The organism is Catellatospora sp. NPDC049609 (genome assembly GCF_040675365.1).
Lineage (GTDB): Bacteria > Actinomycetota > Actinomycetes > Mycobacteriales > Micromonosporaceae > Catellatospora.
In genome coordinates, this window is record NZ_JBFAOU010000032.1 from 1 (window position 1) to 55,870 (window position 55,870).

Genomic DNA, 55,870 nt, shown 5'->3' on the forward strand with positions numbered 1-55,870 from the left:
TTTTCATAGACGTTGGCCTATCTGGATGAAGTTTTCGAGATCGAAGTCATCCAGATAGGCCAACGTCTATGAAAAGCGCGAGCCGCGAGCCGCGAGCCGCGAGCCGCGGCGAGGGTGGGTCAGGATTCGCCGGTTACCAGGTAGATGACGTGGCGACCGGCGTTGACGGCGTGGTCGGCGTAGCGCTCGTAGAAGCGGGCGAGCAGGGCCGTGTCGACCGCGGACTCGACGCCGTGCGACCAGCTGGGGTCGAGCAGCTTGCTGAACAGCGCCTTCTCCAGCTCGTCCATGGCGTCGTCGTCGCGCTCCAGCTCGGCGGCGCGTTCGATGTCGCGGGACGCCAGCACCAGCGTGATCTTGCCGGCGATGCGGTCGGCCACGTTGGCCATCTGGCCGAAGACGGAGGTCAGCTCGGCGGGTACGGCGACCGCGGGGTGGCGGCGCAGGGCGGACTTGGCGACGTGTTCGGCGAGGTCGCCCATGCGCTCCAGGTCGGTGCCGATGTGCAGCGAGGTGATGACCATGCGCAGGTCGGAGGCGACGGGGGCCTGCTGGGCGAGCAGGCGCAGCACCTTCTCCTCGACGGCGCGGAACAGGGCGTTGACCTCCTCGTCGCGGGCGATCACCCGCTCGGCACCCTCCTTGTCGGCGCTGAGCAGGGCGGTGGTGGCCGCGCTCATCGCGGTGCGGACCGCCTCTGCCATGGAGACCAGCAGGCGGCCGACCTCGAGCAGGTCGGCACGGAACTCCTCGCGCATTGTCACTTCCCAGGAACGGTGGAGGGTGGTCGCGGACCACGGTAGGGGGCGCGGGCTGCCGCAAGGTGAACATCGGTGAACGGAAGCGGGCGGCACGGTGAACACTGTGCAACCAATGCCAGTTTTATTCATGTTCAGTATATTTTGTGCAGGAACGTCAAGTGAACGGTCTGACCTACGATCGCATCGTGAAGGCACTGGCAGCGGCACCCGGCGGCGGGACGATCATGTTGGCGGTCGCCGTCGGCATCGTGCTGGGCCTGATCGCCGGTCTGGTGTACGCCCGCTGGCGGGCCTACCGCCAGGCGGCGACCGCCGTGAACACGCTGGGGCCGTCGGGGCTGGGCGCGCCGCCGCCCGGTGACCCGCTGGCCGGGCTCGGCCGCCGCAGCCTGGACGCGCTGCGCGTCGGCGTCGTGCTGCTGGACGGCAACGACCAGGTGGTGCTGGCCAACCGGGCCGCCCGCGCGATGGGGATGCTGCGGGCCAGTGCCGTTCCCGGCGCGATCAGCGCGCACCCGATCCTGCGTACGCTGGCGGGTCAGGTGCGTCACACGGGCGTGCCGCGCGAGGTGGAGCTGGATCTGCCGCGGGGGCGCGAGCTGGCCGACTCGCCGCTGGGCGTGCACCTGCGCGCGGTGGCGGTGGGGGGCGGCCTGGTCGCCGTGGAGGCGGCCGACGTGACCGACGCGCACCGGGTCGAGCGGGTGCGGCGGGACTTCGTGGCCAACGTCAGCCACGAGCTGAAGACGCCGATCGGCGCGCTGCAACTGCTGGCCGAGGCGCTGCTGGACGCCACCGAGCCGGCGAGCGAGCAGCCCGCGGACCCGGAGGCGGCGGCTGCCCAGGCGGCCGACGACGTGGCGGCCAGCCGCCGGTTCGCCGAGCGGATCCAGCGCGAGAGCACCCGGCTCGGCCGGCTCGTCTCCGAGCTGCTGGAGCTGTCCCGGCTGCAGGGCGCCGAGCGGCTGCCCGACCCGGAGCCGGTGTCCGTCGACGCGGTGATCGCCGAGGCGCTGGACCGGGCCCGCACCAGCGCCGCCGCCAAGCACATCGAGCTGGTCGTCGTCGGCACCCGCGGGCTGACCGTGTACGGCAACGACAGCCAGTTCGCGACCGCGCTGGGCAACCTGGTGGAGAACGCGGTGGCGTACTCGCACGAGCAGTCGGCGGTGGTGGTCAGCGCGCTGGCCGAGGGCGACCGGGTCGACATCAGCGTCTCCGACCAGGGCATCGGCATCGGCCCGGGGGATCTGGACCGGGTCTTCGAGCGCTTCTACCGCGCCGACCAGGCGCGCTCGCGCTCCACCGGCGGCACCGGCCTGGGCCTGGCCATCGTCAAGCACATCGCCACCAACCACGGGGGCCGGGTCGACGTGCGCAGCCGCCTCGGCGGTGGCTCGACGTTCACCCTCCGGCTACCCACCAGACCCCCGGAGGCGATGCTTCCGCTACCCGCCTCCTTTGAGATCGATGCGTCGCCGACCGGCGGCGAGCCCGCGCAGACCCGCACGACGCCGGCCGCGGCTCCCACGGCGGGCGGCGCGGCACCGGCGGCAGACGCCGTCGACCTCGCGACCGACGGCGCGGACCCCGCGCCCGCGGCCGCGAACCCCGCACGACCGGCTCAGACCGGCTGACTGGCAAACCCGAAAGGTGGGCATGATGTCCCGCGTACTGGTGGTCGAGGACGAGGAGTCGTTCTCGGACGCGCTGTCGTACATGCTGCGCAAGGAAGGGTTCGAGGTCTCCGTCGCGGCGACCGGCACCGCCGCGCTCACCGAGTTCGACCGCACGGGCGCCGACATCGTGCTGCTGGACCTGATGCTGCCGGAGATGTCCGGCACCGAGGTCTGCCGGCAGCTGCGGCAGCGCTCGCACGTGCCGATCATCATGGTCACCGCGCGGGACAGCGAGATCGACAAGGTGGTCGGGCTGGAGATCGGCGCCGACGACTACGTGACCAAGCCGTACTCCCCCCGCGAGCTGGTCGCCCGGATCCGGGCCGTGCTGCGCCGCCAGTCCACCGACGTGGTGGAGGTGGCCGGCGGCACGCTGGCGGCCGGGCCGGTGCGCATGGACGTGGAGCGGCACGTGGTGACCGTGGACGGCGCCCCGGTGCAGCTGCCGCTGAAGGAGTTCGAGCTGCTGGAGCTGCTGCTGCGCAACGCGGGCCGGGTGCTGACCCGCGGCCAGCTGATCGACCGGGTGTGGGGCGCCGACTACGTCGGCGACACCAAGACCCTGGACGTACACGTGAAGCGCCTGCGCTCGAAGATCGAGCCGGAGCCCTCCACCCCCCGCTACCTGGTCACCGTCCGCGGCCTCGGCTACAAGTTCGAGCCGTAGGCAATACCACGACCGCGTCATCCGAGCGCAGCGGAGGATGACCAAAGGCGCCGCGGTTGCCGGCCGCTCGGCGTCATCCGGAGCGAACGCGCAGGATGACGCCGATTAAGGCCGCAGAGCGGCGCCTTCATACTGCAGAGCGGCGCCTTCATGTTGCAGTCAACCTTTGGCCGTGGGCCGTCGTCCTTGGTGGGCGACGGAAGGAGAGCCTGTGCGGTCGACAGACGCGTACGCCGGGCTGGCGGAGCTGGTCGCTGAGCGCGGCCCGGCCCTGCTGGCCACGGCGGCCCTGCTCAGCGGCGGGCGCGCCGGCGGGGAGGACCTGCTCCAGGCGGCCCTGGAACGCGTGCTGCGCTCCTGGCGCCGCATCGACGGCGACACCGAGGGCTACCTGCGCCGGACCATGTACCACCTGGCGGTGGACGGCTGGCGCCGGCGGCTGCGGCGGCGGGAGGTGGTCGGCGACTTCGAGCCGCCCGCCGAGCCCGACGCCGCCGACGGCTTCGCGCTGCGCCACGCGCTGGTGCAGGCGCTGGCCCAGCTGCCGCCCCGGCAGCGGGCGGTGCTGGTGCTGCGGTACTGGGAGCAGCTCAGCGAGGCCGAGGCGGCGGCCGTGCTCGGCTGCTCGGTCGGCACGGTGAAGTCCAGCGCCTCGCGGGGCCTGGCCCGGCTGCGCGAGATCACGGCCCCGTGGGCTCTCGACGATTCCTCTCTCCGGATCGGAGCATGACCATGAGCACCCACCTGGAAGACGAGCTCGCGGCGGCGATGCGCGAGCAGACCGCGGGTATGCGCCCCGGCGCCGACCTGCTGGACCGGGCGGCCCGGCGTAACCGCCGCCGCACCCTCGGCATGGGGGTCGGCACGGGCGTCTTCGGCCTGGCCGCCGTGCTGGCGGTGACGATGACGATGACGGCGCTGGGCGGCCCGCCCGCGGCGCCCCCGGCCGACGCCGGGCCGCCGGCCGCGCCGCTGGTGCTGACCGCCGCGCAGGTGACCGAGCGGGCGGTGGCGGCGCTGGCCGACGACGACGTGCAGCACGTGTACGCGGAGATCAACGCCCCCGGCCGGGGGGCCGACCACGACGAGCAGTGGTACGACGTGACCACTGGTCAGGCCCGGCGCTCCAGCCGGACCGCCGACGGCGCGCCGCACACCGATATGTGGATCACTCTCGCGAGCGACACCATGACCAGCACGTTCGTCGACCACTCGCAGCGCACCTGGTACAGCTTCACGCGCACCCTGCACAGCGTCAGCCCGTCCGACGGCGGGCGGCTGACCGGCCCCGCGGGCGGCACGCCGGAGGAGCTCCGGGCGGCGCTGAGCCGGGGCGACTTCGCCCTGGTCGGCTCGGAGACACTGGACGGCAGGGCGGTGCACCACCTGCGCCGCAGCCACGAGGGCGGCGCGGACGACCTGTGGGTGGACGCGGTGACCTACCGGGCGGTGCGGCGGGACATCGTCAAGCACTCGCCGGACGGCGACATCCGGGTGCGGCTGGACTTCGAGTGGCTGCCGCGGGACGCGGCGGCGCTGGCCCCGTTCACGGTGCGGGTGCCCGGCGGGTACCGCAAGATCGACCTCGCCGAGCCGGTGGTGGCACCGACCGCGCGCTGAGCGCGGCGAGCCGCCGTCCCGCGCGCGGGGCGGCGGCTCAGTAGAGGTCGCGCAGGGCCTGGGCGATCTGCTCGATCTCGCGCAGCTCGCCGGTGCACACGGCGATGACCAGGTCGTACGCGGCGTCCTGGTCGAGCGCGGCGAGCCGGCGGCGGCTGACCGCCCCGTTCACGGTGAGGAAGGCGGTGGCCGCGATCCAGCCGATGCGCTTGTTGCCGTCCACGAAGGGATGGTTGCGGGTCAGCGACTGGAGCAGCGCCGCCGCCTTGGTCCACAGGTCGGGGTAGAGGTCGGTGCCGAACGCGGTGCCGCGCGGGCGGGCCACCGCCGACTCGACCAGTCCGTGATCGCGCACGGCGACGCCCAGCCGGTCGGCGATGGCGATGACGTCCGCGTACGTCGGGACGTAGACCTCGCTCACTGGGCGAGCCGGGCGAGCAGGTCGCCGTGCAGGGCGAAGACGTCGCCGGCGGCCGCGGCGAAGCCCTCCGGACCGGGCTCGCGAGCCGGGTCGGTCTCGGGCAGGTCGTCCAGTGCGGCCAGGCGCTCCTCGTCGGCCGCCGCCTGGGCGGGTGCCCGGCGCGCCCGCATCTGCTCCTCGCTCATGACTCCTCCTCGCCGTGCTCGCCGTCGTGCGCAGCATCCGGCACCGAGCTGACGCTCCCGCAGGAGCCCGTTCCGCGCCGGGCTCGCTCAGGACCGCTTCTGGTCGCGTACCGGTGCCTCGAGGTTATCCCGCGGGGCAAGCAGCTTGAGCGGCCTGCGTTCGCGCGCGGCGACCGTGGCGGGATGCTCGGCGACCAGGCCGTGCTTCTCGCGTTCGGCGCACAGCTCGGCGAGCTTCGCGTACGCCTGCGCGCCGACCAGCGCGGTGAGCTCCGGGGCGTAGCTGACGTACATCGGCTCGGTGCCGGTGTGCGCGTCCGGCGACGAGGTGCACCACCAGTGCAGGTCGTGCCCGCCCGCGCCCCAGCCGCGCCGGTCGAACTCGCCGATCACCGAGACCAGGATCTTGGTGTCGTCGGGGCGCTTGGTCCACTGCTGGTCGCGCCGGATCGGCAGCTGCCAGCACACGTCGGGCTTGTACTCCAGCGGGTGCTTGCCGTCGCGCAGCGCCTGGGCGTGCAGCGCGCAGCCGCCCCCGCCGGGGAAGTCCGCGTCGTTGAGGAAGACGCACGGGCCCTCCTCGCCGTCGGGGCCCTTCTGGGTGGCGGTGCGCCGGGCCGGCTTCTCGTCGTGCAGCTCGTCCAGCTCGGTCCACTTGTCGAAGCCGCGCACGTGGTGCTGCCAGGTGCCCTTGTCGAGGCGCTTGACCGCGGCCTTGACCCGTTTGACGTCGTCGGCGTCGGTGAAGAACGCCCCGTGCGAGCAGCAGCCCTCCTGCTCGCGGCCGGCGATGATGCCCCGGCAGGCGCTGCCGAACACGCACGTCCAGCGCGACAGCAGCCAGGTCAGGTCGGCGCGGATCAGGTGGGCCGGATCCGCCGGGTCGGCGAACTCGATCCACTCCCGCGGGAAGTCCAGCGAAGTCTCGCCCTCGTGCTCCACGAGTCCCAGCCTACGGCGGGCCGGTGCACCGATAACGTAGGCGCATGCGGCTCGGTGTCCTCGATGTCGGATCCAATACAGTTCACCTCCTCGTGGTGGACGCGCACCGCGGTGCGCACCCGTGGCCCGCCCACTCCCAGAAGGAGCGGCTGCGCCTGGCCGAGCAGCTCGGCGAGGCGGGGGAGCTGACCATCGCCGGGGCGGACGCGCTGGTGAAGGCGTGCGCCCAGGCCAAGGCGGCGGCCGAGGGGCTGGGCGCGGAGGAGCTGATGGCGTTCGCGACCTCGGCGGTCCGCGACGCGACCAACTCGGCCCAGGTGCTGCGCCGGGTGTACGAGGAGACCGGCGTCGACCTGAAGGTGCTCTCCGGCGAGGATGAGGCCCGGATGACCTTCCTCGCCGTACGCCGCTGGTTCGGCTGGTCGGCGGGGCGGCTGCTGGTGCTCGACATCGGCGGCGGCTCGCTGGAGCTGGCGGCGGGCATCGACGAGGCGCCGACGGTCGCGGTGTCGCTGCCGCTGGGCGCCGGGCGGGTGACGCGGCGCTGGCTGAACGCCGACCCGCCGGGCGCGGCGGAGCTCGCCGCGCTGGAGTCGTACGTGGACGAGCAGCTGATGCACCGCGAGCTGGACGAGCTGAAGGGCTGGGAGATCGCCGCGGCGACCTCGAAGACGTTCCGCTCGCTGGCCCGGCTGGCCGGCGCCGCGCCCAGCGGCGACGGGCTGTGGGCGCCGCGCGCGCTGACCCGGCGCGGCCTGCACCAGGTGCGGGGCTTCATCCAGCGCATCCCCTCGGCGGGGCTGGCCGAACTGGACGGAGTCAGCGCGAGCCGGGCGCACCAGCTGCTCGCCGGGGCGGTTGTGGCGGAGGCCGCAATGCGGCGACTGGGCGTCGAGGAGCTGCGCATCTGTCCCTGGGCACTGCGCGAAGGTGTCATCCTCACCCGCCTGGATCAGCTGACTACGGGCTGACCGGGGCTACCCTGGAACGCGTGTCCGTGCCGGTGCTCCTTTCCAGTTCGTCCGTGTTCCCCGAGCCCACCGCCGCCGCTTTCGAGCTCGCGGCGTCGCTGGGCTACGACGGTGTCGAGGTCATGGTGTGGACCGACGCCGTCAGCCAGGACGCGGGCGCGCTGCGCGGCCTCTCCAAGCACTACGGCGTCCCGGTGCTGTCGATCCACGCGCCCTGCCTGCTGGTGACCCAGCGGGTGTGGAGCCCCGACCCGAAGGAGCGGCTGCGCCGCGCGGTGCTGCTCGCGGACACGCTGAGCGCGCCGACGGTCGTGGTGCACCCGCCGTTCAGCTGGCAGCGCGACTACGCCCGCAGCTTCACCGACACCGTGTCGCGGCTGGCGCACCGGCACACCGGGGTGCGCATCGCGGTGGAGAACATGTACCCGGTGCGGATGGGCCGCCGCCAGGTCGTGCCGTACCACCCTGGCTGGGACCCGACCGACACCGGCTACGACTCCTACACCCTGGACCTGTCGCACTGCGCGGCCTCGCGCTCCGACGCCATGGAGATGGCCGACACGATGGGCGAGGGGCTCGCCCACATCCACCTCGGCGACGGCACCGGCGAGGGCCGGGACGAGCACCTGGTGCCCGGCCGGGGCACCCAGCCGTGCGCCCGGCTGCTGGAGTCGCTGGACCGGCGCGGGTTCACCGGCTCGGTGGCGATGGAGGTGGCCACCCGCAAGGCCGGCAGCCGCGCCGCCCGGGAGGCCGACCTCGCCGAGGCGCTGGAGTTCGCGCGCACGCACCTCGCCGCGCCGAGCACCGCCAACGCCTGAGTCTCCGCGACCACTACATGAGCAAAGCTCCCGGCACGCTGTCCGTACAGCGCCCGGGAGCTTTGCTCACGGAAGGGGTGGTCAGCCGACGGGGGTCAGGCTCGCCTGCTGCGGGACCTCGGGCTTGAGCCGGGCCGTGGTGGCGGCGTGCTCGGTGATCGCGGCCTTCTTGCGGGCGCGGTGGGCCGCCACGTGGGAGCGGGTGGCGCACCGCTCCGAGCAGAAGCGGCGGCAGTTGTTCGACGAGGTGTCGAGGTAGACGTTGCCGCAGCGCTCGTCGGCGCAGACGCCGAAGCGGGCGCTGCCGTACTCGCAGAGCCAGACCGACAGGCCCCAGACGGCGCCGGCAAGGTACTCCGCGCTGACCGCCGAGCCGCGGCTGGTGACGTGGATGTGCCAGTTCCCGGACTCGTGCCCGGAGATGCGGGGATGCACGGGATGTGCTTCGAGCAGCGAGTTGAGCTCGTTGACGGCCTCGCGTTCGCGGCCGTTGGCGCCGTGCTCGAACACCTCGCGCAGCCGACGCTGGGCCTTGCGGAACACCTGCAGGTCGCGTTCGGTGGCGTCCTCGCACATCCAGTCCGGCCCCGGCAGGACAGCGCGGAGCTGGCTCAGGTCGTCCAGCGGCGCGTTGACAAGATCAACAGCCGTTCGGGCGTACGCATCGAAGTTCACCCGACAAAGGTAGTGCAACTATGGCGTGCGTGGGGTGTCAACATAGTGGGGGATGAACCGCGCGTGACCGTCCGTGATCAGGTTGATGCTCTCGCGTAGTCCCAGTCCCGCCGACTCGCCGTCGATCATCCACGAGCCGAGCACCACATGGTTGCCGTCGAACGACGGCAGGGCACGGAATTCCTGGAAGCAGTGCCCGCCCTCGCCGTAGATACCCTCGGTGAACTGCTCGCCCTGCGCAGTGACGATCCGCACATTGGCGCCCTCGCGGCCGAGCAGCGGCTTGGCCACGTACTCGGTCATGTCGCGGGGGCCGTCCAGGTATGCCGGCAGCAGCAGCTCGTGGTCCGGGTAGAGCTCCCAGAGCACCGCCAGCAGCGCCTTGTTCGACAGCAGCAGCTTCCAGGCCGGCTCCAGCCAGGTGGTCGGCGTGCCCGGGTCCAGCGCGAGCCGCCCGTACGGCTCGGCGACCATCCACTCCCACGGGTAGAGCTTGAAGATCGTGTTGATCGGGTCGCCGGCGCTGTCGCGGAAGCGGCGCCCGTCCCAGGCGATGTCGAGCATCGGGGTGACCTTCACGTCGAGCCCGGCCTGGTGCGCCGTGTCGGCCAGGTACCCCACGGTCATCAGGTCCTCGAACGTCTCCTCGAGGTTCGACCACGCGAAGTACACCGGGCCCTCGGCGAACCGGGGCGCCAGCCCGCGCCAGCCCTCGATCAGCCGCTCGTGCATGCTGTTCCACTGGTCCAGCCCCGGCCGGGTGTCGGTGAGCCAGAACCACTGGATGATCGACGCCTCCAGCAGCGAGGTCGGGGTGTCGGCGTTGTACTCCAGCATCTTGGGCGGGCCGCTGCCGTCGTACCAGAGATCGAACCGGCCGTAGAGCGTCGGCGGCTGCTCGCGCCACACCCGGCTGACCTCCTCCTGCGCCCACGCGGGGATGCCGAACTCGGCGAACCGGCCCCGCTCCACCATGTGCCCGGCCGCGGCCAGGCACATCCGGTGCAGCTCCTCGGTCGCCTCCTCCAGCCGCAGCACCTCGTCCAGGCTGAACGAGTAGCAGGCCGACTCGTCCCAGTACGGCGTGGTCGCGCCGTCGTCGAGCTTGGTGTCGGAGTAGAGCATGCCCTGCGCCCGGACCGTCTCGCGCCAGCCCGGCCGGGGTTCGATCTGATGCCGCCGCACGCGCTCAGCCTCCGCAGGAGGCCAGGTGCGTGCCGAAGCCGCCCGAGGACGGCAGCGCCTCGGACGTGGCCGGGGGCTCGGCCAGGCGGATGCCCGAGTTGCCGGCGGCGAAGACCGTACGCGGCGCGGGCATGCTGTCGCAGTCGTCGTCGTCATCGAGGGCGCAGGCGAGCGCGCCGACCAGCAGGACGACACCGCCGATGATCACGGCGGGGGAGCGGAGCGGGTTCTTGTCGGTCACGTCTGATGTTGTAGCCGACGGCGACAAGTACCCGACAGCCCAGACATCGAACAGTGCTCTTGTATACAGAGAACCGATGTCCCGGGAAGGCTCCGGCACAGGCGCGTTACGCTGCCCTCATGCTTCGCTCCGTGATCCTCGCCGCCGCCCGATCCCAGAGGGTGGAACACCTCGTAGAGACCGCACCGATCAGCCGTGACGTCGTCAAGCGCTTCGTCGCGGGCACCGGAACGCGCGAGGCGCTCGAGACGACCAGGCAGCTCGCGGACGCCGGGCTCGCCATCACCCTGGACAACCTGGGCGAGGACACCCTCACCGCGGAGCAGGCCAACACCACCAAGGAGGCGTACCTCGAACTCCTGGCCGAGCTGGGCCGGGCCGGGCTGACCGGCAACCGGGCCGCCGAGGGCGACGTGGTGGTCGCCACCGCCGAGGTCAGCCTCAAGCTCTCCGCCCTGGGCCAGGCCTTCGACGAGCAGCTCGCCGAGAAGAACGCGCGCGAGATCTGCGAGGCCGCCGCCGCGATCGGCACCACGGTGACCCTCGACATGGAGGACCACACGACCACCGACTCGACGCTGGACATCCTCTCCCGGCTGCGCCGCGACCACCCCGGCACCGGCGCGGTGCTGCAGGCCTACCTGCGCCGCACCGAGAGCGACTGCCGGGAGCTGGCCACCGCCGGATCGCGGGTGCGGCTGTGCAAGGGCGCGTACAAGGAGCCCGAGCACGTGGCGTACCAGGCCCCGCTCGAGGTCGACAAGTCCTACGTGCGGTGCATGAACATCCTCATGGCGGGCGAGGGCTACCCGATGCTGGCCACGCACGACCCGCGGCTGATCGCGATCGCGCAGGACCGGGCCAAGTGGTTCGACCGCTCGCCGGACGAGTTCGAGTTCCAGATGCTGTACGGCATCCGGCCCGAGGAGCAGGCCCGCCTCGCCCGCGCCGGGCACACCGTGCGCGTCTACGTGCCCTACGGCACCGAGTGGTACGGCTACCTGATGCGCCGCCTCGCCGAGCGCCCGGCCAACCTCACCTTCTTCGCCCGCGCCCTGGTCTCGAAGAAGTAGCCGAGCAGCCGCTCCCGGGGACGTCGCGCGCCGTGGCGTCCCCGTCCCCGTGCTGCTCCGGCTGCTCAGGGCGTATGCGATCCGCTGGCCTATCGCGCCGTGCCGCGCGTTGGTAGCGTCCTCGACCGTGCACCCCGAGGACCCGAACGATGCCGCCGGCCCCGCCCTGCCACCAGGCTGGCAGCCGTTCGAGGACGACGGGACCGGGCCGGTCGACCCGTGGGCGCAGGACGCCCCCGACCTGCCCGACGACCGCCTGCCGCTGGACCACGAGGACCCGACGCCGTCCGCGGTGATCATGGCCGCGCACTCGGCCGCCCCGCCACCGGTCGCACTGCCCCCGGCCGAGCCGCCGACGGTGCCGCCGGACGCCCCCGCGCCACCGCCCCCGGATCCGTTGTCGGCGCAAGCCGCGACCGTGCTCCCCGCAGCGCCCCCGCCGGACACCACGACCGTGCTGCCCGGCCCGCCTGCGCCGCCCGCCGCGCCACCAGCGGGCACCGCAGCCTGGCCCCCGGTGCAGCCGCAGGGTGGCAGTGGCGCCTGGCCGGTGGTGCAGCCGCAGGGTGGCAGTGGCGCCTGGCCGGTGGTGCAGCCGCAGGGTGGCAGTGGTGCGTGGCCGGTGGTGCAGCCGCAGGGTGGCAGTGGTGCCTGGCCATTGGTGCAGCCGCCGGCCGGGCATCCGGTGTCCGCGATGCCCGGTCACCCGCCGCAGCAGGTGCCGTCGTGGCCGGTCGTGCCCCCGCCGCGCCGCCGCTGGGGCCGCCTGATCGCCCTGCTCGCGGTGCTGCTGGTGCTGGCCTGCGTGGCGGCCGGGGGGCTGGCCGTGGTGGCGTTCCCGTGGCTGCGGGACCGCGTCACGGGCGGCGACAGCGGTCCGGCGGGCTCCGCGCCGAGTCCCGGACCGGGCGCGTCGCTGCCGGTGCGCCAGGCGTGGATCAAGGAACGGATCGGCGCGGCGCTGGTCGCGCAGCAGAAGGCGCTGCTGGGCGGGGACGAGCCGGGCTATCTCGCGGTGCTCGACCCGGCGGCGTCGCCGCAGGTGCAGGACGGGCTGCGCCGGCAGTTCAAGTCCCTGCGGGCGATGCAGGTGGCGGCCTGGACCGAGCAGCCGACCCACCCGCTGCCGGCGCCCGACGGGCAGAGCTGGCTCACCGAGCTGCGCAGCACGCCCTGCTTCGTCACGCCCACCTGCGCCCCCGCGCCGGCGCGGGCGAACACCCGCTGGCGGATCGCGGACGGCCGGGCGCTGCTCTACGAGTGGACCCCGGTGAACAGGCAGCCGTCGCCGCATCCGTGGCAGGTGGCGGAGCTGGTGGCCGTCGCGGGCAGCCGGACCGTGGTCGCGACCACGCCGGAGCACGCCGGTCGGCTCAAGGGCCTGCTGGCCGAGGCGGAGAAGGCGGCCAAGGTCGCCGACCGGTTCGCCCGGGGCGGCAGCGTGCCACCGCGGTACGTCGTCTACCACGCCGGGGACGACGCGTGGGGCACCTGGTTCTCCTGGCAGCCGGGCCAGCACGTCAGCGGGGTGTCGGTGCAGGTGAGCGACGAGCGGTGGGAGGTCATGCTCAACCATCGCGACTCCCGGCCCGCCGTGGTCGGCGGCGTGCTGCGCCACGAGCTCGCCCATGCGGCCTCCCTGGCCGGGCCGCACAAGGACGCCGACGACCTGTGGTGGCTGCACGAGGGGCTGGCCGACTACGCGGGACTGAACGGCAGGCCGGTCCGGGAGTACCTCCGGCTGCCCGACATCCGGCGGCTGATGGACAACTGGGACGGCGACGTCGAGTTCGAGCTGCCCGCCGAGGGCACCGCCGCCTGGATCGTGTCCGGGCGCTACGGCATCAGCGGCCTCACCGCGCGCCACCTCGCCGACCGGTTCGGCGAGGCGAAGTTCGTCGAGTTCTTCCACCGGGTCGTCCACGACGGCAAGCCGGTGACCGAGGCCGCGCCGCAGGTGTTCGCGGTGTCGTGGACCGCCCTGGAGCGCGATTGCGCCGCGTACATTCGGCGTACCGCCGCCTGATCTTGGCGAAAGCCTCGCATCGGTCACAACCGTCCCGGTACCGTACTCATTACACAGGAACCCGCCCGTCACGACAGGGAGGTGGGGCTGATCATGATCGGATCAGCACGGCAGGACGCCCGGCTGGCAGAGGTCAGGTTTCTCACCGTCGCCGAGGTGGCGACGCTCATGCGGGTCTCGAAGATGACGGTCTACCGTCTCGTCCACTCCGGGGAGCTCTCCGCGGTGCGCGTCGGGCGGTCGTTCAGAGTCCCTGAGCAGGCGGTTCAGGAGTACCTGCGGGGTGCCTTCTCGGAGCAGTGAGGTAGTCCGCCTCACTCGGACGGTGACCCCTGGCAGTGCGCGCCCGGCTGCTCGGTTACCCTGAACGGGTTCCACCACCGTCAACTTCGAGGGGATGCCGTATGGGCTCCGTGGTCAAGAAGCGCCGCAAGCGCATGGCGAAGAAGAAGCACCGCAAGCTGCTGCGCAAGACCCGCGTCCAGCGTCGCCGTCTCGGTAAGTGAGGCATGCGCCCGGGTGCCGTGAATTCTCCGGCGACCTGGGCGCCGAACCGCGAGACCCTGCGGCGGGCCTGACGGCCCGCCGGGTCCGCGGTGCTCCTCGACAATCTTCGCCGTCCCGGGGAGGCGCGTCATGACCGCGGTAACCACCGGCACCGCCGGTGACCGCGCACGCGCACCCCGGGTCGTCATCGTCACCGGCGTCAGCCGGTTCCTCGGCGCGACCGTCGCCGCCCGCATCGCCGCCGACCCCCGGGTCCGGCGCGTGATCGGGGTGGACCGCACCGACCCGCCCGCAGAGCTCGCCCCGCTGCTGCGCGGCATCACGCTGCGCCGGGTCGATCTGACCGACGGCGCGGCCTCGCTGGTCGGGCTCGGCGCCGAGGCGCTGGTGCACCTGGCCATCATGTCCTCGCCCGACCCCGCCGCCGGCGGGCGCGCGGCGATGAAGGACCAGAACGTCATCGGCACGCTGCAACTGCTGGCCGCGTGCCAGCAGATGCCCTCGCTGCGCCGCCTGGTGGTGCGCTCGTCGACCGCGGCGTACGGGGTCTCGTTCCGCGACCCGGCGGTGTTCACCGAGGACACCGAGCCCCGGGACGTGCCGCGCGGCGGCTACGGCCGCGACATCCTCGACATCGAGGCGTACGTGCGCGGCTTCCGGCGCCGCCGCGCCGACGTGGTCACCACGGTGCTGCGCTTCGCCCCGTTCATCGGGCCGCAGGCCGACACCGCGCTGTCGAAGTTCCTGGCCCGCCCCATGGTGCCGACCGTGCTGGGACGCGACCCGCGACTGCAGTTCATCCACGTCGACGACGCGCTGGAGATCCTGCGCCGCTCGGTGCTGGAGGACCACCAGGGCACGTTCAACGTGGCGGGGCCGGGCACGCTCACGCTGTCGCAGGCCGTGCGCCGGTCCGGGCGCATCGAGCTGCCGGTGCCGGAGCCGGCCATGCACGCCGCCGCCTCGGTCGGCCGCGGCGTCGCCGGGCTGAGCCTGGACCAGGTGGACCTGTTCGTGCACGGGCGGGTGGTCGACACCGCCCGGCTGGTCCGGCAGTATGGCTTCACGCCCCGCTCGACCGCCGCCGCCTTCGACGACTTCGTCCGGGCCCAGGAGTCCGACGCGGTCATCACCCCGGCCCGGGTGGCCGCCGCCGAGCAGCGGCTGCTCGACATGATCCGGTCGGTACGCGAGAAGCGGAAGGTGACCAGGTGACCAGACCCGAGATCGCGCCCGACATCGACGACGAGTTCGACGAGCGGGTCGCGGCCGGGCTCGCGTTCCTGCGCCGCCGCCTGTCCGGGCAGTACGAGATCGACGAGTTCGGCTTCGACCCGGAGCTGACCGACCAGGTGTTCCAGCCGCTGCTGCGCCAGCTCTACCGCCGCTGGTTCCGCACCGAGGTGATCGACGTCAAGAACCTGCCCGCCGAGGGCGGGGCGCTGGTCGTCGGCAACCACTCCGGCACCATCGCGCTGGACGCGCTGATGCTCACCGTCGCCTGCCACGACGAGCACCCTGCCCACCGCCACCTGCGGCTGCTCGGCGCGGACCTGGTGTTCCGCATGCCGTTCGTGTCGGAGCTGGCCCGCAAGTCCGGCGCGACGCTGGCCTGCAACCCCGACGTGGAGCGGCTGCTGACCAACGAGGAGCTGGTGGGCGTCTTCCCGGAGGGATTCAAGGGCGTCGGCAAGCGTTTCGTCGACCGGTACAAGCTGCAGCGGTTCGGCCGGGGCGGGTTCGTCTCGGCGGCGCTGCGCACCCGCAAGCCCATCGTGCCGGTGGCCATCGTCGGCGCGGAGGAGACCTATCCGATGCTCGGCAGCATCAAGCCGCTGGCCCGGCTGATCGGCGCGCCGTACTTCCCGGTGACCCCGACGTTCCCGTGGCTGGGGCCGCTGGGGCTGGTCCCGCTGCCGAGCAAGTGGCTGATCCGCTTCGGCGAGCCGATCGACACCGAGCCGTTCGCCGACCAGGCCGACGATCCCGCGGTGGTGTTCAACCTCGCCGACCAGGTCCGCGAGACCATCCAGTCGATGCTGCACGAGACCCTGGACCTGCGCCCCGACCCCTTCGGCGAGTAGGCGGCCACATTTGTGGGAGTACAGTTACCATAACTGTGGTCCCACAAGTCGAGGAGCCGCCATGCTGCCGAGGCCGTCGGTCATGTTCGACCGGGACCGCGAATGGGGCGCGCTCAGCCGGTTCATCCTCGACGAGCAGCCCGGGGCGACCCTCGGCGTCGTCTCCGGCCGCCGCCGGCAGGGCAAGACGTTCCTGCTCGACGCCGCCTGCCGGGCGGCGGGCGGCTTCTTCTTCGGCGCCACCGAGGCGACGGACCTGGACTCGCTGCACCGGCTGAGCGCGGCGCTCACCGAGTTCACCAGGCCCGCCACCCCGATCCGGCTGGACTCCTGGCACGAGGCCGTGGACGCGCTGCTGGCGCTCGGCCGGCAGCGGCCGGTGCCGGTGGTGCTGGACGAGTTCCCCTACCTGGCCAAGGCCAACCCGTCGCTGCCGTCGATCATCCAGGCGGCGTTCGGCCCGCTGCGGACCGAGCGGGTCGAGTCGCAGACCCGGCTGCTGCTCTGCGGGTCGGCGATGTCGTTCATGGGCGGCCTGCTCGCCGGCAACGCGCCGCTGCGCGGCCGGGCGGGCCTGGAGCTGGTCGTGCGCACCCTCGACCACCGGCTGGCCGCCGAGTTCTGGGAGCTGACCGATCCACGGCTGGCGGTGATGGTCAACGCGGTCGTCGGCGGCACCCCCGCGTACCGCCGGGAGCTGGCCCGCAACGACTCCCCGGCCGACGCCGCCGACTTCGACGGGTGGGTGACCCGGACCGTGCTCAACCCGGAGAGCCCGCTGTTCCGGGAGGCGCGGTACCTGCTCGCCGAGGAGCCCGACCTGCGCGACACCGCGCTCTACCACTCGGTGCTGGCCGCGGTCGCGGAAGGCAACGCCACCCGCGGCGGCATCGCGAGCTACCTGGGCCGCAAGGCCGCCGACATGGCGCACGCCCTCGACGTGCTGGAGGACGCCGGCCTGATGGCCCGGGACGCGGACGCGTTCCGGGACAACCGCAGCACCTACCGCATCGCCGAGCCGCTGATCAGCTTCTACGGCGCGGTGATGCGGCCGGTCTGGAGCCAGCTGGAGCGGCCGGGCAGCGCGGAGCGGGTCTGGCAGCAGGCCCGGCGGCGGTTCGAGAGCAACGTGATCGGCCCCCGGTTCGAGCAGATCTGCCGCGAGTGGGCGATGTACCACGACGACGCGGAGCTGCTGGGCGGGCTGCCCGCGCGGGTGGGCACCGGCGTGGTCAACGATCCCGGGCAGCGGGTCGCCCACGAGGTGGACGTGGTCACCGTCGGCGTCGCCGACGGCGCCCGCAAGCCTCCGCTGCTGTCCATCGGCGAGGCCAAGTGGAACGAGGTGATGGGGGTGCCCCAGCTGACCCGGCTGCGGCGCATCCGCGAGCTGGTCACCGCGGGCGGCCGGTACGACACCACCGGCACGAGACTGGCCTGCTACAGCGGCGCGGGCTTCACCGCCGAGCTGCGCGCCGCCGCGGCCCGGGGCGAGGTCGTGCTCGTCGACCTGGCCACCGTCTACGGCAGGCCGCCTGCATGAGCAGGGCTCCGGTGACGGCATCACCGGAGGGGCGGGTCAGAGCTCCCGCAGGTCGAGGGCGTGCCAGATCAGGGTCTCGTTGTCGCCGGTGGACCACCACAGCACGCCGCCACGGGCGGCGACCCGGCCTGCGGCGTCGCTGACCAGGGTGAGGGTGCGGGTGCTCAGGTCGTACAGCAGCAGCCTGCTGCTGGTGAGGATCGGGCTGGACCGGGTGTAGATCTCGAAGCGGTCCAGCAGGGCCACGTCGGCCACGGCCGAGGAGACCGCGCCGCTGATCGTGGCGGTCCGGTCCGAGCCGTCCGGGCGGGCCAGCTCGATGGCGGTGGACGCCTCGGTGCTGCCGATCACGATGGACCGGCACCAGGCGTGCGAGCAGCTCAGCAGCTCGTTGACGCGGACGCCGACGACGGTTCGCTGCCCGGTGGCGACGTTGTGCACGGTCACCTCGCCGGCGTCCGCGGCCGATTCGCTGACCAGCCACGGCCAGGTGCTGATGGCGTACCCGCCGGGCAGCTCGCGGACCTCCGGGACGCCGCCGGTCAGCGGGACGGTGCGCAGGGCGGACCAGCCCTCCCGGTCGCTGTCGGCCATCCAGCTCACCCGGCCGTCGTGCAGGGTGAGGTCGCCCTGCTTGTCGAAGAGCATGACGGCGCCGGTGTCCTCGGTGACCACCCGCGCGGCCCCGCCGTCCAGCCGGGCCGCCCAGATGCGGGTGCGCCCGGACCCGTCCGGGTCGCTGGACAGCTCGACCCAGACCAGCTCGGCGCCGTCGCTGGTGAACCCGGCGAACTCGCCCGCCTGGTCCTGGGGCATGCGGCGCAGCTCGCGCAGCCCGTCGCCGGAGCGCAGCAGCAGGCGCACGTCGGTGCCGCCGGGCACCTGCGCGGTGCCGACCGAACGCTGCGAGTCCAGAAAGAACATCGGGGTGTACGCGGCGCCGTCGGGCAGCGTGCCGGGCGTGTCCTGGACCCGTGCCCCGGCGTACGCCTCGGCCAGGGTCAGGTCGCCGGTGCGCGGCGGGGCGGGCGGCTGCCGGGGGTCGAGCGTCAGCATGGCCCCGGCCGCGCTCAGCGCGGCGAACAGGGCGATCGCGCGGGTCACCGGCAGCCCGGCGGGCAGCCGGAGGCGGCGTGCGGCGGTCACGGCTTCTTGCGGCGGCGGCTGAGGGCCATGCCTCCGGCGACCGCGCCGGCGACCACGCCCGCGCCGAGCGCGACGGGCACGGCGACCTTCGCGGCCTTGCGGCCGTGGCGGAAGTCGCGGATGTCCCAGCCCTGCAGGCGGGCCATCCGGCGCAGCGCGCCGTCGGGGTTGACGGCGACCGCCCGCCCCACCGTGGTCAGCATCGGCACGTCGTTGATCGAGTCGCTGTACGCCGTGCAGCGGGTCAGGTCGAGTCCCTCGGCGGCGGCCAGCGCCTCGATGGCGTGCGCCTTTGCCGGGCCGTGCAGCATCTCGCCGACCAGGCGCCCGGTGTACGCCCCGTCGTGGATCTCGGCGACCGTGCCGAGCGCACCGGTCAGCCCGAGCCGCGCCGCGATGACCCGGCCCAGCTCGACGGGGGCGGCGGTGACCAGCCACACCCGCTGCCCGGCGGCCAGGTGCTGGTCGGCCAGGGCACGGGTGCCGGACCAGATGCGGTCGGCCATCAGCTCGTCGAAGATCTCCTCGCTGAGCCGCTGCACGTCGTCGACCTGCCAGCCCGCGATGAAGGCGAGCGCGGCCTCACGGGCCTGCGCGATGTCGCCGGAGTGCTCGGCGGCCAGCAGCCGGAAGCGGGCCTGGCTGATGGCGAACCGGGCCAGGTCGATGGTGGTGAAGTAGCGCCGGGCGGCGAGCCCGCGGGCGAAGTAGTACAGCGAGGCGCCCTGCATCATCGTGTTGTCCACGTCGAAGAACGCGGCCCCGGTGCGGTCGGGCACGGTGACCGGCGCGGCACTGGGCGCGGGCACCCCGGCGCTGGTGGCCGCGGTCGCGACGGCGGCGATCGGCGCGGGACTGCGACGGCGTGCCATGGGCCCTCCTTCTGCGGCTGCGCCGGCCTGCGCGGCCGAGCGGGATCACGCCGCGGCGCGGCGCCGGACGATTCGTGCTCCGGCGCGCCCGGCCGGCGTGCACGTGACCGCTAGAGCGTATGCGCCGGAGGCCGCCGCACACAGTAGGGGCGCGGCGCCTGAAGTCGGCACCGCGCCCCGTGGACGTGCTGAACCCGCTAGCCGAGCAGGCCGCCGAGGATCCGGCCCAGCTCGCTGAGCAGCCCCTCGTCCTGCGTCTGCTCGGTCTCGCCCTCCGGAGCCGCCGTGGGCGACGCGGACGCACTCGGCGCCGCCGAGGCGGCCGGTGCGCCGGGGCCCGCGTTGACCTCGGGCTTGCCGCTCTCCTTGGTCTGCTGCGGCTCGCGCTGCTGCTCGGGGCGGGATGGCTGGGCCGCCGCCGCGTTGGCGCACGCGCCGGGCACGGCACCGAGCTTGTCGCTGCCGTTCGTGCCGGCGCCGCAGGCAAGTGCGGTGCGCGCCGCGCCGGAGCGCTTCTCGATCCGGTCCAGCAGGGCCAGCGAGCCGGTGACCTTGTCCCGGTCCGCGGTGCTGCCGTCGAGCAGCTGCCCGACGAGCATGCGCTGGTCGGCGACGAACCGGTCGACCGCGTCCAGGGCGGAGGTGTCCCGCCGCGCCATGGCGGAGGTGAACAGCATCCGTACGCCCTGGGCGGTGTCGCTGTCCATGTCGGTCAGCGCCGCGCCGAAGCCGGTGGCGTCGGCGCGCACGGCGTGCGCCTCCTGCAGCCGGGTGCGCGCGAACTCCAGGTAGAGGCGGCCGCGGGACAGGTCCGAGCCGGCCAGCGCCAGCTGCGCCTTCTCGGTCTGCCGCTTGACGCCGTAGAGGGCGTCGCCGGGGATCGCCTCACCGCTCGCCACCGACACGCCGGACAGCGCCAGCGTGCCGGCGGCGATGCCGACCACGATCGCCCCGCGGGCGCGGGCCCGCCCGGGGGTCCGGCCGGACCACGCCGCGGTGCGGCTGTCGTCGGCCTCCGGTCGGGCGGTGACGCCGATGCCGTCGCGCTCGGCGGTGGCGATCAGCTGGGCGCGCAGGTCCCGCTTGAACGTCGTCTCGGGCACGCCGGGCAGGGCCACCGTACGCAGTTGCTGCCCCACGGTGACCAGCTCGGTGAGCTGGCCGTCGAGGCGGGACCTGGTGTGGTGACGGCGACCGCCGTTGGCCTCGTCGAGTAGCTGGGCGAAGCGCTCGGCGCGCCGGCGATCGAACAGGGACGTGTTCACCGCGGGCACCCCCCTTCGCTGATCGCGGTGTATGTCGGAACGAGCGCCGAGATTGCCGCTCGCACCCGGTCAAACGGGACCAGGGCACGATCAGTTACGGCTGCTCGGGGCCTGTGACCGCCCCGAGTGACATGAATCACGTTCACGGTTGGAACCCCTCCGGCAGCAGGCGGGCCAGCGCGCGGACGGCGCGATACTGCAGCGCCTTGATGGCGCCTTCGTTCTTGCCCATCGCCTGGGCCGTCTCCGCGACGGAGAAGCCCTGCAGGAACCGCAGCACGATGCACTCCTGCTGCTCGGGGTTGAGCTGCTTGACCGCGGTCAGCAGCGCGACGTTGGTGATGTGGTCCACCACGGCGGTCTCCGGGCTGCCCTCGGGCCCCCGGTCCTCGCGGTCGGCGTCGAGCACGTCGCCGGTGGTGACCTCCAGCCGGTAGCGGCCGGACTTGAAGTGGTCGGCGACCAGGTTGCGGGCGATCGTGACCAGCCACGCGCCCAGGTCGCGGCCCTGCCAGGTGAAGCTGCTGATGCGCTTGAGCGCGCGCAGGAACGTGTCCGAGGTCAGGTCCTCGGCCAGCGGCCGGTTGCCGACCCGGAAGTAGATGAACCGGAACACGGTGTCGACGTAGCGGTCGTAGATCAGGCCGAACGCCTCGGCGTCGCCCTGCTGCGCCCGCTCGACCAGCGTCCACACCTCGTGTGCGGCGTCGCTGGGGTCCGGCCGGTCCGGGTAGCCGGTGCCGCCGGTGCCGGCGCCGCCCTCCTCGACCGCGGGCAGCACCTGGGTCTCGCCGTCCGCCGCGGTGGCCCCGCTGACCTGGGTCGGCATGCCGGTACGCGTGCCGTTGACCCGGCCGCCGACCGGCTTGGTGCCCGGCGGCTGGTGGCGGACCGCGGCGTCGTTGCCCTGGCGGGTGCGAATCCGCTGGGTGCCGCCGTCGCCACGTACCGCTGTGGCCAGCATCTCGTTGAGCGAAGTGCGGAGCACGCTCAGGCCGTCGACAAGGGCCCGGCGGGCCGCCGCCACTTCGCTGGTGACCAGCTCATCGCCGAACAACAGAGAACTCATCCCGCCACCTCCGCGTGCCCCCAGACCGATCCGCCCCGGTCGTGCGGCGGGCGCGCGCGTCCGCCGTCGTACCGGGCAAACTCCACCATAAGCCGCTGAACACCCATGAGGTACTCGTTCGGTGCGATAAACGGCACAAAGGCCTCCTCTGGCTGAGGGGTATCGACTCATGGCAAAACGGGTGAGTCGACCCTGAGGATGATAAGGGCCCAGCTCACCCAGCGGTGTGGAGTCAGTTACACGCCGGACCGAAATGTTGTCCCGCCACCCGTAGGCGTCGTCGCACACCGTGTGCGCCCTACACCAGCGCGTGTGTCAGGTGTGTGCCAAAGTCGGGGTCGGTCTCACCCGGCCGGGTGATGTCGCTGTCACGGACGGATGTCGCGGACGTGAACGGCGGGGATAGGCGGCCGGGCGTCCGCTGTGGAACACTCAGCCACCGTGAACCTCGCCACACTGCTGCGAAACCACGCCGCCGCACGGCCGGACCGCGTCGCGCTGCGGGCAGGTGAGCAGACGCTGACCTGGGCGGAGTGGGACGCGCGGGTCGACGCCGCCGCGCGCGGGCTGCTGGCGCTGGAGCTGCCCGCCTCGACCGGTCATCCCGCGCGTGTCGCGATCGCGCTGCGCAACGACCTCGACTTCGCGGTCACCCTGCTGGCCGTGCTGCGGGCCGGGCTGGTGGCGGTGCCGTGCAACCCCGGGCTCACCCCCCGCGAGCTGCGCCACGTGCTGGCCGACAGCGGCGCGCAGCTGCTCGTCGCGCCCCAGCCGATGCGCGAGGGCGTGACCGACGGCGTGGCGTCTGCCGCGGACGCGGCCCCACGGCTTGACGGCGCGGCGGGGCACGGCGGCTTGGCGGGGCACGGCGGCGCGGCGGGGCCGCGCGGGCTGGACCGGCTGCCCGAGGCGGCGGGCGCGGCGCTGCCGGAGGACCCGGGTGACGGGCTGGCGCTGCTGCTCTACACCTCCGGCACCGAGGGCGCGCCCAAGGGCGCGATGCTGCCGCACCGGACGCTGCTGGCCAACCACCGGCAGCTCGCCGCGGTCGACCCGCCGCCGCTCGGCCCGGACGACGTGGTGCTGCTGGCGATCCCGCTGTTCCACGCGTACGGCCTGAACACCGGCCTGGGCGAGGTGCTGTTCCACGGCGCGTCGGGCGTGCTGGTGGCCGACTTCGACGCCGCCGGCACCGCCGCGCTGGTCGCCGAGCACGGGGTGACCGTGCTGGTCGGCGTGCCCCCGATGTTCCTGGCCTGGAGCGCGGTGCCGGAGGTGGGCGAGCGCCTGCGGTCGGTGCGGCTGGCGGTGTGCGGCGCGGCCGCGCTCGCGCCCGCGGACGCCGCCCGGTTCGCCGCGCTGACCGGGCACACCGTGCAGATCGGGTACGGGCTGACCGAGACCGCGCCCGTGCTGACCTCGACCATCGCCGCGCCCGGGGTGAAGCCCGGCTCGATCGGCCGGCCCCTGCCCGGCGTGGAGCTGCGCCTGGTCAACCGCGCGGGCGAGGACGTGTGGCGGGGCGGGGAGCCGCTCGGCGCGGACGACGAGGACGACCTCGACCTCGACGTGCCGGACTCGCCGGGCACCGACCCGGGCGAGATCGTGGTGCGCGGCGAGAACGTGTTCACCGGGTACTGGCCCGACGGCCGGGGCGGTCCCGACGCGCAGGGCTGGTGGCCCACCCGCGACGTGGCGTACGCCGACGGCGACGGCGACCTGTTCCTGGTGGACCGGCTCGGCGAGCTGATCCTGGTCAGCGGCTTCAACGTGTACCCGGCCGAGGTGGAGCAGGTGCTGCTGGCGCACCCGGCGGTGGCGCAGGCCGCGGTGCTGGGCGCGCCGCACCCGATGACCGGCCAGCAGGTGCGCGCCGTCGTGGTGCCCGCGCCGCGCAGCGAGGTCACCGCGGCGGAGCTGGCCGCGCACTGCGCCCGCAACCTGGCCCGGTTCAAGTGCCCGGCCGCGATCGAGTTCGCCGACACGCTGCCGCACTCGATCATCGGCAAGGTCCGCAAGGGCGAGTTGTGAGCTGTTATCCAGAAGCGCGACCGAGTGGCCGCGGAGCGCGCTCCGCATGTAGCTGTGAGAATGGGCCGGTGACCAGACTGACGCTGTACACCCGGCCCGGCTGCCACCTGTGCGAGGTGGCGGTGGAGGCGCTGGAGCGCATCGGCGAGCCGTACGAGGAGATCGACATCACCGGCGACCGGGAGCTGGAGGCCGAGTACGGCGACCGCATCCCGGTGATCATGCTCGACGGCCGGGAACACGGCTACTGGCGGGTCGAGGAGGAGCGGCTGCGCCGCGACCTCGCACGCTAAATTGTTCGGATGAAGCGCGGCACCAAGCACCTGGTCTGGGACTGGAACGGCACCCTGCTCGACGATCTGAGCCTGGTGGTGGCGGCCACTAACACCGCCTTCGCCAGCGTCGCGGTGCCCGGCGTGACCTACGTGGTGACCGCCGACGAGCACCGCCGCGACTTCCGCCGCCCGATCAGCGAGTACTACGCCGGGGTGCTGGGCCGCCCGGTCGACGACGTCGAGTTCGCGGTGCTCGACCGGGTCTTCCACGACGCGTACCGGGCGGGCCTGGCCGAGATGGCGCTGGCCGCGGGCGCGCTCGACGCGCTGCGGGGCTGGACCGGCAGCCAGTCGCTGCTGTCCATGTGGTTCCACCACGAGCTGGTGCCGACGGTCACCCGCTACGGCATCCACTCGCACTTCGTCCGGATGGACGGGCTGCTGGACGCGACCGGCGGCGGGTTCAAGGCCGGCCACCTGAAGCGGCACCTGGCCGAGCTGCGCCTCGAAGGTTCGGATGTGGTGCTGATCGGCGACTCGATCGACGACGCCGACGCGGCGGCCTCGGTCGGCGCGCGCTGTGTCCTCTACACCGGCGGCTTCACCGACCCCGACCGGCTGCGCGCGTACGGCGTCCCGGTCGCTGACACGCTGGTCGAAGCCGTCGCGCTGGCGGCGTGACATTCATCTCCGTGCCACCTGACGGTCATATCGACGCTGCGCGCATTCCGATCAATTGCCCTATTTACCCGTATATGCAGTGATTCGGGTGGGCGTGTTTTCTGAGTGAATGTCAGGGTTGCGACATAATCGCGGAGCAGCGCCCATCCGGATACCCGTGGCGAACCGCCGTTTCGGCGACTCTCCGTGACGGGTGGAGAGCGGTTCGGCCAGAGTGGGGGCACACATGCCGCGGGGGCATTCTGGCCGATTCGCGATCCCGGATGGGCGCGCTTTCAAGATCGCGATTTGTGCACCCCTTCACAAGCGCCTACTCTGTTACCTCGACGTTCCCCGCTAGCACAGAGCCGTTCGGCCATGTGATCGGGGGTCTAAGCCTTGTTCGGCACGGAGTCTCATGAGTCAGCAGCGCACCGGTCACGAAGCCGGGATCACCGGCCGTGTCGGCGCGGTCACACCTTCGGCGGTCCCGGACTTCCCGGACCTTCCCGAAGCCACGGTGGCCCGCCTGCCCGAGTATCTGCGTGCCCTGCATCACCTCGCCGAGACCGGGCACGACACGGTATCCAGCGAGGGGCTGGCCAGCGCGGCCGGGGTGAACTCCGCGAAGCTGCGCAAGGACCTCTCCCACCTCGGGTCGTACGGCACCCGCGGCGTCGGCTACGACATCGAGCCCCTGGTCGGCCAGATCGAGTACATCCTCGGCCTGAACATGCGCCGCGCCGTGGCCCTGGTCGGCGTGGGTAACCTCGGCCACGCGCTCGCCGGTTACGCCGGGTTCGCCAGCCGCGGCTTCCGCATCGCGGCGCTGTTCGACGCGGACCTCACCCGGGTCGGCGAGCTGATCAACGGCATCGCGGTCCGCCACATCGCCGACATCCCCGAGGTCGTCAAGACCGAGGGCATCTCCATCGCCGTGCTGGCCACCCCCGCCGGTGCCGCCCAGGCCGTGGCCGACCAGCTCGTCGCGGCCGGCGTGACCAGCATCCTCAACTTCGCCCCGGTGGTGCTCTCGGTGCCGGAGCAGGTGGACGTGCGCAAGGTCGACCTCGCGGTCGAGCTGCAGATCCTCTCCTTCCACGAGCACCGCAAGTCGGCCCGCAACGGCGCCGACCCGAAGAGCTCCGCGGCCCGCAACGGGGCCGACCCGAAGAGCCCGGTGGCCCGCACGGCTCGGGTGGCTCGTGTGATCGCGGAGGCCGCCGGCGCCGTCAACGGCAGCTCGGTGGCCGCGCGGGGAGAGGTGGCCGCGTGAACCTGATCGTGGTCGGCGCGTCGTACCGGACCGCGCCGGTGGAGCTGCTGGAGCGGCTGTCCCGGGTCGACGGCCCGCAGGCGCTGCCGAAGCTGCTGGCCGGCGGCGAGCTCGCCGAGGCCGTCGTCGTCTCCACCTGCAACCGGGTCGAGGTCTACGCCGCGGTCCCCGCGTTCCACGCCGGGCTCAGCCGGCTCGGCGAGGTGCTCTCGGAGCTGTCCGGGGTGCCCGCCGAGCAGCTCGCGAGCACCCTCTACGTGCACCACGGGCAGGACGCCGTGCGCCACGTCTTCCGCGTCGCCGCCGGCCTCGACTCGATGGTCGCCGGTGAGGCGCAGATCCTGGGCCAGCTGCGCGAGGCGTACCAGCACTCCACCGAGGCCGACGCGGCCGGGCGGGTGCTGCACGAGCTGCTGCAGCAGGCGCTGCGGGTGGGCAAGCGGGCGCACGCCGAGACCGGCATCGACCACGCCCCGCGCAGCATGGTCAGCGCCGCGCTGGACCACGCCGTGACCGACCCGGCCGGCTGCCACCACTGGCTGGTCGTGGGCGCGGGCGCGATGGGCGCGCTGAGCGTCGCCGAGCTGACCCGCCGCGGCGCGGGCAAGGTCACCGTCGTCAACCGCGGCATGGAGCGGGCGCAGCGCCTGGCCGACGCGTACGGCTGCGCCGCCGCGCCCATGGAGCGGCTGCCCGAGCTGCTGGCCGAGGCCGACGTGGTGATCACCGCGACGGCGTCGAGCGAGCACGTGCTGACCGTGCAGAACGTCGGAGCGGCGCGCGCCGGCTCCGCCAAGATCCTGACTATCATCGATCTGGCGCTGCCGCGCGACGTCGAGCCTGCCGTCGCCGACCTCGACGGGGTGCGCCTCGTCGACGTCGCACGCCTGGGCACCGTGCTCGACCCCGCCTCCGCCGACGCCCCGGTCTGCTCCCGCTCGGCCGCCGACCGCGAGGTCGCGGCGGTGGAGGAGATCGTCGCGGGCGAGGTCGAGACGTACGCGAGCTGGCTGCGCGGGGCCGAGGTGGCGCCGACGGTCGCCGCGCTGCGGGCGCGGGCCGAGGACGTGGTCAGCGCCGAGCTGCGCCGGCTCGCCCAGCGCCGCAGCGACCTGACCGACGACCAGCGCGCCGACGTGGCGCACGCCGTGCACCGGATCGTGCAGCGCCTGCTGCACCAGCCCACGGTGCGGGTGCGCCAGCTCGCGGCCGAGCCCGGCGGCGAGGCGTACGCGCGCCTGCTGCGCGATCTGTTCGACCTTTCGGTGATCCCCGGATCGCCGGACCACACGACCGTGGCCGACGTGCCAGATTTGAAGGGGGGTGCCTGATGGGTTCGACAGGCGTGCTCCGGCTCGGCACGAGAGGCAGCGCCCTCGCGATGGCGCAGTCGCAGACCGTGGCCGACCTGGTCACCAAGGCGACCGGGCTGCCGGTCGAGCTGGTCGAGATCGCCACCGCGGGCGACCGCTCCAGCGCGCCGGTGCAGCAGCTCGGCGTCGGGGTGTTCGTCTCCGCGCTGCGCGACGCGCTCGCCGCGAAGGAGATCGACTTCGCGGTGCACTCGTACAAGGACCTGCCCACCGCGCCCGCCGACGGCCTGGCCATCGCGGCGGTCCCGGAGCGGGCCGACCCGCGCGACGCGCTGGTCGCCCGGGACGGGCTGACCCTGGCCGAGCTGCCCTCCGGCGCCGTCATCGGCACCGGGGCGCTGCGCCGCATCGCGCAGATCGCGGCGCTCGGCATGCCCGTCACCACCGTGCCGATCCGCGGCAACGTGGACACCCGGCTGCGCAAGGTCGCCGACGGCGAGCTGGACGCGGTCGTGCTGGCCCGGGCCGGGCTGGCCCGGCTGGGCCGCGCCGACGAGATCACCGAGATCTTGGACCCGATGCTGATGCTGCCCGCGCCCGCCCAGGGCGCGCTGGCCGTCGAGTGCCGGTCCGCAGAAACCGACCTGGTCGAGGCGCTGTCGGCGCTCGACCACCGGGCCACCCGGGCGGCGGTCACCGCCGAGCGGGCTTTCCTGGCCACGCTGGAGGCAGGGTGCAGCGCACCCGTCGCCGCGCTGGCCGAAGTGACCGAAGACGACGAGATCTACCTGCGCGGTGCGGTGATCAGCGTGGACGGGCGATTCGCCCTCCGGCTGTCGCGCACCGGAACGCTCGCCGACGCAGCGGAGATCGGGCGCGCACTCGCCGCCGACCTCCTCGAAGACGGTGCCGAGAATGTACTTGGGAGTGCAGAATGACCCGCACCCGTAAGCCCGCCGGGCACGTCGCGTTCGTCGGGGCCGGACCCGGCGACCCGGGACTGCTCACCCGCCGTGCGTACGACACGCTGCTCGAAGCCGACCACATCGTGTACGACCGCAGCGTGCCCGACGCGCTGCTCGACACGCTGAAGGCCGAGACCGGCGAGCAGACCGAATACAGCCCCGCCGAGGGCGTGCCGGGCGACGTGGCCAAGGTGCTGCTGTCGGAGGCGCGTTCGGGCCGCAACGCGGTGCACCTGGTGACCGGTGACCCCTTCGGCCACGACGCGGTGGTCAAGGAGGTCCAGGCGGTCGCCCGGACCAACGTGCGCTTCGCCGTGGTGCCCGGGGTGCCGCAGTCGGCCGGCGTGGCGACCTACGCGGGCGTGCCGCTGACCGGCGTACGCAGCGCCGCCGACGTCGACGACGTCACCATGCTGGACTTCGACGGCCTGGCCGCCGCGGTGCGGCACGGCTCGGTCGCGCTGGCCGTGGACGCCGGCGACCTGGCCTCGGTGCGCGACGGCCTGCTAGCCGCGGGCGTCGACGGCACCACGCAGGTCGCGATCACCGGCGACGGCACCGGCGACACGCAGTACACGACCACCTCGTCGGTGGACAGCTTCGTCGCCGCCGCGCTCGGCTTCAGCGGCCGCGTCGTGGTGACCGTGGGCTCCGGCGTGGCACACCTGGACAAACTCGGCTGGTGGGAGCGGCGGCCGCTGTACGGCTGGCGGGTGCTGGTGCCGCGCACCAAGGAGCAGGCGGGCGTGATGAGCGCGCGGCTGCGGGCGTACGGTGCCATCCCGTGCGAGGTGCCGACGATCGCGGTCGAGCCGCCCCGGACCCCGGCCCAGATGGAGCGGGCGATCAAGGGCCTGGTCGACGGCCGCTACGCGTGGGTCATCTTCACCAGCGCCAACGCCGTGCGCGCGGTGTGGGAGAAGTTCGGCGAGCACGGTCTCGACGCCCGCCACTTCGGCGGCGTGAAGATCGCCTGCATCGGCGAGGCGACCGCCGAGGCGGTCCGCTCGTTCGGCATCCAGCCGGAGCTGATCCCCGCGGGCGACCAGACCAGCGAGGGCCTGCTGGCCGAGTTCGCGCCGTACGACGAGATCTTCGACCCGGTGGGCCGGGTGCTGCTGCCCCGCGCCGACATCGCGACCGAGACGCTGGCCGCGGGCCTGACCGAGCGCGGCTGGGAGGTCGACGACGTCACGGCGTACCGGACGGTCCGCGCGGCGCCGCCGCCGGAGGAGATCCGCAACGCCATCAAGTCGGGTGGTTTCGACGCGGTCCTGTTCACGTCGAGCTCCACGGTGCGTAACCTCGTCGGCATCGCCGGCAAGCCGCACCAGCGCACGGTGGTGTCCGTGATCGGCCCGAAGACCGCCGAGACCGCGATCGAGTTCGGCCTGCGCGTCGACGTCCAGCCCGAGCACGCCTCCGTGCCCGACCTGGTCGAGGCGCTGGCCATGTACGCCGTCGAGCTGCGCGAGCGGCTCGCCGCGATGCCCGCCAAGCAGCGTCGCGGCTCCAAGGTGCAGGGCCCGACCGCCCTGCGGTTCCGCTAGGTCACGAGATCGGCGCGTCCTCGTTCACCAGGGAGGACGCGCCGAACCGAAGCCAGGGAGTGCCCGATGTCCTTCCCGAACGTGCGGCCGCGACGGCTGCGCACCACCGCGGCGATGCGGCGCATGGTCAGCGAGACCCGGCTGCACCCGGCCGAGTTCATCCTGCCGCTGTTCGTGAAGGAGGGCCTCACCGAGCCCTGCGCGGTGAAGTCCATGCCCGGCGTGCTCCAGCACTCGCGCGAGTCGCTGCGCAAGGCGGTCGCCGAGGCGGCCCAGGCCGGCGTCGGCGGCGTGATGCTGTTCGGCATCCCGACGGAGAAGGACGCGGTCGGCTCGGGCGGCATCGACCCGGCGGGCATCCTCAACGTCGCGATCCGTGACGTGGTCGAGGAGGTCGGCGACAGCGTCGTGGTCATGAGCGACCTGTGCCTGGACGAGTTCACCTCGCACGGCCACTGCGGCCTGGTGCGCCCCGACGGCTCCGTCGACAACGACGCGACGCTGGCGGCGTACGCCCGCATGGCGGTGGCCCAGGCCGCGGCCGGGGTGCACGTGGTCGGCCCGTCCGGGATGATGGACGGCCAGGTCGCCGTGGTCCGCCGCGCCCTCGACGAGGCCGGCTTCCGCGACACCGGCATCCTGGCGTACGCGGCGAAGTACGCCTCCGCGTTCTTCGGCCCGTTCCGCGACGCGGTCGAGTCGTCGCTGGAGGGCGACCGCCGCACCTACCAGCAGGACCCGGCGAACCTGCGCGAGTCGCTGCGCGAGGTGGCGCTCGACGTCGCCGAGGGCGCCGACATGGTCATGGTCAAGCCGGCCCTGCCCTACCTCGACGTGGTCGCCGCGGTGCGGGACATGGTCGACGTGCCCGTCGCGGCATACCAGGTCAGCGGCGAGTACGCGATGGTCGAGGCGGCCGCCGCCAACGGCTGGATCGACCGCGACCGGGCGATTATGGAGACGCTGCACTCGATCCGCCGCGCGGGCGCGCAGCTGATCCTGACGTACTGGGCGGTCGACGCCGCCCGCCGCCTGCGCGCGGAGTTCTAGCCGCGAGGCTGACGACGCGGCGCAACCTCACCACTGCTCGGGCGGCTCCGGGACGTGCCGATACTGCTTCACCCTGACCTCCCACTGGCTACGACGGCGCTGCGCGTCCCGCCGCCGCCGGTCGCGATAGAAGGTCTCCGGCGGCCGGGCCAGGCCGTACTTGTCGGCCCACCACTCGCCTGGTTCGGGGTCCAGGATGAGATCCAGGTGGGAGGGGTAACGGCGCTCGGCACCGTCGCGCATGTCGTCACGGTCCTCCATCGGGATCAGGACGCGCCCCAGATCGTCGACGACCGTCAGGTAGAAGCCGGCCGCGCCCATCAACCGGCTGAACACGGGCAGGCTGGGCACAAGCTCGCCGGCCTCGACCCGTCCGACCGTCGATCGGTGCAGGCGGGCGCCCTTGGCGAGATCGCGCTGGCTCAGGTCCGCCCGCCGCCGGGCGGCGCGGATGAGACCGGCCACGGGGAAGTGCCCGATCAACGGTGATTCGTCTCGTCCGGGGGACATGGACGCAGCCTCGCCCGCCGCCCCGCGTTCGGCAACCTCACCCGACGCGAAACTGTGGATAACCAGCGCCCTGTGGAAAACCTCAGGCTGCCGGCCCAGCCGTTGGCGCAGGCCGGAGTATCCGGCCAAGCGACTTTGCTCTGCACACAAATACGCGCGCGGCATTCGGTGCGTATTTGTGTGCAGAGCAAAGTCGATGGGGCCATGCCATCTCAGGGCGTGACTTGCGTTGCACAGAAGCGAAGCGGGGAGCGTTCAGCGAGCCGGCACGGAGCACCCGGCACGGAGCTGCGCGTCCGCGCCGATGCCGGCACGGGACCAGCGGCGCACGCCGCCATCGCGCGGCCGTGCGCCGTCCGGTCCGGCGAGCCGGGATCAGCTGCAGCAGCCGCCACCACAGCAGCCGCCGCCACCCGCCGGGGCGGGCGCGGGGGAGCCGGCGCCGCCGCGGCCGGCGAGGCCGACGGTGGTCAGCAGCTTCACGGTGTCGTCGTGACCGGCCGGGCACGGGGCGGGGTCGCCCGCCGCCGACATCGGCCGGTTCACCTCGAACGTGTCGCCGCAGGCGCGGCAGCGGAAGTCGTAGCGTGGCATCGGATCAGCTTATGCCCAGGCGTGCGGCCAGTTCCAGGACGTCGCCCTCGTACTCCAGCCACTGACGGTCGGCGATGAAGCCCAGCTCCTGGTTGACCTTGATGAGCGGCTCGTTGATGGCGGCGTTCCAGGTCTGCACCTCGGTCAGTTTGGGCTCGGCCGAGCGCAGCTCGAACAGCATGCGGGCCTTGATGGCGCGGCCCACGCCGTAGCCGCGGTGCCGGGGCACCACGACGGTGTCGTACTGGTCGGCGCGGCCGGGTCGCTGCGCGGGCACGACGACCTCGGTGAGCCCGGCGACGTCGCCGGTCTTCTCCTGGACCGCGACCACCACGTAGAGCTTGAGCCCGCGTGCGGCCAGGGTCTGCAGGCTGGCGCGCAGCCGCTCCGGCTCGTAGGAGCTCGGGCGCAGCTCCAGGTCGCCGAGGTCGACGTCGTCGCGCACCTCGGCCTTGGCGGCCGCGTACGGCGCCAGCAGGTGCTCCGGCGGCCCGTCGGGGTGGAACTCCAGCTGGTATCCGGCGCCCACGCCGCCGGCGAGGTCGCCGAGGGTGAACCAGTCGACCGTGTCGAGCCGCAGCACGCTGCGGATCTCGGTGAAGGCCAGCGTGAACCCGTACGACGCGTAGAAGTCGACCGCGGTGGTGCCGCCGGCGACCTCGACGCCCAGGGTGGTGAAACCGTGGCGCAGGGCCGTGCGGACCTGCTCGGTGAGCAGCGCGCGGCCGATGTTCTGGCGGCGCGCCTTGGGGTGGACCAGGATTTCGACGACGCCGATGTCCCCGAGCAGGAGGATGCTGCCGGCGCCCAGCGGCGGGACACCTCGCGCGGCGTCTCCCTCGTGCTCCTCGACCAGCCACATCAGCTTGCGTTCACCGGGCATGGTGACCGCCAGGTAGTCGCGCATCATGCCGTCTTGCCACAGCGGATCATCAGGCAGGTCGACCGCCGACACCTCGTTGAGGAGAGCGACCAGAGAGGTGATCTCAGTGGCGGCGGCGGTACGGGGATCCCATTCGCGCACCTTCACCCGTCCAGCTTGCACACTGGGAACGCTAAACGGAAGGGTCCCACCTGTCATCGTATGCAAACCATTACTCTGAGTGTCGATTGATGGCAGCTGTGGTGGCACACGGTAGTGTTATGGCCCGTTTCGCTGATCTGTGCAGAGACGTCCGGATGATTACACCTGACTGCTTCGACCGTACGCCTGCGCCGTGTCGTACACCTTCTGTAGGTATACCCCGACGTTGTTGTACGACAGCACCACGGACTTCCAGTTGGCGACCACCGACAGGTCCTTGCCCGAGGCGCACAGGTAGTACGCCGCGGCCAGCGACGAGTCGTCGAGGTCGTGCGGGTCGGCGAGCTGGTCGCTGTCCGCGTCCACCGCGTACGCCAGCCAGGTCGCCGGGATGAACTGCATCGGCCCGACCGCGTGGTCCCACTTCTTGTCGAAGTCGAGGGTGCCCGCGTCGGTGTCCGCGATCCGCTTGGTGTTCTTGGTGCCGTCCAGCGCCGGTCCGACGATCGGCGGCAGCGCCTTGGCGTCCTCGCCCAGCTTGGCGCCCTTGGTGCGGCCGTGGTCCGACTCGACCTTGCCGATCGCCGCGAGCGTGGTCCACCGCAGCTTGCAGGTGGGGCGGGTCGACGTCAGCACCCACTCGGCGTACGCGTACGCCTCCAGCGCCGTCACCGGCACGCTCACCTTCGGTGAGGTCGTCTCCGCCCACTTGCGGAACGCCGCCGCGGGACGGGCCACCGGGCTCGGGGAGGCGGTGGCCGTCGGCATCGGCTCCGGGCTCGGGCTCGGCGTGGCGCTCGCGGGCGCCTCGCTCGACGCGGCCGGTGCCGCGGCGGGCGGAGTGTTCGCGCCGCCCAGTGCGGGCACCAGCAGCGCACCGGTCGCGGCGGTGGCGGTCACCAGGGCGACCAGGGTGACCGCGATGGTGGTGAGCCGCCCGACGGGCCGCCGGGACTCCCGCAGCACGACCCTGCCGGCGTCCATCGCCGCCGAGCGCAGCCGCACCAGCGCCTCGCCGACGCTGACCGTCTCCCCGCCGGCGGCCGACTTCGCGGTCCCGGCAGCGGCCGTCTCCGCGGTCCCGGCAGCGGTCGACTCGGTGGTCGCCGCGGTGTCGGCCGTCTTCGTGCCGTCGGTCGCAGCGGGCGCGGCGGGGGGCTCGTGGCCCGGCGCCGTCGCCTTCGTCATGTCCTCCCCGTCACGCACGCGTCCGAGTATGCCTCGCCCACACCCGACTTGTCGTGCGCACCAGGTGTCCGTCGGGTGATCCGGTTGTGACCTGACGGACCACATCCGCCCCGCGGTGTCCTCGTTACGACCGTTGGCAGCACGACGCGAAGCTGATCGTCTGCATCGGTCCGAGGTGGTGGCACCTCGGGCGGCTCGATCAACCCGTTCTCACGATGTGCCATGCAGGTGGGGGTACGGCAGCATGAACCGCGACTTCCAGGGGGGCGGAGGTTATCCGCGCGTGCCGCAGCGTTCACACCTGCCGCGTGGGCAGGTGACGTTTCTGTTCACCGACATCGAAGGCTCGACCCGACTGGCCCAGATGCTCGGCGACGGCTACCGGCCGGTGCTCCACGAGCACCGGCGGGTGCTTCGTGCTGTCCTCGCGGCGGCGGGCGGCGTAGAGCTGTTCACCGAGGGCGACTCCTACTTCTTCGCCTTCGCCGACGCGGCGACCGCCGTCGCCGCCTGCGCCAGCGCGCAGCGCGCCCTCGACGCGCACACCTGGGCCGATCCGCAGGCGCAGCCGAAGGTCCGGATGGGACTGCACACCGGCTTCGCCGAGCCGCACGGCGGCGAGTACGCCAGTCCCGAGGTGCACCGTGCGGCAAGGGTCGCCGCGGCCGCGCACGGCGGCCAGATCCTGCTCTCCGCCTCCACCGCCGAGGCCGCCGCCAGCCTGCCCGACCAGGCCTGGCTGCTCGATCTGGGCCTGCACCGGCTGCGCGGCTTCGACGGCCGCGAGCGCCTGTTCCAGCTCGTCGCGCCGGACCTGGAGCAGCACTTCCCGCGGCCGCGCACCGAGCGCACCGCGCCGCACAACCTGCCCTGCCCGCTGACCTCGTTCGTGGGCCGCACCGCCGAGCGCGCCGAGCTGGCCGAGCTGCTCAGCGCGCACCGGCTGGTGACGGTGGTGGGCGCGGGCGGCGCGGGCAAGAGCCGGCTCGCCGTCGCGGTCGCGCACGACCTCATCGAGTCCTATCCGGACGGCATCTGGTCGGTCGACCTGGCCACGGTCACCGATCCGGGGCTGCTGGCGTTCACCATCGCCACGGTGCTGGGGCTGCGCCCGGAGCCGGGCCGGCCGGTCACCGAGACCCTGGTGGAGCACGCCTCCACCCGCAAGATGATGCTGGTGCTGGACACCTGCGAGGCGCAGGTCGGCGTCGTCGCGCCGCTGATGGCGCAGCTGCTGGCCGGGGCACGGGAGGTGACCGTGCTGGCCACCAGCCGCGAGCCGCTCGGCATCGCGGGCGAGCTGGTCTGGCGCATCCCGCCGCTGTCGCTGGCCCCGGCGGCCGGGGGCGGCGCCAGCGACGCGGTCACCCTGCTGGCCGAGCGGACGGCCGCGGCGCGCGGCGGCCGCGCGGTCGAGCCCGCCGAGCTGGTCGACCTGGCCCGGGTGGCGGCCCGGCTGGACGGGCTGCCGCTCGCCATCGAGCTGGCCGCGGCCCGGCTGCGCGTGCTGTCCGGCAGCGAGCTGGCGGCGCGCCTGCACGCCGAGCTGACGGCGGAGGAGACCGATCCGCTGCGGGCGCTGGACGCGGGCGCGCAGCCGCCCGGCGCGCACGCCCGGCACGCCACCATGCAGGCCACCGTGACCTGGTCCTACCGCACGCTCCCGCCCGAGGCGGCCCGGCTGCTGCGCTGGATGTCGGTGTTCGCCGGGCCGGTGCGGCTGTCCAGCGTGCAGTGGCTGATGGACGGCGACCCGCTCGACCCGCTGACCGTCCTGGTGGACAAGTCGCTGGTGCAGGCCGAGCCGGGTGCGCAGGGCACGACCTACCGCATGCTCGACCCCATCCGGGGGTACGCCGCGCGGCGGCTGGCCGAGCACGGCGAGGAGGCGGCCGCCCGGGACCGGCACGTGGCCTGGGCGCTACGCGCGCTGCAGAGCGTGGGCCGGGGTGCGGACGGGCAGCCGGTGACGCTGTCGCTGTACTCGATCGACCCGCTCGCGGCCGAGCTGCGCACCGCGCTGCGCTGGTGCGGCACCGGTGGCAGCGCCCGCTCGGGCCTGCACATCTCGTCCGGGCTGGACCAGTGGTGGCGCGAGCGCGGGCTGGCCCGTGAGGGCCGGCTGTGGCTGTTCCGCCTGTACGCGCGCCTGTCCGAGACCGGCGAGCGGGTGCCCGACGCGGAGCTGGCGCGGGCGTACCACGCGCACTCCGGGCATGCCGCGGTCGACGGGGAGTTCGGCGAGGAGCTGCGGTTCAGCCGCCGGGCCGAGGCGTCGGCGCGCCGGGCCGGGGATCCGGGGCTGCTGGCGCGGGTGCTGGCCGGGCGCTCGGGCGCGCTGCGCGACGCGGGCAAGCCCGACGAGGCCGAGACGGCCTGCCGCGAGGTGATCGCCTGGGCCACCCGGTACGAGGTGGCGCCGGACGCGCTGTTCGCCGTGTGCAACCTGGCCGAGCTGCTGTGGCTGCGCGGGGCGCTGGACGAGGCGGCGGCGCTGCTGGCCGCGTCGCGCCAGCTGGAGCAGCTGCGCCCGGCCGAGCGCGGCCGCCGCACGCTGGACCTGCTGCTGGGCATGGTGGCGCTGCGCCGGGGCGACCTGGTGGCCGCGCACGAGCACCTGACCGTGGCGCTGCGCTCGCGGATGGCGTACGGCTTCCAGGGCCGGGCCTGCGTGGCGATCAAGGCGATGGCAGCGCGCTGCGTGCAGGGCGGTGACCCGACGACCGCGGCGATGCTGTTCGGCGCGGCGGAGTCGGCCACGGTCCGGCTGCACTGCGGCCCGGGCATCTTCGCCGGGTACTGGACCGCGCAGCAGGAGGCGGCGCGGGCCGCGCTCGGCGACGCGGTGTTCGACGAGGCGTACGCCCGCGGCGCGGCGCTGTCGCTGGGGGAGACGGCCTCGCTGGCGCTGGCGGTGGAGCACCCGGACATGGCGGTGGACTCCAGCCGCTTCGCCGAGCTGCCCAGCGGCTCCTGAGCCCGCAGACGCGACCGCGCGGCCTTCCCGGAGACGGATCGGGAAGGCCGCGCGATCTTCCGCGTGGGAGCGGGCGTCAGTTCGCGGCGGCGCGCAGCGCGCTCTCCTTCATCTGCCGGGCCCGTTCGATGTCGGCGGCACTCACGGCGACGCTGCCGAAGGCCTTCACGGCCTGGTAGTACGTCCAGGCGAGGCTGGTGCAGGCGGGGCGCACGACCACGTTGTACGTGGCGCACTTGCGCTTGAGGTCCTCGTAGAACGCGCTGTCGAGGCGGGCCTTGTTCGCGGAGAACTGGCCCATCGCCTTGTAGTTGCGGTAGTTGAAGTCGTGCCGGTGGCACGCCAGCTTGAAGTCGAACCCGAGCGGGTTGTCCGGGCTGGACGAGCAGTAGTCGGTGCTCCAGTCGAACGCGTACGCCGCCCAGGCACCCTGGTTCTGCCGGGCGCTGTTCCAGGCGTTGTAACTGGTCACACTGGTTTGCGACCAGCTCGACATGACGGCCAGCTTCTCCGCGGCGGTCACCGCGGCGGCCGGGGACGCGAGCGCCAGCACGGCGATCAGCGCGGTCAGGGGGGCGAGCAGCATGCGGGGGCGGAACATGGCTTCACCTCGGCTGTTCGGGCTCGTCAGGGGTCCAACGAGCCGATCGACCCATGCGGGGGTATGCATCGGTGGAGCTGAATGTAGCCGTTGCGCCGATGTTTCGGAAGTGTTGATTTCAACCACCTTCCGGGCGGTGCAACCCCGGCGTGGACGCTCTACGTTCCCCGTGCGGAGACGACGGGGAGGAACCGCGTGAGGCGCGACGAGGAAGCCGAGTACCGGGAGTACGTGGCGGCGCGGCTGGACCAGCTGCGCCGGATCGCGTACCTGCTCTGCCACGACTGGCATGTCGCCGACGACCTGGTGTCGACGGTGCTGCTGAAGCTGTTCCGGTCCTGGCGGAAGGTCCGCGCGATCGAGCACCTCGACGCGTACGTGCGCGCGATGCTCACCAACGCCTGGCTGGACGAGCGCCGACGCCCCTGGCGTCGCGAGCGGCCGACGGCGGAGCTGCCGGAGACGGTGGCGGCGCAGCCGGAGCCGGACGGCGAGCGCGGGATCGGACGCCTGCTGCGCGAGCTCGGCCCGCGCCAGCGGGCGGTGGTGGTGCTGCGCTTCTACTGCGACATGTCGGTGGAGGAGACCGCGCGCCTGCTCGGCGTCTCCGCGGGAACCGTGAAGAGCCAGTCGACTCGGGGGCTCGAGACCCTGCGTGGCCTGGCAGTGAAGGTCTACTCGGGGAAGGAACGACGATGAACGAATACAGGCAGGACTTCGATGCCTACCTCGGCGAACCACCACGTACGTCGATCGATGTCGACAGGCTCGTGGTCGCCGGGCGGCGGTCGGTGCGCGTGCGCAGGCTCGCCGCGGCCTCCGGCGCCTTCGCGTGCTGCGCGGCGGTCGTGGCCGCGGTCACCGTGTTCGGGCGGCCGGTGGCGGCGCCGGTGCCGCCCGCGGCGCCGTCCGCGTCGGCCACGGTGTCGCCGTCCCTGTCCCCGGTCGCGGTCGAACCGGGGGAGCGGGTGTTCGCCGTGCTCCTGGCCGCCGTCGAGCGGGAAGCTCCGCAGGTCACCGGCTTCGCGAGCCTCCAGCGCAGGATGTACGAGTGCGAGCTGGTCATGTCGAAGCTGACCGGTCGGCTGATGCCCCAGAACATCCGTGAAGTGCCGTACGACGCGGCCCGTGCGGCGCAGGCATGCCCGCCACCGCACGGCAACGGGCCGGACCGGCTCATGTGGCAGGGGACGCTGCGCAAGGGCGGCAAGGCGTACCACGTCAAAGTCGAGGTGTATCGCACCGAGCACTTCGACCCGGGCGCGCCGCCGGTCAACGAGACCGACGCGAACGAGCGGCGGATCGCCGCGGAGAACGGTGAAGCGCCGCGCCGCGGACCGGACGGGGAGAGCGTGCTGGTGATGGACTACCTGGTCAACGCCACCAAGCCAGACGGCACCGGGGTCTTCATCACCTGCCGCGACCTGGACGAGACCGGCGCCTTCATGGTCCGCAGCCCGTTCACCGCCGACCAGCTCGCCGCCATCACCCTCGATCCGGCGCTGCATCTCTGAGCTGTCGGCCGGGCACGGCTGCGCCCCTGCCACCAACGGCAGGGGCGCAGCTGTCACCAGGGTGTGGAGCCGTTCGCCTCAGCTCACGGGACGAAGCGGGCCGGGCTGGGGAAGGACTCGTTCCACAGCCGGTCCACCGAGGTCACGAAGTACGTGTACCGCTGGCCGGGCACCGCGGTGGTGTCCGTGAAGGACGTGCCCCGGGTGGTGGCGACCAGGTGCGTCGCGTCGGCCAGCTCGCAGCCCGAGGGCAGCAGCTTCAGCCCGTCGAACCGGTACACCGCGTACGACGCGGCCTCGCCGAACGGGCCGGCGCCGTCCGCCAGCGGCTGCCACTTCAGCGCCACCCCGGCGTCACCGCGGTCGGCCTTGGTGACGACCGGGAACAGCAGCGGCTTGCTGGGCAGGTGCGTCATGGTCGGCACCAGCGCCGGCTTCGAGTAGTGCTCGGCCGCGTAGAGGTCGGTGGCGCCGAGCCGGTTGGCCCGCACCTGGACCGCGCTGAAGTGCACGTTGCCGGACACGTTGTAGTCGCGGTTGAAGTACAGGTGCTTGCTCATCTCGGCCGGGTCGAACCAGGCCGCCGGCTGGCCGGCCGTCGCGATCTTGTAGTCGGCCTGGCCGATGTAGAGCTGCGTGTTCGTGCCGGCGACCACGTCGGACCACCACGGCACGAGCTTGGCGTAGTCGGCCACGGCCAGCCCGATGTTCCAGTACACCTGCGGCACGATGTAGTCCAGCCAGCCCTCCTTGACCCACTTGCGGGTGTCGGCGAAGTTGGCGTCGTAGGACTGCGTGCCGTTGGTCTCCGAGCCGAGCGGGTCGGCGGCCTTGTTGCGCCAGATGCCGAACGGGCTGACGCCGAACTTGACCCACGGCTTGGCGGCCTTGACCCGGACGCTCATCTCGTGCACCAGCAGGTCGATGTTGTTGCGCCGCCAGTCCGCCTTGCTCGCGAAGCCGGCCCCGTACTGCTCGAACGTGGCCTGGTCGGGGAAGTCCTGACCGGCGGCCGGGTACGGGTAGAAGTAGTCGTCGAAGTGGACGCCGTCGATGTCGTAGTTCTCGACCGCGTGCATCATCGCGTCCTGCACGTGCCGGCGGACCTCGGGGATGCCGGGGTTGTAGTAGAGCCGGCTGCCCGCGGCGTTGACCGGGTAGGCCAGCGCCCAGTCCGGGTTCACCCGCGCCGGGTGGCCGGGCGCGAGGTTGTTGACGTCGGTGCCCGCGCCGAGCCCGCTCGCGCTGGTCGGCATCGAGATGCGGTACGGGTTGAACCAGGCGTGGAACTCGAGGTTGCGGGCGTGCGACTCCTCGACCAGGAAGGCCAGCGGGTCCCAGCCGGGGCCGACGCCGTCGCGCTTGCCGGTCAGCCACTCCGACCAGGGCTCGTACGGCGAGGGCCAGAACGCGTCGGCGGTCGGCCGGATCTGCACGATCACCGCGTTGTTGTTGAGCCGCTGGGCGAGGTCGAGCCAGCCGCGGTACTCGGCCTTGAGCTCCTCCTCGGCCTTGCCGGCGGCGCTCGGCCAGTCGATGTTGACCACGCTGGCGATCCACATCGCCCGTAGCTGCCGCTTGGGCAGTGCGGGGTTGAGCGTGCACTCCGCCGCGGCGGCGGGGGCCGGTGCCGCCGCGACCGGCTGCGCCTGGGCTCCGCCGGGAGCCAGCAGCGTGCCGAGCAGCGCCGTCGCGAATGTCGCCGCGATCAGTCTTCCGCGCATGAGAATTCCTCCGATAGGCATGTGCAGTACGAAGAAAACTTTCATCTCATGCTCAAGAACGCAAGCCCCTCGATCCTTGAGGTTCACGAACCGTGCTCACCTGCCGCTACCATCTTGCGGGCGGCGGGGGCCGCACCGGAAGACAGTGGGGAGCAGACATGTCCTACCCCGACCATCAGCGCGAAGAGCCCGACGGCCATCTGGACGACGCGTGGCGCCCCGGCGGCGAGCACGGCTGGACCGGGCAGCAGGAGCCCTCGGCCGACCCGAGATACGCCCAGCAATACGGATATCCCCAGCCATATGGAAGTTATCCACAGCATGGCGGCAATCCCCCACAAGAGGGTTTTCCACAGGCCGGGGGTCGATCTCCACACGGCGGGCACGCGCAGCAGGGCGGCTATCCACAGCAGGACCACCCCGGCCCCGGGGGTTATCCCCAAGCCGGTGGATATCCCCAGGCAGGGGGATATCCACAGCACGACGGGTACGGGCAGCAGGGCGGTCACGCCGCCTACGGCCGCCCCCCGGCATCCGGCGGCTACGGCGAGCGGGACGACTACAGCGAGCCCACCACCCCGATCGGCGGTCGGCCGCCGCAGACCTCCTCCGGCGGTCCGGGCGGCCACCGCGGCCACGATCAGCCGGACCCGAACCGGCCGGGCGGCCACGAGCCCGCCGGCTCCGGCGGATACCCGGCCGCCCCGCCGCCCGACCGGTACGCCGCCCTCGGCGGCCTCGGCGGTCCACCCGAGCCGGGCGGGTTCCTGGACGAGGTCCCGCCGGGCGGCTACGACGACCCGTTCAAGGACCACAAACCCCGCCAGCGCCGCCGTGAGCCGGAGCCACCGCCCCCGCCGCGGTCGCGCAAGGGATTGTGGATAACGCTGGTGGTGCTGCTGGTGCTGTGTGGCGGCGGCGCGGGCGCGGGGGCGTACTTCTTCCTCACCGACGTCAAGGGCAAGGCCGACGAGGCCGCCCGGATCACGGTGAAGGAGCCGCCGCAGCTCGGCGGCCGCGAGAAGAACGTCACGCCGGAGCTGGTGAAGCTGGCCGGTGAGATGCGCGACTCGATGTCGGCGGACCTGCCCGGCCTGACCGGCGCGGCGGCGGCCTACTACGGCACGCTCGAGGACAAGAACCTGGCCATGGTCTTCGCGGCGGCGGTGCTGAACCCGAACCCGGAGCAGTCGATGGCCGAGTTCACCAAGGGCCTGAGCGAGGCGCTCGGCATCGGCACGGAGTGGGCCGCGGTCGCGCCGGGGCCGCTGGGCGGCCTCGCGAAATGCACCTCGGCCGTGCTGGAGAAGATCCCGGTCGCGGTCTGCGTGTGGACCGACGGCGGCAGCCTCGGCTCGATCATCTACTACCAGCAGACGGCCGACGCCGTGCAGACGAAGTTCGCCGCCGACCGTGCCCAGCTGGAGACCCGGGCCGAGCCCGAGGAGTGACCGCAAGAACGAAGCTCCGTCCGCGCTGCCGAAACAGCGTGGACGGAGCTTCGACCGTCTAACGGAGCGGTTAGAGGATGGTCCAGGTGTCGCCGGAGTTGAGCAGCGCGGCGAGGTCCGCCTCGGGCTCGCCGGCCTTGGCCTTGGCCGCGTCGAGCTGGTTGCGCACCAGCTCGTCGTAGGACGGGCGGCGCACCGAGCGGAACACGCCCACCGGGGTGTGCCGCAGGTCCGGCCCGGCCAGCCGGGACAGCGCGAAGGCGTACGCCGGGTCCTCGGCGTGCGCGTCGTGCACCAGCACCTCGGCCGGGTCGACGTCGGCCTTGTCGCGCACGGCCAGCCCGAAGCTGCCTGCCGGGTGGGTGACCACGTGCGAGCCGTCGTTGCCGAGCGTGATCGGCTGCCCGTGCTCCAGCCGGATCAGGTACGCGTCGCGTGTCTCCGGGTCCTTGAGCACCTCGAACGCGCCGTCGTTGAAGATGTTGCAGTTCTGGTAGATCTCCACGAACGCCGAACCCTGGTGCTCGGCCGCCTGGCGCAGCACCGACTGCAGGTGCTTGCGGTCGGAGTCGATGGTGCGGGCCACGAACGAGGCCTCGGCGCCCAGCGCCAGCGAGATCGGGTTGAACGGCGCGTCCGCCGAACCGGTCGGCGTCGACTTGGTGACCTTGCCCAGCTCGCTGGTGGGCGAGTACTGACCCTTGGTCAGGCCGTAGATCTTGTTGTTGAACAGCAGGATCTTCAGGTTGACGTTGCGGCGCAGCGCGTGGATCAGGTGGTTGCCGCCGATGGACAGCGCGTCGCCGTCACCGGTGACCACCCACACGGTCAGGTCCGGGCGCGACACCGACAGGCCGGTGGCGATCGCCGGGGCGCGGCCGTGGATCGAGTGCATGCCGTACGTGTTGAGGTAGTACGGGAAGCGCGAGGAGCAGCCGATGCCCGAGACGAAGACCGTGCGCTCGCGAGGGATGCCCAGCTCCGGCAGGAACGTCTGCATCGCGGCCAGGATCGCGTAGTCCCCGCAACCGGGGCACCAGCGCACCTCCTGGTCGGACTTGAAGTCCTTCGCCGACAGCTGGACCGGCACCGCGTTAGACATTCTTGATCACTTCCTCGAGCATGGTCTCCAGCTGGGTGGAGGTGAAGGGAAGCCCACGGACCTGGTTGTAGCTCACGATGTCGACCAGGAAGCGCGCCCGGAGCACCTGCGCCAGCTGGCCCAGGTTCATCTCGGGCAGGACCACCTTGTCGTACGCCGCCAGCACCTCGCCCACGTTCTTCGGCAGCGGGTTCAGGTGGCGCAGGTGGGCCTGCGCGACGTGCACGCCCCGCTGACGCAGCGCGCGGGCCGCGGCGCCGATCGGGCCGTAGGTCGAGCCCCAGCCCAGCACCAGCACCTTGGCCTCGCCCGACGGGTCCTCGACCTCGAGGTCGGGCACGTCGATCGCCTCGATGCGGGCGGCCCGGGTGCGCACCATGAAGTCGTGGTTGGCCGGGTCGTAGGAGATGTCACCGGTCTTGTCGGCCTTCTCCAGGCCGCCGATGCGGTGCTCCAGCCCCGGCGTGCCCGGCACGGCCCACGGGCGGGCCAGCGTCTGCGGGTCGCGCAGGTAGGGGTAGAACTTGCCGTCGTCGCCGTTGGGGCCGGACGCGAACTCGACCTGCAGGTCGGGCAGCTCGCTGATCTCCGGCAGCAGCCACGGCTCGGAACCGTTGGCGACGTACCCGTCGGACAGCAGGATGACCGGGGTGCGGTACTTCAGCGCGATGCGGCAGGCCTCGATCGCGGCGTGGAAGCAGTCGACCGGCGACTGCGCGGCCACCACCGCGACCGGCGCCTCGCCGTGCCGGCCGAACAGCGCCATGCTCAGGTCGGCCTGCTCGGTCTTGGTGGGCAGGCCGGTGGACGGCCCGGCCCGCTGCACGTCCACGACGACCAGCGGCAGCTCCAGCGCCACCGCGAGCGAGATGGTCTCGCTCTTGAGCGCCACGCCGGGGCCGCTGGTGCTGGTCACGCCGAGCGCGCCGCCGTACGACGCGCCGAGCGCGACGCCGACCGCCGCGATCTCGTCCTCGGCCTGCACCGTGGTCACGCCGAACTTCTTGTGCTTGCTCAGCTCGTGCAGGATGTCCGAGGCCGGGGTGATCGGGTATGCCCCGAGCAGCACCGGCAGCTTCGCCTTCACGCCCGCGGCCACCAGGCCGAGCGCCAGCGCGGCGTTGCCGGTGATGTTGCGGTAGTTGCCCGGCTTCATCTGCGCCGGGGGCACCTCGTAGCGCACCGCGAAGCTCTCGGTGGTCTCGCCGAAGCTCCAGCCGGCCTCGAACGCGGCCTTGTTGGCGGCGACCAGCTCCGGGCGGGCGGCGAACTTGCGCTCCAGGAACGCCATGGTCGACGCGTGCGGCCGCGAGTAGAGCCAGCTCAGCAGGCCGAGCGCGAACATGTTCTTGGCCCGCTCGGCGTCCTTCTTGCTGATCGAGTGCTCGGCCAGCGCGCCCACGGTCATGCTGGTCAGGCCGACCTTGTGCACGTCCCAGCCGGCGAGGGAGTCGTCCTCGAGCGGGTTGCTGTCGTAGCCGACCTTGGCCAGGTTGCGCTTGGTGAACTCGTCGGTGTTGACGATGATCGTCCCGCCCTTGGGCAGGTCGGCGATGTTCGCCTTGAGCGCCGCCGGGTTCATCGCCACCAGCACGTTCGGCGCGTCGCCGGGCGTGAGGATGTCGTAGTCGGCGAAGGCCACCTGGAAGCTGGAGACGCCGGGCAGCGTGCCGGCAGGCGCACGGATCTCCGCCGGGAAGTTCGGCAACGTGGAGATGTCGTTGCCGAGCTGGGCGGTCTCCGACGTGAACCTGTCGCCGGTGAGCTGCATGCCGTCGCCCGAGTCACCGGCGAAGCGGATCACCACCCGGTCGAGCTGGTGGATCTCCTTCGCGGGATGCCCGGGCTCGCTGAGCTGGCCGGCGGGGCCGGTGCCCTCACGATGTTCGGCCACTGGACGCGACCTCCTGCTTGGGGTGGTGTGCTGTCACTCTCGATTAAGGTCAGCCTACGTCGGCGGTAGGGAATCGCGGTGACACGGCCCCCCCGTCAAAACCGTGCTGAACGTGATGAACGCGACAGCATGATGCGGGACGGGTCGCGCACATCACTGACCCGTCCCACAAAGTGGCACGTTCGCGCTAACCCGTGAATGACGTCCCGTTCCAGCTGAACACCGAGGTCCGGCTCGTCTCATTCAGCCGCCCGTGGTCGACGGTCAGCTCGCCCGGTGCCACGCTCCAGGGCCCGACCAGGTAATCCTCCGCCGCGGTGGGCACCCGGGCCAGCGCGCGCCAGCCGTCCGGCGCCAGGTCGAACAGCACCAGGTGCTGGCTCGGCTGCACGTCGGCCGTCCCGCCGGGGGTGTCGTCCACCGCACACGCCACCAGCAGCAGCAGGTACGGCGGCCGGGCCGGGTCGAGCCGCGCCAGGTGCGGGCCGTTCGACGGCGCGCCCGGCACCAGGCTCCACTCGCGGTCCCCGGCGTCGGCGATGCCCTCGGCGTCGAACACCGGCCGCACCTGCCCGGTGGGCGGCGGCAGGTCGTTGCAGCGCAGGTCCGCCGCCACCGGCGTCAGGTCCAGGCGGCGGCCCTCCACCGTCGGCAGCACCGGCGGGTACGCCGCCGACACGTCCACCCGCGCGAACGCCGTGCCGGTCCACCGGAAGCCGTACGCCAGCCCGACCGGGTAGTCGGCGGGGTCGCCGAACCGGTCGTACATCTCGGAGTAGATCACCTGGTCGGCGATCCACGTCGCGGCGTGGCCCGGGCCGCGCTCGCCCACCCAGCCCAGCGCCCGCAGCCGCCCGTCCGCCTCCCGGGTGACCGCCAGCAGGTGGGACTTGCCGTCGCCGCTGTCCTCCTCGCTGCCCCAGCACGAGGCCCCCAGGACCGCCTCGGCCGCCCCGTCGCCGGTCAGGTCGCCGTAGGCGACGTCGCGGACGTCGAGCTGGATGCGCGGGTAACCGCTCGGGGCCGCCACCGGCTCGACACCGCCCTGCGCGCGGGGCGGGTACGTGCGGAAGGTGAGCCGCCCCGCCGGGCAGCCCGGCGCGGCGGGGACGGTGACGGTCGCGCGCCGCCAGTCGGTCCTGAGGATCGGATCGCCCGGGGCGACCGTGGTCACCGGCGCCGGGCTGGGCGGGGGCGCGCTCGGCAGCGGGGTCGCCGACGGCGCCGCGCTCGGGCTCGCGCTCGGGCTCGGGGTCTGCGCGGGCGGCACCGGGCCCGGCCAGACCGGCCCGACCACCCGTACCGCGAACACCGCCACCAGCGCGCAGGCGGCGGCCGCCGCGGCGGCCAGCGTGCCGTTGCGCAGGCGGCGGCGCCGGTCCCCGCGCAGCCGCACGGTGTCCGGCGGCACCGGCTCGCCGCCGCGCGAGTGCTCGCCGAGCAGCGCCGCCAGCTCGCCGCGGCCGCGGTGCAGCCAGGACTTGACGGTGCCCGCGGGCACGCCCATCTCCCGCGCGACCTCGCTCACCGGCAGGTCCACCAGGTGGTGCAGCACGATCGCCTGGCGCTGGTCCATGGGCAGCGCGCGCAGCGCGGCCACCAGCGCCACGTGCTCCGGATCGGCCGGCGCCACGTCCGCCGGGCGCTGCTTGACCAGGTGCGCGGCGGCCACCCGCAGGTTGCGCCAGCGGGAGCGGGCCAGGTTGACGGTCACCCGGTAGACCCACGCGCCGGGGTTGTCGTAGCCGGAGATGTCGGCCCAGCGCTGCCACGCCCGGCAGTACGCCTCCTGGGCGAGGTCCTGCGCCTCGCCGCGGTCACCGGTGAGCCCGAACGCGACGGCGACCGTGCCGGCGAAGTTGGCCCGGTAGAAGGAGTCGAAGTCGGTCGCGGCCAGGGCACGCCGATCGGCGGGCCGCTGCGCCCGCAGCGGCACCGACCGTGGTTGCGGGGCGGGCATCGTCATGCAGGGTCACACACCATGCCCCGCCGTCCGGTTGCATGAATCCCAACCGTTATCCCCAGCGGTTACGCTGCCGTGGTGGACGGTTACCTCGACGCGTACGCGACGGTGGCGCTGCTGCTGCTGGTGGGTGTGCTGATCATCGGTGGGGCGTTCACCGCCAACCGCCTGCTGCGCCCGTCGCGGCCCAACGCGGCGCAGGGCAAGCTCGACACGTACGAGTGCGGCCTCGATCCGGTCGAGGGCGGCTGGGCGCAGATGCAGATTCGTTATTACATCTACGCATATCTGTATGTGCTGTTCGCGGTCGAGGCGGTGTTCCTGTTCCCGTGGGCCGTCGTGTACGCCCGATCCGGCTTCGCGGTCGTCGTGGAGATGGCGATATTCGTGGCCGTGCTGGCGTTGGGCCTGCTCTACGCGTGGCGCAAGAACGCGCTGCGGTGGGCGTGACCCGTTCCGGACGGCTCCTTACCGGCCGGTAATGAGCCGGAAAGCCCGCGTTTCACGGGCCGGACAGCTCGGGTGGCAGGGTCGCGCTGAAGCGCCAGTCGTGCCACGATCGTGGGCATGGGCAACCTGCTGCTGCTGATCGTCGTCGCGCTCACCGTGGGCGCCGTGGTGTTCGGGGTGATGACGCTGGTCACCGGGGGTGACCCGGGCCTGGCGCCGGCCGAGCCGGACGAGCGTGCGACACCGTTGCCCGCCGACCGCCCGCTCGTTGAGGGCGACGTGTCCCGGGTGACTTTCGACCCGACCTGGCGTGGCTACCGGATGGCGCAGGTCGACCAGACGCTGCGCCGGTTGGCGTACGACATCGGCTACAAGAGTGAACTGATCCAGGTGCTGGAGGCGGAGGTCACCGCGCTGCGCGAGGGCCGCCTCGACGACGCCGACACGCTGGCCCGTGCCCGCGCCAGCGCGCTGGGCCAGGTCACCGGCGTCGAGCCGGTGCCGGTTCTCGCCGCCGCCGCCGACGCCGAGGGGACCGTCGACGGCGACCCGGCCGAGCCGGTGGCCGTCGCCGAGCCGGAGCTGTCCGAGCAGCCCGCCGACGAGACCGACGGCCGCGAGCCGGACCACGAGACCGACGCGCCCCACGCTGTGACGGACCCGGCCGCGGCCGGCGAGCCGGTCCGGCGGTGACGGCGCCGGACCCCGCGGCACCGGGCGCAGGCGAGGTCACCGCCACGGTGATCGTCGCCGCCCCCGCCGAGCGCGTGTTCGCGGCGTTCACCGCGTGGGAGCGCCAGGGCGACTGGATCCCGCTCACCAAGGTGCGCGTGATGGAGGGCGACGGCGGCGAGGGCACCGTCATCGAGGCGGTGACCACGGCCGGCCCGGCCGTCCTGCGCGACGAGATGCGCGTGGTCAAACTGGACCCGCCGTACGAGGTGCGCGTAGTCCACCAGGGCCGGGTGCTGCGCGGCCCCGGCGTCATGCGCTGCACTCCCATGGGCGGCGACCGCACCCAGGTCGTCTGGCACGAGTGGTTCCACCTGCCCGGCGGCGCCGCCGGTCGCGTGGCCTGGCCGTTCCTGTGGCCCGGCTCCAAGCTGAGCCTCAAGCAGGCCTTGAAACGCTTCGCCCGCCTGGTCGAGGCCGGCCGCCTTCCCTGACCCCCGCCACGCCCCGTTGATCGTCCGACCTGCCTGGCACATGGGCGTATCCTGAGCGCGCTTTCGCCCAGGTGCCTGGCAAGTCCAGTGATCTAGAGGGGGCGCTTCGGTTCGGCAGGCGACCAGCCGGGGCCGCGGAACAGGGTGCCGAGCCACTGGCTCACCCGGCGGGTACGCAGGTCGCGGAGGATCGCGGCGTACTCGTGGTAGGCCACGCGCAGCGGGTTGTGGGTGGTGATGTTCGTGGTGAGGCCGTACACCGGGCGCTCGGTCTCCGGGGCGAACGAGCCGAACATCCGGTCCCAGATGATCAGGATGCCGCCGTAGTTGCGGTCCAGGTAGCTGCCCTGCGAGGCGTGGTGCACCCGGTGGTGCGACGGGGTGTTGAAGACGAACTCGTACGGCCGCCACATCCGGTCGATGCGCTCGGTGTGGATCCAGAACTGGTAGAGCAGGTTGATGCCGCCGCAGAACGCGGTGATCGCCGGGTGCACCCCGAGCGCCGCCAGCGGCAGGTAGAACATGAAGCCGGTGAAGCCGGTCCAGGACTGGCGCAGCGCGGTCGACAGGTTGAACGCCCGCGACGAGTGGTGCACCACATGCGACGCCCACAGCAGCCGGATCACGTGGTGACCGCGGTGCGACCAGTAGTAGCAGAGGTCCTGCGCGATCAGGAACAGCGGCAGCGCCCACCAGGCGAACGGGATGCGCAGCGGCGTCAGCTCGAAGACCGCCGCGGTGGCCAGGCCCGTGCCGAGTCCCCAGAGCACGTCCCAGCCGAGGCTGCCCAGGCCCATGCCGATGCTGGTGGCGCTGTCCTTGAGCCCGTATCCGATCTCGTCGTCGTCGGGATGGAACCAGTAGGACACCCGTTCGAGGACCATGAGCAGAATGAACAGCGGCACCGAGTACAGCACCACCGGGGGGAAGTCCGGGAGCTCCATGGGTTCCGAAGGCTATTCGCGTTCGAGTGAGGGGACAAGAGGGTGAACGACCTCATCGTCGGGGAGGACGGGCAGGCCCGCTGCGCGTGGGCGGCCAGCGCCCCGGAGTACCGCGAGTACCACGATCAGGAGTGGGGCACGCCGCTGCGCGGCGACGACGCGCTGTTCGAGCGGGTGAGCCTGGAGGCGTTCCAGTCCGGGCTGTCCTGGATCACGATCCTGCGCAAGCGGCCCGCGTTCCGCGCCGCGTTCGCCGGGTTCCACATCGCGTCGGTGGCCGCGTTCGGGCCGGCCGACGTGGACCGGCTGCTCGGCGACGCGGGCATCGTGCGCAACCGTTCCAAGATCGAGGCGACGCTGCACAACGCCCGGGTGGCCCTGGAGCTGCCGGGCGGGCTGAGCGCGCTGCTGTGGTCGTACGCCCCCGACCCGGCGCGGCGGCCGCGGCCCGCCACCCTCGCCGACGTCCCGGCGACCTCGGACGCGTCGAAGGCCATGGCCAAGGAGCTGAAGAAGCGCGGCCTGCGCTTCGTCGGGCCCACCACGGCGTACGCGCTGATGCAGGCCACCGGCATGGTCGACGATCACCTGGTGGGCTGCCACGTGGCCGCCAAGCGCCTGTGATGGGATGGACGGGTGCGTAGGGAGTGGCTGGTCAGCGTCGCGTTGCCGATCGAGGCGGAGTCGCCGGAGGAGGCCGTCCGCGAGTACTGGCGGTACGTCACCGAGCTCGGCCCCGACGAGCTGCCCGCCTACGTCTCGCCGTCGGGCGACGAGCTGCAGATGACGGCGTACGTCACCGACGGCGTCGCGCCGCTGGACCCGGAAGAGGACTGACCCGCCTCGCGACCGGACGCCGCTCGGCTGGGCACCCCGCTTTGCATAGACGTTGGCCTATCTGGATGAACTCGATCTACGAAAAGTCATCCAGATAGGCCAACGTCTATGGAAAAGCGGGGTCAGGCGCCGTGGAAGAGCGGCTTCTGCTTGTTGACGAAGGCGTGGGTGGAGTCGCGGTGGTCGGCGGTGCGGCCGGCGACGGTCTGGGCGGCCAGCTCGACGTCCAGCGCGTCGGCGAGGGTGCCGGTGGAGCCGTGGCTCAGCTCGCGCTTGATCTGGCCGTACGCGATGGTCGGGCCGGCCGCGAGGCGGGCCGCCAGCTCCTGCGCGGCGGGCAGCACCTGCTCGTCGTCGTCGACCAGCTTCGTGAGCAGGCCCAGCCGCAGCGCCTCGGCGGCGGGCACCGGCTCGGCCAGCAGCAGCAGCTCGGCGGCCTTCGCGCTGCCGACCATGCGGGGCAGGGTCCACGAGACGGCGGTGTCGGCGGCCAGGCCCACCCGGGCGAAGGCCATCAGGTACGACGTCGCCGGGCCGCCGATGCGCAGGTCGGACAGGAACGCCAGGCCCGCCCCGGCGCCCGCGGCCGCGCCGCGCACCGCGGCGATGACCGGCTTGGGCAGCTCGGCGAGGGCCAGCGCGAGCGGGTTGTAGTGCTTCTCCACGGTGTCCAGCGGCGCGTCCCCGCCCAGCGCGGCGATGTGCTCGCGCAGGTCCTGCCCGACGCAGAAGGCCCGGCCGGCGCCGGTCAGCACCACGGCCCGGCAGGCCGGGTCGCCGGCCAGCTCGAGGAACGTCTCCCGCAGCGCCTCCTTGAGGGCGACGTCGAGCGAGTTCAGCGACTCGGGGCGGTTCATGGTGACGGTGACGACGCCCTCGGCGCGGTCGACGAGCAGCGGTCCGGACATCAGCTCTCCCTGAGGCAGTGGTCGACGAAACGGTCGGCGGCGGGCCGCAGCCGGGCGGCCTGCCGGTCGAAGAAGGCGGCCGCGGCGGTGCCGGGCCAGTCCGCGGGCAGCAGCGAGGCGGGCAGCTGCGGGTCGCGGAAGAGGAACGCGCGCCAGGCGTGCACCAGGGCGCACCGGGCGGCGTACGCGGTGCGGTCGTCGGTGAGCCGGGTGACCGCGCCGACGACCGGCGTGAGCTGGGCCACGAACCCGGCGTAGGCGGCTCCGACCGCGGACACGTTCCACGCTCTCATGATCAGCTGCCGGGCGCCCGCATCCCCGCCGACGTGCGCGGCGGAGAACCGCTCGAAGCGCACCCCGGCGTCGGTGAGCAGCTGGTCCACCTCGCCGGCCGGGCGGGCGGCGAGCCACACGCCGGCCTCCAGGCGACCGTACCCGAGGAAGGTCAGGTCGCCGGTGAGCCGGTCGCGCTCGGCGCGGGCCTCGGGCGGGGTGACCACCAGCAGGTCGAAGTGGCCGTCCCAGGTGCTGCGGCCGGTGCGGTAGATGCGGGCGGCGGCCTCGTCGAGCCGGCGCACCGCGCGCGGGGTGAGCTGGTAGCCCGGTCCGGCCCCCAGGCGTACCGGGGAGAGCCAGCCTTGTCGCACCATGCGGGACACCGCGGTACGCACCGCCGGTGCGGCGATGCCGAGGGGCGCGAGCAGCCGGATGAGGGCCGCGATGGTGGCCCTGCCGCCACGTTGTCGCAGGTGATCGCCGTAGAGGTCGAATAGTGCGGAACGGGCCTGCATGAGGGGTGATTGTGACAGATGTGAACTCTGCTGGCGAGATGATGTCACACCGTGACCGGCCCGGTTTGGGCTTAGCGGAGTCCATCAGGGAAAATCATTGGTCGGCACCCGAACGTGTGGCCTCACCCAACCACACGGGGTGCCGGACGGCGTACGACGGTGCCGCGTCGCGCCGGCCGCGGGTTCGCGGCCGCGCGAGGTTTCGCCGGCGGAGCAGGCGGGGAGACCCGCCAAGTCTTGCATTCAACCCGGGTGCAGGTCTGGCAAGTCTGAGGGGAGACACACATGGCGGCGATGAAGCCGCGGACGGGCGACGGTCCGCTGGAGGTCACGAAAGAGGGCCGGGGAATCGTCATGCGCGTGCCGCTGGAAGGTGGCGGGCGGCTTGTGGTGGAGATGACACCGGACGAGGCCACCAACCTGGGCGAGGCGCTCAAGTCGGCCGTCGGCTGACGACGGGACCGGCCGGCGCTGGTGGGAAGTCGAGGCGGGCCGCCGTACGGGGCGGCCGCCGGGACCGGCCTCTGGCGTCCCCCCATCCCGGCCGCCCCACCCACCCCTCCCCGGCCCGGTGCCATGCCCCCGCATGGTCGCCGAGCCGTGCACACCCCCGCAGCACCATTCTCCTGACCAGCGGGAAACCACTCTCCGCCCCGATCCGCCGCGGCCACGGCGACCCCCACGGGGCGGAGCGCGCACACCTGCCTCCGTCGCGGCCGGCGCCGGAGGCGGCGCGGTAGGGTCAGGCGGTCGGCGGTGTGGACGCCCTCGGTACAGGCTGCGAAGGGGCAGGTAATGATCTCTATTCGACTGGACGCCGCGGCGGTCGCGGCGGGAGCCGTCGCGTGCCCGGTGGGCGCTCCCACGGGGGAGGCTGCCGTGGGCACGCCGCTCGCCGTGCTGCCCGCGGAGATCACTGCCGAGGTCGAGGCGTATCTCGCCGCCACCGAGCACAAGGGGGCGGCGGGCAGCGTCCAGGTGCTGCCGCGCCCGCTGCGCGAGCCCGCGAAGGTGCTGCTGGTCGGCGTCGGCGCGGGCGACGAGGCGGGCTGGCGCGCGGCCGGCGCGGCGCTGGCGCGTGCCGCCGCCAAGGAGCCGGCGCTGACCGTGCCGGTGCCCGCGGACCTGTCCCCGGCCGCCCTGCGCGGGCTGGCCGAGGGCCTGTGGCTCGCGTCGTACCGGTTCAGCGTGACCGAGGAGAAGCCCGAGAGCGCGCCCAAGCTGGCCGAGGTCGTCGTGGCGGCCGAGGCCACGCCCGAGCGCGAGTCGGCGCTCGCCACGGCCCGCACGGTGGCCGGGCACACCCGTTTCGCCCGCGACCTCACCAACACCCCGTCGCTGGTCAAGACCCCCGAATGGTTCGTACGCCAGGTGCGCGAGCGGGCCGGGGACGGCGTGACCGTGACCGTGCGCGACCGTGCCCAGCTGGAGGCCGAGGGCTTCGGCGGCATCCTCGCCGTCGGCGGCGGCTCCGTGCACGACCCGTGCCTGCTGGAGCTGACCTTGGCGCCGGAGGGCGCGACCCGGCACGTGGTGCTGGTCGGCAAGGGCATCACGTACGACACCGGCGGCATCGACATCAAGCCCACCGAGGCCATGCAGCTGATGCGCAAGGACATGGGCGGCGCCGCGGCCGTCGTCGGCGCGCTGCTGAGCGTCGCCGAGCTCGGGGTGCCGGTCAAGGTCACCGCGCTGGCCCCGCTGGCCGAGAACATGGTCTCCGGCTCGTCCTGGCGGCAGGGCGACGTCGTCACCCACTACGGCGGCCTCACCTCCGAGGTGCGCAGCACCGACGCCGAGGGCCGGGTCGTGCTCGGCGACGCCATGGCGTACGCCGTCAAGAACCTCGACCCGGACCTGCTGGTCGACCTGGCCACGCTCACCGGCGCGTCCCGCATCGCGCTGGGCAAGAAGACCGCGGCCCTGTTCAGCGGCAACGACGAGCTGATCGACGGCTTCACGGCCGCCGCGGCCGAGACCGGCGAGCAGGTGTGGCGCCTGCCGCTGGCCGAGGACTACGTCGCCGACGTGGCGTCCGACCTCGCCGACCTGGACAACGCGGCCGGCAACCCCGGCACCATCACCGCCGCGCTCTACCTGCGGGAGTTCGCCGGCAGCCTGCGCGACCGCTGGGTGCACCTCGACATGTCCTCGCCCGCCTGGTCGGCGTCCCCCGACGCCGAGCTGACCAAGGGCGCCACCGGCTGGGGCGTCCGCCTCCTCACCCGCTGGCTCACCACCCTCTGACCCAGGTAAGGAAGGGCACCTTCTTAACGCAATGCGTAGAGGAAGGTGCCCTTCTTCACGCCGGTGTCCTTCTGCGGCGGGTGGGCGGCGCCTTTGATCGCCGTTTCAGGTCGAAACCTTGAGTCTCACCGCACATCCGGACCAGAGACAGCGATCACCGCCCGAGCCGCGAGCCGCGAGCCGCGAGCCGCGAGCCGCGAGCCGCGAGCCGCGAGCCGCGAGCCGCGGGTCAGACGCGGACGGCGGCGAGCAGGCCCTCGCCGAGAGGGAGCAGGGCGGGCTGCCACAGGTCGCTGTCGCGCACTCCCTGCGCCAGCTCGCGCACCGTGAAGACGTCGCGCCCGCTGGTCAGCACGCCGTGCAGCACGACCAGGCCGCCGGGACGCAGCAGTCGCGCCGCCGCGTCGACGAAGGCGGCGTACTCGGTGGGGTCGGCGTCGACGAAGAGCAGGTCGTATGCCCCGTCCGCGAGCCGGGGGAGCACCTCCAGCGCCCGGCCCGTGATCACCCGCGCCCGCGAGGCGGAGAAACCGGCCTCCGTGAACAGCCGCCGGGCCATCCGCTGGTGCTCGGCCTCCAGGTCGATGGTGGTCAGCACGCCGTCGGCGCGCATGCCGCGCAGCAGCCACAGGCCGCTGACGCCGGTGCCGGTGCCGATCTCCACGACCGCCTTCGCCGCGCAGGCGCCCGCCAGCATGCGCAGGGCCGCGCCGACCGACGGCGCGACCGGTTGCAGGCCCACCTCGACGGCGAGCCCCCGCGCGGTCTGCGCGATCACGTCCTCCGGGACGTACGACGCGATGAAGTCGCCCGCGCTGCCGGCCTGGCGATGCAGCGTCGTCATTGATGCACCTTCCGCGAACAGTGAATTTTCACGTTGAAACCGTGCCATCCTGAAGCCGGGAACGGACGGAGGGCAGGTCAGTGACCGACGGCTGGGGTTTTCGCCGGCCGGATGACGACGACTGGACGGCAACGCAGCAGACGCCGCCGGCCGTCGCACCGCCGGCGTCGTTTTGGTGGTCTGATGCGCTCAACGATCCGTGGCGCGATCCGCACTCGCCGGTGGCGCTCGTGCCACCCGCCGAGCGCGTGACCGCGCCCGTGCCGGA

At 72.9% G+C, this 55,870-nt stretch carries 53 protein-coding genes and 3 pseudogenes; 32 read left to right on the forward strand and 24 right to left on the reverse strand.

The features are described 5' to 3' along the window. Positions 1-119 precede the first annotated feature (119 nt). On the reverse strand, positions 120-758 hold the full coding sequence (phoU, locus tag AB0J67_RS12155; protein ID WP_363480211.1) for a phosphate signaling complex protein PhoU: 639 nt from the start codon (positions 756-758) through the stop codon (positions 120-122). Between the two features lie 224 nt (positions 759-982). Here phoU and AB0J67_RS12160 point away from each other — a divergent pair. The 4 genes and pseudogenes from AB0J67_RS12160 to AB0J67_RS12175 form a co-directional block, all read left to right on the forward strand. After that, positions 983-2,242 (forward strand): annotated as a pseudogene (locus AB0J67_RS12160) (ATP-binding protein); the annotation flags it as partial. Between the two features lie 181 nt (positions 2,243-2,423). After that, positions 2,424-3,107, forward strand: a complete 684-nt coding sequence (locus AB0J67_RS12165; RefSeq protein ID WP_363480214.1) for a response regulator transcription factor — start codon at positions 2,424-2,426, stop codon at positions 3,105-3,107. 211 nt (positions 3,108-3,318) lie between these two features. Further along, on the forward strand, positions 3,319-3,837 hold the full coding sequence (locus tag AB0J67_RS12170; protein ID WP_363480217.1) for a SigE family RNA polymerase sigma factor: 519 nt from the start codon (positions 3,319-3,321) through the stop codon (positions 3,835-3,837). Between the two features lie 2 nt (positions 3,838-3,839). Continuing rightward, complete coding sequence (locus AB0J67_RS12175; RefSeq protein WP_363480220.1) at positions 3,840-4,727, forward strand: hypothetical protein; 888 nt, start codon at positions 3,840-3,842, stop codon at positions 4,725-4,727. A 37-nt stretch (positions 4,728-4,764) separates the two neighbouring features. Here AB0J67_RS12175 and AB0J67_RS12180 read toward each other — a convergent pair whose 3' ends face one another. From AB0J67_RS12180 to AB0J67_RS12190, 3 genes are all read right to left on the reverse strand, one after another. Further along, complete coding sequence (locus AB0J67_RS12180) at positions 4,765-5,148, reverse strand: Fic family protein (protein WP_363480223.1); 384 nt, start codon at positions 5,146-5,148, stop codon at positions 4,765-4,767. Next, positions 5,145-5,333 (reverse strand): hypothetical protein, encoded by a 189-nt coding sequence (locus AB0J67_RS12185; RefSeq protein ID WP_363480226.1) that lies wholly within the window; start codon positions 5,331-5,333, stop codon positions 5,145-5,147. Before AB0J67_RS12185 ends, AB0J67_RS12180 begins: the two co-directional genes overlap by 4 nt. 87 nt (positions 5,334-5,420) lie before the next feature. Further along, complete coding sequence (locus AB0J67_RS12190) at positions 5,421-6,275, reverse strand: hypothetical protein (protein WP_363480229.1); 855 nt, start codon at positions 6,273-6,275, stop codon at positions 5,421-5,423. Between the two features lie 44 nt (positions 6,276-6,319). Between AB0J67_RS12190 and AB0J67_RS12195 the strand changes: the two genes are divergently transcribed. Together AB0J67_RS12195 and AB0J67_RS12200 are read left to right on the forward strand one after the other, a co-directional pair. Next, positions 6,320-7,246, forward strand: coding sequence for a Ppx/GppA phosphatase family protein (locus AB0J67_RS12195; RefSeq protein ID WP_363480232.1), 927 nt, complete (start codon positions 6,320-6,322; stop codon positions 7,244-7,246). A 20-nt stretch (positions 7,247-7,266) separates the two neighbouring features. Beyond that, positions 7,267-8,067: a sugar phosphate isomerase/epimerase gene (locus tag AB0J67_RS12200; protein WP_363480235.1), complete on the forward strand. Its 801-nt coding sequence runs from the start codon at positions 7,267-7,269 to the stop codon at positions 8,065-8,067. A gap of 81 nt (positions 8,068-8,148) precedes the next feature. On the opposite strand, the gene AB0J67_RS12205 is transcribed toward AB0J67_RS12200, so the two are convergent. Genes AB0J67_RS12205 through AB0J67_RS12215 form a run of 3 tightly spaced genes read right to left on the reverse strand, consistent with a single transcriptional unit; the run spans position 8,149 to position 10,168 of the window. Then, positions 8,149-8,742, reverse strand: a complete 594-nt coding sequence (locus AB0J67_RS12205) for a CGNR zinc finger domain-containing protein (RefSeq protein WP_363480238.1) — start codon at positions 8,740-8,742, stop codon at positions 8,149-8,151. 18 nt (positions 8,743-8,760) lie between these two features. Further along, complete coding sequence (locus tag AB0J67_RS12210) at positions 8,761-9,927, reverse strand: glutathionylspermidine synthase family protein (RefSeq protein WP_363480240.1); 1,167 nt, start codon at positions 9,925-9,927, stop codon at positions 8,761-8,763. A 4-nt stretch (positions 9,928-9,931) separates the two neighbouring features. Then, positions 9,932-10,168 (reverse strand): hypothetical protein, encoded by a 237-nt coding sequence (locus AB0J67_RS12215; protein WP_363480243.1) that lies wholly within the window; start codon positions 10,166-10,168, stop codon positions 9,932-9,934. A 119-nt stretch (positions 10,169-10,287) separates the two neighbouring features. Here AB0J67_RS12215 and AB0J67_RS12220 point away from each other — a divergent pair, with 119 nt between their 5' ends. From AB0J67_RS12220 to AB0J67_RS12250, 7 genes are all read left to right on the forward strand, one after another. Further along, positions 10,288-11,241, forward strand: coding sequence for a proline dehydrogenase family protein (locus tag AB0J67_RS12220; RefSeq protein ID WP_363480246.1), 954 nt, complete (start codon positions 10,288-10,290; stop codon positions 11,239-11,241). 127 nt (positions 11,242-11,368) lie between these two features. After that, positions 11,369-13,267: a hypothetical protein gene (locus tag AB0J67_RS12225; protein WP_363480249.1), complete on the forward strand. Its 1,899-nt coding sequence runs from the start codon at positions 11,369-11,371 to the stop codon at positions 13,265-13,267. Between the two features lie 93 nt (positions 13,268-13,360). Then, entirely contained in the window at positions 13,361-13,570 is a 210-nt protein-coding gene (locus AB0J67_RS12230) for a helix-turn-helix domain-containing protein (RefSeq protein ID WP_363480362.1), read from the forward strand. Positions 13,571-13,671: 101 nt separating this feature from the next. After that, positions 13,672-13,773 (forward strand): AURKAIP1/COX24 domain-containing protein, encoded by a 102-nt coding sequence (locus tag AB0J67_RS12235; RefSeq protein WP_007465623.1) that lies wholly within the window; start codon positions 13,672-13,674, stop codon positions 13,771-13,773. 130 nt (positions 13,774-13,903) lie between these two features. Continuing rightward, positions 13,904-14,989, forward strand: a complete 1,086-nt coding sequence (locus tag AB0J67_RS12240) for an NAD-dependent epimerase/dehydratase family protein (RefSeq protein ID WP_363480252.1) — start codon at positions 13,904-13,906, stop codon at positions 14,987-14,989. Then, entirely contained in the window at positions 14,986-15,858 is an 873-nt protein-coding gene (locus AB0J67_RS12245) for a lysophospholipid acyltransferase family protein (RefSeq protein WP_363480255.1), read from the forward strand. The genes AB0J67_RS12240 and AB0J67_RS12245 overlap by 4 nt, the downstream gene beginning before the upstream one ends. A 61-nt stretch (positions 15,859-15,919) precedes the next feature. Next, complete coding sequence (locus tag AB0J67_RS12250; RefSeq protein ID WP_363480258.1) at positions 15,920-17,401, forward strand: ATP-binding protein; 1,482 nt, start codon at positions 15,920-15,922, stop codon at positions 17,399-17,401. A gap of 36 nt (positions 17,402-17,437) precedes the next feature. Here AB0J67_RS12250 and AB0J67_RS12255 read toward each other — a convergent pair whose 3' ends face one another. The 4 genes and pseudogenes from AB0J67_RS12255 to AB0J67_RS12270 all read right to left on the reverse strand — a co-directional run bounded on the left by AB0J67_RS12255 (position 17,438) and on the right by AB0J67_RS12270 (position 21,753). Then, positions 17,438-18,547 carry a hypothetical protein gene (locus tag AB0J67_RS12255; RefSeq protein ID WP_363480261.1) on the reverse strand — a complete coding sequence of 370 codons (1,110 nt, stop codon included), beginning with the start codon at positions 18,545-18,547 and terminating at the stop codon, positions 17,438-17,440. Then, entirely contained in the window at positions 18,544-19,419 is an 876-nt protein-coding gene (locus AB0J67_RS12260) for an HAD-IB family hydrolase (protein WP_363480263.1), read from the reverse strand. Before AB0J67_RS12260 ends, AB0J67_RS12255 begins: the two co-directional genes overlap by 4 nt. A gap of 428 nt (positions 19,420-19,847) precedes the next feature. Beyond that, positions 19,848-20,684: pseudogene (locus AB0J67_RS12265) on the reverse strand (DUF5667 domain-containing protein); the annotation flags it as partial. A gap of 142 nt (positions 20,685-20,826) precedes the next feature. Then, the gene (locus AB0J67_RS12270) at positions 20,827-21,753 is read right to left on the reverse strand and encodes an ECF subfamily RNA polymerase sigma factor, BldN family (RefSeq protein WP_363480266.1); all 927 of its coding nucleotides are present in this window, start codon (positions 21,751-21,753) and stop codon (positions 20,827-20,829) included. A 441-nt stretch (positions 21,754-22,194) separates the two neighbouring features. On the opposite strand from AB0J67_RS12270, the gene AB0J67_RS12275 reads away from it, so the two are divergent. The 8 genes from AB0J67_RS12275 (at position 22,195) to hemB (ending at position 30,873) form a co-directional block, all read left to right on the forward strand. Next, a complete protein-coding gene (locus AB0J67_RS12275; protein WP_363480269.1) occupies positions 22,195-23,784 on the forward strand; it encodes an AMP-binding protein in 1,590 nt (529 codons plus the stop codon). A 68-nt stretch (positions 23,785-23,852) separates the two neighbouring features. Continuing rightward, positions 23,853-24,077: a glutaredoxin family protein gene (locus tag AB0J67_RS12280; RefSeq protein ID WP_363480272.1), complete on the forward strand. Its 225-nt coding sequence runs from the start codon at positions 23,853-23,855 to the stop codon at positions 24,075-24,077. A 9-nt stretch (positions 24,078-24,086) separates the two neighbouring features. Continuing rightward, a complete protein-coding gene (locus AB0J67_RS12285; RefSeq protein ID WP_363480275.1) occupies positions 24,087-24,740 on the forward strand; it encodes an HAD hydrolase-like protein in 654 nt (217 codons plus the stop codon). A gap of 397 nt (positions 24,741-25,137) precedes the next feature. Beyond that, positions 25,138-25,995, forward strand: a complete 858-nt coding sequence (locus tag AB0J67_RS12290) for a redox-sensing transcriptional repressor Rex (protein WP_363480278.1) — start codon at positions 25,138-25,140, stop codon at positions 25,993-25,995. Next, positions 25,992-27,326: a glutamyl-tRNA reductase gene (locus AB0J67_RS12295; RefSeq protein WP_363480281.1), complete on the forward strand. Its 1,335-nt coding sequence runs from the start codon at positions 25,992-25,994 to the stop codon at positions 27,324-27,326. Before AB0J67_RS12290 ends, AB0J67_RS12295 begins: the two co-directional genes overlap by 4 nt. Then, positions 27,326-28,246 (forward strand): hydroxymethylbilane synthase, encoded by a 921-nt coding sequence (gene hemC, locus AB0J67_RS12300; protein WP_363480284.1) that lies wholly within the window; start codon positions 27,326-27,328, stop codon positions 28,244-28,246. Before AB0J67_RS12295 ends, hemC begins: the two co-directional genes overlap by 1 nt. Then, positions 28,243-29,823, forward strand: coding sequence for a uroporphyrinogen-III synthase (locus AB0J67_RS12305; RefSeq protein WP_363480287.1), 1,581 nt, complete (start codon positions 28,243-28,245; stop codon positions 29,821-29,823). The genes hemC and AB0J67_RS12305 overlap by 4 nt, the downstream gene beginning before the upstream one ends. A 66-nt stretch (positions 29,824-29,889) precedes the next feature. After that, positions 29,890-30,873 carry a porphobilinogen synthase gene (gene hemB, locus AB0J67_RS12310; protein ID WP_363480290.1) on the forward strand — a complete coding sequence of 328 codons (984 nt, stop codon included), beginning with the start codon at positions 29,890-29,892 and terminating at the stop codon, positions 30,871-30,873. A gap of 27 nt (positions 30,874-30,900) precedes the next feature. Here hemB and AB0J67_RS12315 read toward each other — a convergent pair whose 3' ends face one another. The 4 genes from AB0J67_RS12315 to AB0J67_RS12330 form a co-directional block, all read right to left on the reverse strand. Beyond that, positions 30,901-31,512 carry a helix-turn-helix transcriptional regulator gene (locus AB0J67_RS12315; RefSeq protein ID WP_363480293.1) on the reverse strand — a complete coding sequence of 204 codons (612 nt, stop codon included), beginning with the start codon at positions 31,510-31,512 and terminating at the stop codon, positions 30,901-30,903. Positions 31,513-31,758: 246 nt separating this feature from the next. Continuing rightward, positions 31,759-31,977, reverse strand: a complete 219-nt coding sequence (locus AB0J67_RS12320; protein ID WP_363480296.1) for a zinc ribbon domain-containing protein — start codon at positions 31,975-31,977, stop codon at positions 31,759-31,761. A gap of 4 nt (positions 31,978-31,981) precedes the next feature. Continuing rightward, complete coding sequence (locus AB0J67_RS12325; protein WP_363480299.1) at positions 31,982-33,007, reverse strand: GNAT family N-acetyltransferase; 1,026 nt, start codon at positions 33,005-33,007, stop codon at positions 31,982-31,984. 153 nt (positions 33,008-33,160) lie between these two features. Next, on the reverse strand, positions 33,161-34,207 hold the full coding sequence (locus AB0J67_RS12330; RefSeq protein ID WP_363480302.1) for a lytic murein transglycosylase: 1,047 nt from the start codon (positions 34,205-34,207) through the stop codon (positions 33,161-33,163). Positions 34,208-34,472: 265 nt separating this feature from the next. On the opposite strand from AB0J67_RS12330, the gene AB0J67_RS12335 reads away from it, so the two are divergent. Then, on the forward strand, positions 34,473-37,166 hold the full coding sequence (locus tag AB0J67_RS12335; RefSeq protein WP_363480305.1) for an adenylate/guanylate cyclase domain-containing protein: 2,694 nt from the start codon (positions 34,473-34,475) through the stop codon (positions 37,164-37,166). A gap of 76 nt (positions 37,167-37,242) precedes the next feature. Here the strand turns inward: AB0J67_RS12335 and AB0J67_RS12340 are convergent, their stop codons facing one another. Then, positions 37,243-37,767 carry a phospholipase gene (locus tag AB0J67_RS12340; protein ID WP_363480307.1) on the reverse strand — a complete coding sequence of 175 codons (525 nt, stop codon included), beginning with the start codon at positions 37,765-37,767 and terminating at the stop codon, positions 37,243-37,245. Between the two features lie 195 nt (positions 37,768-37,962). Here AB0J67_RS12340 and AB0J67_RS12345 point away from each other — a divergent pair, with 195 nt between their 5' ends. Next, positions 37,963-38,466, forward strand: a complete 504-nt coding sequence (locus tag AB0J67_RS12345; RefSeq protein ID WP_363480310.1) for a SigE family RNA polymerase sigma factor — start codon at positions 37,963-37,965, stop codon at positions 38,464-38,466. Then, positions 38,463-39,281, forward strand: a complete 819-nt coding sequence (locus AB0J67_RS12350) for a hypothetical protein (RefSeq protein WP_363480313.1) — start codon at positions 38,463-38,465, stop codon at positions 39,279-39,281. Before AB0J67_RS12345 ends, AB0J67_RS12350 begins: the two co-directional genes overlap by 4 nt. 83 nt (positions 39,282-39,364) lie before the next feature. On the opposite strand, the gene AB0J67_RS12355 is transcribed toward AB0J67_RS12350, so the two are convergent. Then, on the reverse strand, positions 39,365-41,005 hold the full coding sequence (locus AB0J67_RS12355) for a family 10 glycosylhydrolase (RefSeq protein WP_363480316.1): 1,641 nt from the start codon (positions 41,003-41,005) through the stop codon (positions 39,365-39,367). Positions 41,006-41,163: 158 nt separating this feature from the next. Between AB0J67_RS12355 and AB0J67_RS12360 the strand changes: the two genes are divergently transcribed. Further along, complete coding sequence (locus AB0J67_RS12360) at positions 41,164-42,456, forward strand: hypothetical protein (RefSeq protein WP_363480319.1); 1,293 nt, start codon at positions 41,164-41,166, stop codon at positions 42,454-42,456. Positions 42,457-42,526: 70 nt separating this feature from the next. On the opposite strand, the gene AB0J67_RS12365 is transcribed toward AB0J67_RS12360, so the two are convergent. From AB0J67_RS12365 to AB0J67_RS12375, 3 genes are all read right to left on the reverse strand, one after another. Then, positions 42,527-43,558, reverse strand: a complete 1,032-nt coding sequence (locus AB0J67_RS12365; RefSeq protein WP_363480322.1) for a 2-oxoacid:ferredoxin oxidoreductase subunit beta — start codon at positions 43,556-43,558, stop codon at positions 42,527-42,529. After that, complete coding sequence (locus AB0J67_RS12370) at positions 43,551-45,383, reverse strand: 2-oxoacid:acceptor oxidoreductase subunit alpha (RefSeq protein WP_363480365.1); 1,833 nt, start codon at positions 45,381-45,383, stop codon at positions 43,551-43,553. Before AB0J67_RS12370 ends, AB0J67_RS12365 begins: the two co-directional genes overlap by 8 nt. Positions 45,384-45,639: 256 nt before the next feature. Beyond that, complete coding sequence (locus tag AB0J67_RS12375) at positions 45,640-47,418, reverse strand: SigE family RNA polymerase sigma factor (protein WP_363480325.1); 1,779 nt, start codon at positions 47,416-47,418, stop codon at positions 45,640-45,642. A 75-nt stretch (positions 47,419-47,493) separates the two neighbouring features. Between AB0J67_RS12375 and AB0J67_RS12380 the strand changes: the two genes are divergently transcribed. The 3 genes from AB0J67_RS12380 to AB0J67_RS12390 all read left to right on the forward strand — a co-directional run bounded on the left by AB0J67_RS12380 (position 47,494) and on the right by AB0J67_RS12390 (position 49,031). Further along, positions 47,494-47,865 (forward strand): NADH-quinone oxidoreductase subunit A, encoded by a 372-nt coding sequence (locus tag AB0J67_RS12380; RefSeq protein ID WP_363480327.1) that lies wholly within the window; start codon positions 47,494-47,496, stop codon positions 47,863-47,865. A gap of 117 nt (positions 47,866-47,982) precedes the next feature. After that, positions 47,983-48,558, forward strand: a complete 576-nt coding sequence (locus tag AB0J67_RS12385) for a DivIVA domain-containing protein (protein ID WP_363480330.1) — start codon at positions 47,983-47,985, stop codon at positions 48,556-48,558. Next, positions 48,555-49,031 (forward strand): SRPBCC family protein, encoded by a 477-nt coding sequence (locus tag AB0J67_RS12390; protein ID WP_363480333.1) that lies wholly within the window; start codon positions 48,555-48,557, stop codon positions 49,029-49,031. The genes AB0J67_RS12385 and AB0J67_RS12390 overlap by 4 nt, the downstream gene beginning before the upstream one ends. Before the next feature lie 92 nt (positions 49,032-49,123). Here the strand turns inward: AB0J67_RS12390 and AB0J67_RS12395 are convergent, their stop codons facing one another. Further along, positions 49,124-49,975: a sterol desaturase family protein gene (locus AB0J67_RS12395; protein WP_363480336.1), complete on the reverse strand. Its 852-nt coding sequence runs from the start codon at positions 49,973-49,975 to the stop codon at positions 49,124-49,126. 42 nt (positions 49,976-50,017) lie between these two features. On the opposite strand from AB0J67_RS12395, the gene AB0J67_RS12400 reads away from it, so the two are divergent. After that, on the forward strand, positions 50,018-50,599 hold the full coding sequence (locus AB0J67_RS12400; protein ID WP_363480339.1) for a DNA-3-methyladenine glycosylase I: 582 nt from the start codon (positions 50,018-50,020) through the stop codon (positions 50,597-50,599). Between the two features lie 15 nt (positions 50,600-50,614). Further along, positions 50,615-50,812, forward strand: a pseudogene (locus AB0J67_RS12405) (hypothetical protein); the annotation flags it as partial. Between the two features lie 122 nt (positions 50,813-50,934). Here the strand turns inward: AB0J67_RS12405 and AB0J67_RS12410 are convergent. Together AB0J67_RS12410 and AB0J67_RS12415 are read right to left on the reverse strand one after the other, a co-directional pair. Next, positions 50,935-51,720, reverse strand: coding sequence for an enoyl-CoA hydratase-related protein (locus AB0J67_RS12410; RefSeq protein WP_363480341.1), 786 nt, complete (start codon positions 51,718-51,720; stop codon positions 50,935-50,937). Next, positions 51,720-52,511, reverse strand: coding sequence for a PaaX family transcriptional regulator C-terminal domain-containing protein (locus AB0J67_RS12415; RefSeq protein WP_363480344.1), 792 nt, complete (start codon positions 52,509-52,511; stop codon positions 51,720-51,722). Before AB0J67_RS12415 ends, AB0J67_RS12410 begins: the two co-directional genes overlap by 1 nt. Positions 52,512-52,796: 285 nt before the next feature. Between AB0J67_RS12415 and AB0J67_RS12420 the strand changes: the two genes are divergently transcribed. After that, positions 52,797-52,964: a DUF3117 domain-containing protein gene (locus tag AB0J67_RS12420; protein WP_363480347.1), complete on the forward strand. Its 168-nt coding sequence runs from the start codon at positions 52,797-52,799 to the stop codon at positions 52,962-52,964. Between the two features lie 342 nt (positions 52,965-53,306). Then, positions 53,307-54,758 (forward strand): leucyl aminopeptidase family protein, encoded by a 1,452-nt coding sequence (locus tag AB0J67_RS12425; RefSeq protein WP_363480350.1) that lies wholly within the window; start codon positions 53,307-53,309, stop codon positions 54,756-54,758. A 229-nt stretch (positions 54,759-54,987) separates the two neighbouring features. Here AB0J67_RS12425 and AB0J67_RS12430 read toward each other — a convergent pair whose 3' ends face one another. After that, the gene (locus AB0J67_RS12430; RefSeq protein ID WP_363480353.1) at positions 54,988-55,602 is read right to left on the reverse strand and encodes an O-methyltransferase; all 615 of its coding nucleotides are present in this window, start codon (positions 55,600-55,602) and stop codon (positions 54,988-54,990) included. Between the last annotated feature and the right edge of the window lie 268 nt (positions 55,603-55,870).

Bases quoted from the DNA above. Each gene is read 5' to 3' on its own strand.
- AB0J67_RS12350 (WP_363480313.1), top strand. From the start codon at position 38,463: ATGAACGAATACAGGCAGGACTTCGATGCCTACCTCGGCGAACCACCA.
- AB0J67_RS12260 (WP_363480263.1), bottom strand. From the start codon at position 19,419: ATGGCACGCCGTCGCAGTCCCGCGCCGATCGCCGCCGTCGCGACCGCG.
- AB0J67_RS12305 (WP_363480287.1), top strand. From the start codon at position 28,243: ATGACCCGCACCCGTAAGCCCGCCGGGCACGTCGCGTTCGTCGGGGCC.
- AB0J67_RS12395 (WP_363480336.1), bottom strand. From the start codon at position 49,975: ATGGAGCTCCCGGACTTCCCCCCGGTGGTGCTGTACTCGGTGCCGCTG.
- AB0J67_RS12420 (WP_363480347.1), top strand. From the start codon at position 52,797: ATGGCGGCGATGAAGCCGCGGACGGGCGACGGTCCGCTGGAGGTCACG.
- AB0J67_RS12290 (WP_363480278.1), top strand. From the start codon at position 25,138: ATGAGTCAGCAGCGCACCGGTCACGAAGCCGGGATCACCGGCCGTGTC.
- AB0J67_RS12355 (WP_363480316.1), bottom strand. From the start codon at position 41,005: ATGCGCGGAAGACTGATCGCGGCGACATTCGCGACGGCGCTGCTCGGC.
- AB0J67_RS12195 (WP_363480232.1), top strand. From the start codon at position 6,320: ATGCGGCTCGGTGTCCTCGATGTCGGATCCAATACAGTTCACCTCCTC.
- AB0J67_RS12360 (WP_363480319.1), top strand. From the start codon at position 41,164: ATGTCCTACCCCGACCATCAGCGCGAAGAGCCCGACGGCCATCTGGAC.
- AB0J67_RS12415 (WP_363480344.1), bottom strand. From the start codon at position 52,511: ATGCAGGCCCGTTCCGCACTATTCGACCTCTACGGCGATCACCTGCGA.
- AB0J67_RS12410 (WP_363480341.1), bottom strand. From the start codon at position 51,720: ATGTCCGGACCGCTGCTCGTCGACCGCGCCGAGGGCGTCGTCACCGTC.
- AB0J67_RS12250 (WP_363480258.1), top strand. From the start codon at position 15,920: ATGCTGCCGAGGCCGTCGGTCATGTTCGACCGGGACCGCGAATGGGGC.
- AB0J67_RS12285 (WP_363480275.1), top strand. From the start codon at position 24,087: ATGAAGCGCGGCACCAAGCACCTGGTCTGGGACTGGAACGGCACCCTG.
- AB0J67_RS12320 (WP_363480296.1), bottom strand. From the start codon at position 31,977: ATGCCACGCTACGACTTCCGCTGCCGCGCCTGCGGCGACACGTTCGAG.
- AB0J67_RS12365 (WP_363480322.1), bottom strand. From the start codon at position 43,558: ATGTCTAACGCGGTGCCGGTCCAGCTGTCGGCGAAGGACTTCAAGTCC.
- AB0J67_RS12430 (WP_363480353.1), bottom strand. From the start codon at position 55,602: ATGACGACGCTGCATCGCCAGGCCGGCAGCGCGGGCGACTTCATCGCG.
- phoU (WP_363480211.1), bottom strand. From the start codon at position 758: ATGCGCGAGGAGTTCCGTGCCGACCTGCTCGAGGTCGGCCGCCTGCTG.
- AB0J67_RS12220 (WP_363480246.1), top strand. From the start codon at position 10,288: ATGCTTCGCTCCGTGATCCTCGCCGCCGCCCGATCCCAGAGGGTGGAA.
- AB0J67_RS12230 (WP_363480362.1), top strand. From the start codon at position 13,361: ATGATCGGATCAGCACGGCAGGACGCCCGGCTGGCAGAGGTCAGGTTT.
- hemC (WP_363480284.1), top strand. From the start codon at position 27,326: ATGGGTTCGACAGGCGTGCTCCGGCTCGGCACGAGAGGCAGCGCCCTC.
- hemB (WP_363480290.1), top strand. From the start codon at position 29,890: ATGTCCTTCCCGAACGTGCGGCCGCGACGGCTGCGCACCACCGCGGCG.
- AB0J67_RS12165 (WP_363480214.1), top strand. From the start codon at position 2,424: ATGTCCCGCGTACTGGTGGTCGAGGACGAGGAGTCGTTCTCGGACGCG.
- AB0J67_RS12425 (WP_363480350.1), top strand. From the start codon at position 53,307: ATGATCTCTATTCGACTGGACGCCGCGGCGGTCGCGGCGGGAGCCGTC.
- AB0J67_RS12340 (WP_363480307.1), bottom strand. From the start codon at position 37,767: ATGTTCCGCCCCCGCATGCTGCTCGCCCCCCTGACCGCGCTGATCGCC.
- AB0J67_RS12375 (WP_363480325.1), bottom strand. From the start codon at position 47,418: ATGACGATGCCCGCCCCGCAACCACGGTCGGTGCCGCTGCGGGCGCAG.
- AB0J67_RS12175 (WP_363480220.1), top strand. From the start codon at position 3,840: ATGAGCACCCACCTGGAAGACGAGCTCGCGGCGGCGATGCGCGAGCAG.
- AB0J67_RS12185 (WP_363480226.1), bottom strand. From the start codon at position 5,333: ATGAGCGAGGAGCAGATGCGGGCGCGCCGGGCACCCGCCCAGGCGGCG.
- AB0J67_RS12385 (WP_363480330.1), top strand. From the start codon at position 47,983: ATGGGCAACCTGCTGCTGCTGATCGTCGTCGCGCTCACCGTGGGCGCC.
- AB0J67_RS12240 (WP_363480252.1), top strand. From the start codon at position 13,904: ATGACCGCGGTAACCACCGGCACCGCCGGTGACCGCGCACGCGCACCC.
- AB0J67_RS12235 (WP_007465623.1), top strand. From the start codon at position 13,672: ATGGGCTCCGTGGTCAAGAAGCGCCGCAAGCGCATGGCGAAGAAGAAG.
- AB0J67_RS12270 (WP_363480266.1), bottom strand. From the start codon at position 21,753: ATGAGTTCTCTGTTGTTCGGCGATGAGCTGGTCACCAGCGAAGTGGCG.